The organism is Pseudomonas sp. NFR02, from assembly GCF_900119375.1.
GTDB lineage: Bacteria > Pseudomonadota > Gammaproteobacteria > Pseudomonadales > Pseudomonadaceae > Aquipseudomonas > Aquipseudomonas paracarnis.
The window spans coordinates 210,504-268,174 of sequence record NZ_FPJJ01000005.1 but is presented as its reverse complement, the minus strand read 5'-3'; the positions used below and the strand labels follow the sequence as shown (position 1 = coordinate 268,174).

51 protein-coding genes, 1 tRNA gene and 1 pseudogene (1 of these 53 only partly in view) are annotated in these 57,671 nt (G+C 60.7%); 31 read left to right on the top strand and 22 right to left on the bottom strand.

Annotated features, from left to right (window positions below; all coding sequences use genetic code 11):
- Window positions 1-218, bottom strand: the start of a protein-coding gene (gene sbcB, locus BT199_RS17195) for an exodeoxyribonuclease I (RefSeq protein ID WP_072435115.1). 1,210 nt of this gene lie to the left of the window's left edge; 218 of the gene's 1,428 nt are visible here — the first part of the coding sequence; the start codon lies at window positions 216-218; its stop codon lies off the left edge, out of view.
- A gap of 167 nt (window positions 219-385) precedes the next feature.
- On the opposite strand from sbcB, the gene BT199_RS17190 reads away from it, so the two are divergent.
- The 6 genes from BT199_RS17190 to BT199_RS17165 are packed head-to-tail and all read left to right on the top strand — an operon-like array spanning window position 386 to window position 7,056.
- A complete protein-coding gene (locus tag BT199_RS17190; RefSeq protein ID WP_014719736.1) occupies window positions 386-1,078 on the top strand; it encodes an RDD family protein in 693 nt (230 codons plus the stop codon).
- Entirely contained in the window at window positions 1,075-2,055 is a 981-nt protein-coding gene (locus BT199_RS17185) for a stage II sporulation protein M (protein ID WP_019821231.1), read from the top strand. Before BT199_RS17190 ends, BT199_RS17185 begins: the two co-directional genes overlap by 4 nt.
- Complete coding sequence (locus BT199_RS17180; protein WP_032902737.1) at window positions 2,042-3,571, top strand: DUF4129 domain-containing protein; 1,530 nt, start codon at window positions 2,042-2,044, stop codon at window positions 3,569-3,571. Before BT199_RS17185 ends, BT199_RS17180 begins: the two co-directional genes overlap by 14 nt.
- Complete coding sequence (locus BT199_RS17175; protein WP_072435113.1) at window positions 3,568-4,725, top strand: DUF4350 domain-containing protein; 1,158 nt, start codon at window positions 3,568-3,570, stop codon at window positions 4,723-4,725. The genes BT199_RS17180 and BT199_RS17175 overlap by 4 nt, the downstream gene beginning before the upstream one ends.
- Window positions 4,722-5,717, top strand: coding sequence for an AAA family ATPase (locus BT199_RS17170; RefSeq protein ID WP_020302717.1), 996 nt, complete (start codon window positions 4,722-4,724; stop codon window positions 5,715-5,717). The genes BT199_RS17175 and BT199_RS17170 overlap by 4 nt, the downstream gene beginning before the upstream one ends.
- 7 nt (window positions 5,718-5,724) lie before the next feature.
- Window positions 5,725-7,056, top strand: coding sequence for a DUF58 domain-containing protein (locus BT199_RS17165; protein WP_072435112.1), 1,332 nt, complete (start codon window positions 5,725-5,727; stop codon window positions 7,054-7,056).
- A 52-nt stretch (window positions 7,057-7,108) separates the two neighbouring features.
- Here the strand turns inward: BT199_RS17165 and BT199_RS17160 are convergent, their stop codons facing one another.
- On the bottom strand, window positions 7,109-7,468 hold the full coding sequence (locus BT199_RS17160; protein ID WP_019821226.1) for a PilZ domain-containing protein: 360 nt from the start codon (window positions 7,466-7,468) through the stop codon (window positions 7,109-7,111).
- A gap of 222 nt (window positions 7,469-7,690) precedes the next feature.
- A complete protein-coding gene (locus tag BT199_RS17155; RefSeq protein WP_003193903.1) occupies window positions 7,691-8,065 on the bottom strand; it encodes a tetratricopeptide repeat protein in 375 nt (124 codons plus the stop codon).
- 173 nt (window positions 8,066-8,238) lie between these two features.
- On the opposite strand from BT199_RS17155, the gene pyk reads away from it, so the two are divergent.
- Entirely contained in the window at window positions 8,239-9,690 is a 1,452-nt protein-coding gene (gene pyk / locus BT199_RS17150) for a pyruvate kinase (protein ID WP_003193904.1), read from the top strand.
- Window positions 9,691-9,903: 213 nt separating this feature from the next.
- Here pyk and BT199_RS17145 read toward each other — a convergent pair whose 3' ends face one another.
- Window positions 9,904-10,845: an iron-sulfur-binding ferredoxin reductase gene (locus BT199_RS17145; RefSeq protein ID WP_072435110.1), complete on the bottom strand. Its 942-nt coding sequence runs from the start codon at window positions 10,843-10,845 to the stop codon at window positions 9,904-9,906.
- Window positions 10,846-11,061: 216 nt separating this feature from the next.
- Between BT199_RS17145 and BT199_RS17140 the strand changes: the two genes are divergently transcribed.
- The 5 genes from BT199_RS17140 (at window position 11,062) to BT199_RS17120 (ending at window position 18,217) form a co-directional block, all read left to right on the top strand.
- Window positions 11,062-12,585 carry a fumarate hydratase gene (locus tag BT199_RS17140; RefSeq protein ID WP_034128606.1) on the top strand — a complete coding sequence of 508 codons (1,524 nt, stop codon included), beginning with the start codon at window positions 11,062-11,064 and terminating at the stop codon, window positions 12,583-12,585.
- A 161-nt stretch (window positions 12,586-12,746) separates the two neighbouring features.
- A complete protein-coding gene (locus BT199_RS17135; RefSeq protein ID WP_072435108.1) occupies window positions 12,747-14,513 on the top strand; it encodes an ATP-binding protein in 1,767 nt (588 codons plus the stop codon).
- A complete protein-coding gene (locus BT199_RS17130) occupies window positions 14,507-15,832 on the top strand; it encodes a sigma-54-dependent transcriptional regulator (RefSeq protein WP_072435107.1) in 1,326 nt (441 codons plus the stop codon). Before BT199_RS17135 ends, BT199_RS17130 begins: the two co-directional genes overlap by 7 nt.
- A 279-nt stretch (window positions 15,833-16,111) precedes the next feature.
- The gene (locus tag BT199_RS17125; protein WP_014719746.1) at window positions 16,112-17,431 is read left to right on the top strand and encodes an MFS transporter; all 1,320 of its coding nucleotides are present in this window, start codon (window positions 16,112-16,114) and stop codon (window positions 17,429-17,431) included.
- A 153-nt stretch (window positions 17,432-17,584) separates the two neighbouring features.
- A complete protein-coding gene (locus BT199_RS17120) occupies window positions 17,585-18,217 on the top strand; it encodes a flavin reductase family protein (protein WP_038451372.1) in 633 nt (210 codons plus the stop codon).
- Between the two features lie 125 nt (window positions 18,218-18,342).
- Here the strand turns inward: BT199_RS17120 and BT199_RS17115 are convergent, their stop codons facing one another.
- Window positions 18,343-18,588, bottom strand: a complete 246-nt coding sequence (locus BT199_RS17115; RefSeq protein ID WP_019817340.1) for a hypothetical protein — start codon at window positions 18,586-18,588, stop codon at window positions 18,343-18,345.
- Window positions 18,589-18,629: 41 nt separating this feature from the next.
- Window positions 18,630-18,971: an antibiotic biosynthesis monooxygenase family protein gene (locus BT199_RS17110; RefSeq protein WP_003193915.1), complete on the bottom strand. Its 342-nt coding sequence runs from the start codon at window positions 18,969-18,971 to the stop codon at window positions 18,630-18,632.
- A 327-nt stretch (window positions 18,972-19,298) separates the two neighbouring features.
- On the opposite strand from BT199_RS17110, the gene BT199_RS17105 reads away from it, so the two are divergent.
- A complete protein-coding gene (locus BT199_RS17105) occupies window positions 19,299-20,228 on the top strand; it encodes an AraC family transcriptional regulator (RefSeq protein ID WP_003193916.1) in 930 nt (309 codons plus the stop codon).
- 123 nt (window positions 20,229-20,351) lie between these two features.
- Here the strand turns inward: BT199_RS17105 and BT199_RS17100 are convergent, their stop codons facing one another.
- The 4 genes from BT199_RS17100 to edd all read right to left on the bottom strand — a co-directional run bounded on the left by BT199_RS17100 (window position 20,352) and on the right by edd (window position 25,463).
- Window positions 20,352-21,821, bottom strand: coding sequence for an ATP-binding protein (locus BT199_RS17100; protein WP_014719750.1), 1,470 nt, complete (start codon window positions 21,819-21,821; stop codon window positions 20,352-20,354).
- The gene (locus BT199_RS17095; RefSeq protein WP_003193918.1) at window positions 21,811-22,545 is read right to left on the bottom strand and encodes a response regulator; all 735 of its coding nucleotides are present in this window, start codon (window positions 22,543-22,545) and stop codon (window positions 21,811-21,813) included. The genes BT199_RS17100 and BT199_RS17095 overlap by 11 nt, the downstream gene beginning before the upstream one ends.
- Before the next feature lie 138 nt (window positions 22,546-22,683).
- Window positions 22,684-23,640, bottom strand: a complete 957-nt coding sequence (locus BT199_RS17090) for a glucokinase (protein ID WP_014719751.1) — start codon at window positions 23,638-23,640, stop codon at window positions 22,684-22,686.
- Window positions 23,637-25,463, bottom strand: coding sequence for a phosphogluconate dehydratase (edd, locus tag BT199_RS17085; protein ID WP_014719752.1), 1,827 nt, complete (start codon window positions 25,461-25,463; stop codon window positions 23,637-23,639). Before edd ends, BT199_RS17090 begins: the two co-directional genes overlap by 4 nt.
- A gap of 221 nt (window positions 25,464-25,684) precedes the next feature.
- On the opposite strand from edd, the gene gap reads away from it, so the two are divergent.
- The 8 genes and pseudogenes from gap to BT199_RS27730 all read left to right on the top strand — a co-directional run bounded on the left by gap (window position 25,685) and on the right by BT199_RS27730 (window position 34,730).
- On the top strand, window positions 25,685-26,686 hold the full coding sequence (gene gap, locus BT199_RS17080; protein ID WP_003193921.1) for a type I glyceraldehyde-3-phosphate dehydrogenase: 1,002 nt from the start codon (window positions 25,685-25,687) through the stop codon (window positions 26,684-26,686).
- A 221-nt stretch (window positions 26,687-26,907) separates the two neighbouring features.
- A complete protein-coding gene (locus tag BT199_RS17075) occupies window positions 26,908-27,426 on the top strand; it encodes an RNA polymerase sigma factor (protein ID WP_003193922.1) in 519 nt (172 codons plus the stop codon).
- 74 nt (window positions 27,427-27,500) lie between these two features.
- Window positions 27,501-28,469 (top strand): FecR family protein, encoded by a 969-nt coding sequence (locus tag BT199_RS17070; RefSeq protein WP_072435105.1) that lies wholly within the window; start codon window positions 27,501-27,503, stop codon window positions 28,467-28,469.
- Between the two features lie 115 nt (window positions 28,470-28,584).
- Window positions 28,585-31,149 carry a TonB-dependent receptor gene (locus BT199_RS17065; RefSeq protein ID WP_072435103.1) on the top strand — a complete coding sequence of 855 codons (2,565 nt, stop codon included), beginning with the start codon at window positions 28,585-28,587 and terminating at the stop codon, window positions 31,147-31,149.
- A gap of 137 nt (window positions 31,150-31,286) precedes the next feature.
- A complete protein-coding gene (locus tag BT199_RS17060) occupies window positions 31,287-31,895 on the top strand; it encodes a biliverdin-producing heme oxygenase (RefSeq protein WP_072435102.1) in 609 nt (202 codons plus the stop codon).
- A gap of 156 nt (window positions 31,896-32,051) precedes the next feature.
- Window positions 32,052-32,453, top strand: coding sequence for a YbaN family protein (locus BT199_RS17055; protein WP_014719757.1), 402 nt, complete (start codon window positions 32,052-32,054; stop codon window positions 32,451-32,453).
- Window positions 32,454-32,591: 138 nt separating this feature from the next.
- Window positions 32,592-33,872 (top strand): annotated as a pseudogene (locus tag BT199_RS27735) (HAMP domain-containing protein); the annotation flags it as partial.
- Between the two features lie 102 nt (window positions 33,873-33,974).
- The gene (locus BT199_RS27730) at window positions 33,975-34,730 is read left to right on the top strand and encodes a methyl-accepting chemotaxis protein (RefSeq protein WP_370706227.1); all 756 of its coding nucleotides are present in this window, start codon (window positions 33,975-33,977) and stop codon (window positions 34,728-34,730) included.
- Window positions 34,731-34,876: 146 nt separating this feature from the next.
- On the opposite strand, the gene BT199_RS17045 is transcribed toward BT199_RS27730, so the two are convergent.
- Window positions 34,877-35,440 (bottom strand): NAD(P)H nitroreductase, encoded by a 564-nt coding sequence (locus BT199_RS17045; protein ID WP_057703854.1) that lies wholly within the window; start codon window positions 35,438-35,440, stop codon window positions 34,877-34,879.
- 140 nt (window positions 35,441-35,580) lie between these two features.
- Between BT199_RS17045 and BT199_RS17040 the strand changes: the two genes are divergently transcribed.
- From BT199_RS17040 to BT199_RS17030, 3 genes are read left to right on the top strand one after another with little or no spacing between them, the layout of a single operon-like run.
- Window positions 35,581-37,020 carry a di-heme oxidoreductase family protein gene (locus tag BT199_RS17040; protein WP_072435099.1) on the top strand — a complete coding sequence of 480 codons (1,440 nt, stop codon included), beginning with the start codon at window positions 35,581-35,583 and terminating at the stop codon, window positions 37,018-37,020.
- A gap of 31 nt (window positions 37,021-37,051) precedes the next feature.
- Entirely contained in the window at window positions 37,052-38,116 is a 1,065-nt protein-coding gene (locus BT199_RS17035; RefSeq protein WP_003193930.1) for an imelysin family protein, read from the top strand.
- A 2-nt stretch (window positions 38,117-38,118) separates the two neighbouring features.
- Window positions 38,119-39,216 carry a DUF1513 domain-containing protein gene (locus tag BT199_RS17030; RefSeq protein ID WP_072435097.1) on the top strand — a complete coding sequence of 366 codons (1,098 nt, stop codon included), beginning with the start codon at window positions 38,119-38,121 and terminating at the stop codon, window positions 39,214-39,216.
- Between the two features lie 211 nt (window positions 39,217-39,427).
- On the opposite strand, the gene BT199_RS17025 is transcribed toward BT199_RS17030, so the two are convergent.
- From BT199_RS17025 to colR, 5 genes are all read right to left on the bottom strand, one after another.
- On the bottom strand, window positions 39,428-39,655 hold the full coding sequence (locus tag BT199_RS17025) for a hypothetical protein (protein ID WP_003193932.1): 228 nt from the start codon (window positions 39,653-39,655) through the stop codon (window positions 39,428-39,430).
- Window positions 39,652-40,371 carry a lipopolysaccharide kinase InaA family protein gene (locus BT199_RS17020; protein WP_072435095.1) on the bottom strand — a complete coding sequence of 240 codons (720 nt, stop codon included), beginning with the start codon at window positions 40,369-40,371 and terminating at the stop codon, window positions 39,652-39,654. The genes BT199_RS17025 and BT199_RS17020 overlap by 4 nt, the downstream gene beginning before the upstream one ends.
- 4 nt (window positions 40,372-40,375) lie before the next feature.
- Complete coding sequence (locus tag BT199_RS17015; RefSeq protein WP_054897665.1) at window positions 40,376-41,056, bottom strand: class I SAM-dependent methyltransferase; 681 nt, start codon at window positions 41,054-41,056, stop codon at window positions 40,376-40,378.
- Between the two features lie 188 nt (window positions 41,057-41,244).
- Entirely contained in the window at window positions 41,245-42,525 is a 1,281-nt protein-coding gene (locus BT199_RS17010) for a sensor histidine kinase (protein WP_019817331.1), read from the bottom strand.
- A complete protein-coding gene (gene colR / locus BT199_RS17005) occupies window positions 42,515-43,198 on the bottom strand; it encodes a two-component system response regulator ColR (RefSeq protein WP_003193936.1) in 684 nt (227 codons plus the stop codon). The genes BT199_RS17010 and colR overlap by 11 nt, the downstream gene beginning before the upstream one ends.
- Window positions 43,199-43,399: 201 nt before the next feature.
- Here colR and BT199_RS17000 point away from each other — a divergent pair, with 201 nt between their 5' ends.
- Complete coding sequence (locus BT199_RS17000) at window positions 43,400-45,349, top strand: LTA synthase family protein (protein ID WP_072435093.1); 1,950 nt, start codon at window positions 43,400-43,402, stop codon at window positions 45,347-45,349.
- Window positions 45,350-45,399: 50 nt separating this feature from the next.
- Window positions 45,400-46,125, top strand: a complete 726-nt coding sequence (locus tag BT199_RS16995; protein ID WP_019817329.1) for a phosphatase PAP2 family protein — start codon at window positions 45,400-45,402, stop codon at window positions 46,123-46,125.
- Between the two features lie 381 nt (window positions 46,126-46,506).
- Here BT199_RS16995 and groL read toward each other — a convergent pair whose 3' ends face one another.
- The 5 genes from groL to BT199_RS16970 form a co-directional block, all read right to left on the bottom strand.
- Entirely contained in the window at window positions 46,507-48,153 is a 1,647-nt protein-coding gene (groL, locus tag BT199_RS16990; RefSeq protein ID WP_014719767.1) for a chaperonin GroEL, read from the bottom strand.
- Window positions 48,154-48,203: 50 nt separating this feature from the next.
- The gene (locus tag BT199_RS16985) at window positions 48,204-48,497 is read right to left on the bottom strand and encodes a co-chaperone GroES (protein WP_003193940.1); all 294 of its coding nucleotides are present in this window, start codon (window positions 48,495-48,497) and stop codon (window positions 48,204-48,206) included.
- Between the two features lie 247 nt (window positions 48,498-48,744).
- The gene (locus BT199_RS16980; protein ID WP_003193941.1) at window positions 48,745-49,221 is read right to left on the bottom strand and encodes an FxsA family protein; all 477 of its coding nucleotides are present in this window, start codon (window positions 49,219-49,221) and stop codon (window positions 48,745-48,747) included.
- Window positions 49,222-49,287: 66 nt separating this feature from the next.
- Window positions 49,288-50,019, bottom strand: a complete 732-nt coding sequence (locus tag BT199_RS16975) for a HugZ family pyridoxamine 5'-phosphate oxidase (RefSeq protein ID WP_072435091.1) — start codon at window positions 50,017-50,019, stop codon at window positions 49,288-49,290.
- A gap of 102 nt (window positions 50,020-50,121) precedes the next feature.
- Window positions 50,122-51,129, bottom strand: coding sequence for a DUF481 domain-containing protein (locus BT199_RS16970; protein ID WP_014719769.1), 1,008 nt, complete (start codon window positions 51,127-51,129; stop codon window positions 50,122-50,124).
- A gap of 193 nt (window positions 51,130-51,322) precedes the next feature.
- Between BT199_RS16970 and BT199_RS16965 the strand changes: the two genes are divergently transcribed.
- The 4 genes from BT199_RS16965 to BT199_RS16950 all read left to right on the top strand — a co-directional run bounded on the left by BT199_RS16965 (window position 51,323) and on the right by BT199_RS16950 (window position 56,088).
- Window positions 51,323-51,637: an MGMT family protein gene (locus BT199_RS16965; RefSeq protein ID WP_020301352.1), complete on the top strand. Its 315-nt coding sequence runs from the start codon at window positions 51,323-51,325 to the stop codon at window positions 51,635-51,637.
- A gap of 43 nt (window positions 51,638-51,680) precedes the next feature.
- A complete protein-coding gene (locus BT199_RS16960; RefSeq protein WP_005791052.1) occupies window positions 51,681-53,213 on the top strand; it encodes an AmpG family muropeptide MFS transporter in 1,533 nt (510 codons plus the stop codon).
- 185 nt (window positions 53,214-53,398) lie between these two features.
- Window positions 53,399-55,114 carry a proline--tRNA ligase gene (locus BT199_RS16955; RefSeq protein WP_014719772.1) on the top strand — a complete coding sequence of 572 codons (1,716 nt, stop codon included), beginning with the start codon at window positions 53,399-53,401 and terminating at the stop codon, window positions 55,112-55,114.
- Between the two features lie 20 nt (window positions 55,115-55,134).
- Entirely contained in the window at window positions 55,135-56,088 is a 954-nt protein-coding gene (locus BT199_RS16950; protein WP_072435089.1) for a hypothetical protein, read from the top strand.
- Between the two features lie 129 nt (window positions 56,089-56,217).
- On the opposite strand, the gene dinB is transcribed toward BT199_RS16950, so the two are convergent.
- Entirely contained in the window at window positions 56,218-57,276 is a 1,059-nt protein-coding gene (dinB, locus tag BT199_RS16945; protein WP_014719774.1) for a DNA polymerase IV, read from the bottom strand.
- Between the two features lie 278 nt (window positions 57,277-57,554).
- Here dinB and BT199_RS16940 point away from each other — a divergent pair.
- Window positions 57,555-57,631 (top strand) — tRNA-Met (locus BT199_RS16940).
- The last annotated feature ends 40 nt before the right edge of the window (window positions 57,632-57,671 follow it).

Sequence of the window (57,671 nt, the reverse complement as noted above, 5' to 3'; positions counted from 1 at the left end):
GCAAGGCCCTTCTCAGCGAGGATACTCGGCGTAATACCCGTGATCGCACACGCTGCCGGATGAGGCAGGATATCGTCGCTGGGCTGGCAATAAAGGTTGATCGGCGCACCGACCTCATTGAGCTCAAGGTCGGTGCGGATACCGGCTACCTGGAGCGGGCGATCGTTGCGCGGGTTGATGCCGGTGGTTTCATAGTCGTACCAGAAAATCGAGGTCACGGGCTATTCCTGTGCTGAAGACCGACAAAGTCTAGGCGCTGCAAGGCGTCCGGGGCCAGCGATACCTTACTGTATAAATATCCAGAAAAACCTCGGGTGGTTGCTTCCATCCTCGACACTGCTAGCATCCGTGTCTCTCAAGTCGCCTCGCAGTGCCAAGGATCGCAATGCCATCAACCCCTCTGGATACCCACTATCAGATAGAAACGCCCGAGGGCATCGACCTGCCCCTGCGCCCTGCTGGCCTGCCCTCCCGGGCATTGGCGTTTGCATTCGACCTGGGCGTGCGCGGGATCATCATGGGTATCCTGCTGGTGCCGCTGGCGCTGCTCGGCAATGTGGGGATCGGGCTGGGTTCGCTGCTGCTGTTCCTGGTGAGCTGGTGGTACATGGTGTTGTTCGAAGTGCTCAACCAGGGCTGCTCGCCAGGCAAGCAGGTCATGGGGCTGCGCGTGGTACAAGATGACGGCACGCCCATTGGCTGGTCGGCATCGCTGATCCGCAACCTGCTGCGTTTTGTCGACATGCTGCCCTTCGGTTATTTCCTGGGCGCGATCAGTTGCCTGCAACATCCGCACTTCAAGCGGCTCGGCGACCTGGCCGCCGGTACGCTGGTGGTCTACCGGGAATTGCCGCTGGTACGCCCAAGCATCCCTCAAGCGCCCGCCCTGCGCCTACCCTTCGCACTGGAGTTGAGCGAACAGAGGGCCATCCTCGGTTTCGCCGAACGCCAGGCCGAACTCTCGGCCGAACGGGTGCATGAATTGGCCGCCATCCTCGCAGAGCCCCTGCAGGTGTCTGCGCCGCGCGCCGTGGAGCAACTCAACGGGGTAGCCCGTGGTTTGTTGGGGCCGACATGAAGCAGAGCCTTTTTGAAAGCCGCCACCAGCGCCAATGGCATACCTTCGCCGAGCAGTTGACACAACTGGAGCAAGGTAAAGCCAAGGCCGCCGATGTTGCCGACTTCCCGCATCAATATCGACGCCTGTGCCAACATCTGGCCCTGGCTCAGCAACGCGGCTATAGCAGTTACCTGGTCGACACGTTGCAACAACTGGCACTGCGCGGCCATCAACAACTGTATCGCCATCGCAGCCAACTGACGGCAAACATACTGGCGTTTCTTCTCGCCGACTTCCCGCGCCTGGTACGCGAACAATGGCGCTTCGTGCTGATCGCTGGCCTGCTATTCTTTGGCAGCCTGGTGGGGATAGCCCTGCTGGTGTACCTGTTCCCCGATCTTATCTACAGCATCATCAGCCCCCAGCAGGTGGCCGACATGCAGGGCATGTACAACCCCGACGCCAGCCGTCTGGGCCGTGCTGCCGAACGGGCCGCCAGCGAAGACTGGATGATGTTTGGCTATTACGTGATGCACAACATCGGCATCGCCTTCCAGACCTTTGCCGCCGGCCTGTTGTTCGGCCTGGGCAGTGTGTTCTTCCTGATTTTCAACGGCCTGGTCATAGGTGCAGTCTCCGGGCACCTTACCGACATTGGCTATGGCCAGACCTTCTGGTCGTTTGTCATTGGTCACGGCGCATTCGAGTTGAGCGCCATCACGCTGGCCGGTGCCGCAGGTTTGCAACTGGGCTGGTCACTGGTTGCCCCCGGGCGCTTGGCACGCAGCGAGGCCCTGCGCCTGGCCGCCCGCAAAAGCGTACGGATGCTTTGCGGTGTCATGGTGTTCCTGTTGATCGCAGCCTTTATCGAAGCCTACTGGTCCTCAACCACTCGCATTGAGCCCTGGATCAAATACGCAGTAGGCGCCGCGCTCTGGCTGCTGGTGGCCGCTTACCTGTCCCTGGCCGGGCGGAGTCGCCATGCGCCTGACTGACGCCAGCGTGGTGATTCGCCCGCGTACTTCCTGGGAAGCCATGGACCTGGGCGTACTGATGGCCAGGGAACACCGTGTCCTGCTGATGGGCAGTTGGGCGCTGGTAAGCTTGCCGGTATTCAGCCTGTTGACGGTGCTGCTCTGGAATTACCCGTCTTTGGTCATGTTCCTGTTCTGGTGGCTCAAGCCGGCCTTCGACCGCTTGCCGCTGTACATTCTGTCCAAGGCCCTGTTTGGTGAGCCCCCCAGCCTCAAACAGGCCGTTCGCCAGTGGCCGCAATTGCTCAAGGGGCAACTGTTCGCAAGCCTGACGTGGCGGCGGCTGAGCATGAGCCGCAGCTTCACCCTGCCCGTCAGCCAACTGGAAGGCCTGGACGGTGACGCACGTCAACGACGCCTTGGAGTGTTGCTGCAACGTAACGCTGGCGCCGCACGCTGGCTGACGACCATCGGTGTGCACATGGAAATCGGCCTTTGGTTTGGCGGCATGACCCTGTTCTATCTCTTCATCCCGCAACAGGTTGAACTGGACTGGGACTGGCAACGGCTAATATTCGCGTCAGCCTCGGACGTGCTTTGGCTTGAGCACCTGAGCAATGCCTTCTATGCCCTGGTCCTGGTGTTCTGGGAACCCATCTACGTCGCCTGTGGCTTCAGCCTGTACCTCAACCGCCGCACAGTGCTGGAGGCCTGGGACCTGGAACTGGTATTCCGTCGGCTGCGCCAGCGCCTGAGCAATGTTGCACCGCTGCTGTTGCTGGTGGTTGGCCTGGCGTTGCTACACATCAGCCCACCGACCATGGCAGATGAAACCACAGCCCATAAGCCACTTAGCACCCAGGCCGCCAGCCAATCCATCCAGGCGTTGCTGGAAAAGCCACCTTTCAAGAACCCGGAAACCGTCACACGCTATCGGTTTGGCGAAGAAAAAGCGCCGGTTAAAAACAAGGCCACGGGCGACGGCAAATTACCTGGCTGGCTCCAGGCACTGCTCGACAACCTTAACAGCGACACCTTCAAATACGTCGCCAAAACTTTGGAAATACTGCTCTGGAGCCTTGTGATTGGCGGCCTGGCCCTGGTGTGCTGGCGTTACCGTGAATGGTTGCGCACGTTCGTCAGCCGCCTTGGGCCTACTCGCACGGCCGCTCCCTCGCCCGTTCCCGCTCAGTTGTTCGGGCTGGAACTGGGCACCGAGACATTGCCCGAAGACATCGCCAGTACCGCCGAACAACTATGGCCCACCCACCCACGGGAAGCCCTTGGCCTGCTGTATCGCGGGTTGCTCAGCCGGCTGTTGCACGAGTTCGACCTGCCACTGACAAGCGCCGATACCGAGGGGCAGGTACTGGAGCGTGTTCATCATTTGCAACAACCGCAGTTACTGGCGTTCAGCGACGAACTGACACGCCACTGGCAAAACCTGGCCTATGGTCACCGTCTGCCGCCTTCTTCAGCCCAACAAAAACTGTGCAGCGACTGGCGTGCTCTTTTCAGTGACGGAGCGGGCCAATGAATCGCGCGCTATTGTGGACAGCGCTGTTGTTGGCGTGCCTGGTGGGTGCGGGCGGCTTATATGCCTGGCACAAGGCAATTCCCTACGAGGAAGTGGTTGACCGGGGCCCGTCGCCAGAGGCTCGCGCCAATCCCTATCTGGCCGCCGAGCACTTTCTACGCCAGCACGGCTTGGTCGTGGCACACGCCAAGGGCCTTGAACGACTCGCCGAACTGCCCGCCAAAGGCCATAGCCTGTTGTTGCTGGGAGAGCGCAGCAACATGACCCCACGCCAGGTCGACCAACTGCTGGGCTGGGCAAAAGCCGGTGGCCACCTGCTCCTGGTCGCCGAGGCATTATGGGATGAAGAAGCCGGCACAAGCGGTGACCTGCTGCTTGATCGCCTCACTATCCGCCAAACCTTGAGCGACGCCTTCGACGAACCCGTGCTACCGCGTAAAAAAACCAAACCGGATCTGACCAAGCTCTATGTCGACAACGAAACCGCACCGGCGTACTTTAGTTTTGACACTTACTTCAACCTCACCGACCCCAAGCACCTGGCGCAGTTTTCCGCCAACAGCGCCCAGTCCAGCCACCTGATGCAACTCGACCTGGGGCAAGGTCGCGTCACGGTGATCACCGACAGCGACCTATGGAAAACCACAGATATCGGCAACCATGATAACGCCTGGTTGCTGTGGTACCTGAACCAGGGCACTGACGTCACCCTGCTGTTCAACAGCGACACAGACGATCTGTTTACTCTGTTGCTCCGTTATTTCCCCCAGGCCCTCGTCGCCCTGGTTGCGCTGCTTGCTTTGGGGCTGTGGCAGGCAGGCATGCGCCAGGGCCCGATCCAGACACCGGCGCCCAAGGCACGTCGCCAGCTGCAGGAACACTTGCAGGCCAGCGCGGACTTCCTATTGCGCCGCAGCGGCCAGGGCACGTTGTTGCAAGCCTTGCGACACGACATCCTGCGCGCAGCCCGGCGACGCCATCCAGGGTTCGAACACCTCGATGCGTCAGAGCAACGCCAAGTGCTGGAACACCTTACGCGACAACCCCCTCACATCATCAGCCAGGCGCTTGAGCCCGTTGCGCTGAAGCGGCTTTCCAGCGCCGACTTCAGCCGTCAGGTGGCGCACCTGCAAACCCTCAGGAATGCCTTATGAGCGACTCTCCACTGGCCACCGCCCTGACCGCCGAAAACCTTCAGCAGGCCAGCCAGCAGGCCCAGGCGCTGCGCGTGGAATTGCGCAAGGCCGTGATTGGCCAGGACCTTGTGATTGACGACGTGCTCACCGCCCTGATCGCAGGCGGCCACGTCCTGCTTGAAGGCGTGCCTGGCCTGGGCAAGACCTTGCTGGTACGGGCCCTGGCCCGCTGCTTTGGCGGTGATTTCGCCCGCATCCAGTTCACCCCGGACCTAATGCCCAGCGATGTCACCGGCCACGCCGTTTACGACCTGCAGACCGAACAGTTCAAACTGCGCAAGGGGCCGTTGTTCACCCACCTGTTGCTGGCCGACGAGATCAACCGTGCACCCGCCAAGACCCAGGCAGCGCTGCTGGAGGCCATGCAGGAACGCCAAGTGACCCTGGAGGGCGAGGCGTTGCCCATCGGCCAGCCCTTCATGGTCCTGGCGACCCAGAACCCTATCGAACAGGAAGGCACCTACCCACTGCCCGAGGCCGAACTGGACCGCTTCATGCTCAAGGTGCGAATGGACTACCCGGATGCTCTACAAGAGCTGGATATGGTCCGCGAAGTGACGCGCTCGTCCAAGGCAGACATGTTGGAGGTGCAGCCGTTGCGTACCGTGCTGCAAGCCGAGGACGTGGTACGGATGCAGCAAATTGCCAGTGACTTGCCGTTGGATGAGCAGGTGCTCGACTACGCCGTGCGCCTGGCCCGTGCCACGCGCAGTTGGCCGGGGCTGGCCATCGGTGCCGGCCCCAGGGCCTCCATCGCTCTGGTACGCGGTGCCCGTGCCCGTGCGCTGTTGCGCGGTGGCGAATTCGTCACCCCCGATGACATCAAGGGCTGCGCCCTGGCGGTACTGCGTCACCGGGTACGCATCGCACCAGAGCTGGACATCGACGGCTTGGAGGTCGACCAGGTGCTCCAGCAGTTACTCGACCAGATTGCGGCACCAAGGCAATGACGCGGCCATGAAACCGACTCGTCTGCTGCTGACCTGGCTGGGCGTTCTGCTCGGCTTGAACATCTTGTTGGGCGCTTCGGCAGCGTTGCAGTTCAAAGTGCCCGCCACCTTGCATTCGGTAGCCTGGGGCCTGCTGCTGGCCCTGTTGCTGCTGGCGATGCTGGATGCCGCACGCTTGCGTCGCCGCCCCTCGGTCCGCGTATACAGGACACTGCCCGGCAGCCTGGCGCTGGGGCGCTGGGAAGAAATACGCCTGTGCCTGGAGCACGACTACCCGCAACCACTGACCGTGCAGGTGTTCGATCACGTGCCCGATGGCCTGGGTGTGGAGAACCTGCCTCAATTCATTCAACTACGCCCCGGTGAACGTGCTGAGCTGGGCTATCGCGTGCGCCCCTTGCGGCGCGGGCACTTCCATTTCAGTCGCTGCGAGCTGCTGCTGCCCAGCCCATTGGGGCTGTGGTCGGCACGACGATGGGTCGACACCCGCGATTCCACCCGTGTTTACCCGGATTTCGCGCGCTTATACGGTGCGCAGTTACGGGGTGTGGATAACTGGCTGAGCCAACTGGGCGTGCGCCAACATCAGCGGCGAGGGTTGGGCCTGGAATTTCACCAACTGCGCGAGTTTCGTGAAGGTGACAGCCTGCGTCAGATCGACTGGAAAGCCACCGCCCGCCAACGAACGCCCATTGCCCGGGAATACCAGGACGAACGCGACCAGCAAATCGTGTTCATGCTCGATTGCGGCCAGCACATGCGCAGCCAGGATGACGAACTTTCCCATTTTGATCACGCGCTCAATGCCTGCCTGCTGCTGAGCTATGTCGCCTTGCGACAGGGCGATGCGGTAGGGCTGTGCACGTTCGCCAGCGACCAGCCGCGCTACCTGAAGCCGGTCAAGGGCAGTGGCCAATTGAACCTGTTGCTCAATGCGGTCTATGACCTACAGACCACGCGAAAAACCGCCGACTACCAGGCGGCCGCCAGCCAGTTGTTGGCACGTCAAAAACGCCGGGCGCTGGTGATCATCGTCACCAACCTGCGGGATGAGGAGGATGAAGCGCTGATGGCTGCCGTCCAGCGTATCGGCAGGCATCACCGGGTACTGGTGGCCAGCCTGAGGGAAGAGGTCCTCGACCAGCTACGTCAGACGCCTGTGCAGACATTGCCCGAAGCCCTGGCTTACAGCGGCACGATCGATTACCTCAACACCCGCAACCAACGCCATGATCGTTTGAGTGCCCATGGGCTGTCGGTGCTCGATACCTTGCCATCGGCGCTGGGTGCCGGGCTGGTCACACGCTATCTGGAGTGGAAAAAGGCCGGGGTATTCTGAGGATGACTGCGCAGGGGTATGGCCAGGAAACGGCCACGACCCCACGCATAATTCAGACAGAGGCCTGCAAAGGATAAAAGCTGAAGTACTGCAACAGCGCGTTGATCAGGTGCCGGTATTCCTCGGGCGCCTCAAGCACGCTGAACCCCGAGTCGTAATGCTGCGGGGTGACATCCTCGTGGCTCCACAAGCAGGTTGCCGTGAGGTCAATCGCCTTGAACTCGCCTTGCGCCACCGGCACTTTCAAGCGCAGCTCGAAATCCACCTCGGTCATCATGGGTAACGAGCTGATCAGCATCAGACCGTTTTCAGACACATTTCCAAGATAGCCGATTGGCTTGTCGGTAATACGATTGAACACCTGCAGAAAATACGGCAGTTGATGCCGCTCGATCCGTCGTTCGGTAAACATGGTGAAGTCGCCATCCAATAGCCAAAAATCTGGCCGTGCCAGTGATTCGGAACAAGCAATCGCTCGCTCTCCCTGGATTTCGGTGTGACAAAACCTACCGCTTGTCACCAAACAGCTGCCGAATCCGGGCCTTGCATCCGTTCGAATGGGAAACTGCACAAACAGACATTCAAAGATTAGCCCAAGACTGGCGACAGGCCAGCTATAAAATGACAAATACCATTACAACGACGCAGGCCTTGGTTTTGCCAGGCCTGCAGCCGGCAGATGCCCCAGTTGCTGCAAGGTATCGAGCCGCGCGCGGGCTCGATAGGCGTACTCGCTAGACGGGTAGTGGCCGATGATGAACTGATAGGTCTGCGCGGCATCGACAAACAGTTTCTGGCGTTCCAGGCACTGCCCGCGCAACATCGAAACCTCCGGTTGCACGTAGCGGCGGGTACGGCTCTCGCGATCGACCTGGGACAACTCCAGGGTGACACGCTGGCAATCACCGACCCCATAGGCGCGGTAAGCGTTGTTCAAATGATGGTCCATCGACCAGCGGGTACAGCCGACAACACTGACGGCCAGGGCAGCAACGAGCAAAATTCGCATGGGGTTCTCCTGTCTTGTGCAGTGTATCGACCCCTGGTCGAAAATCTTCAAGGCGTTTGCCCATTCAACCGCAGCCAAAACAAGCCAATCGTCGATAAGTAGTGCAAACGAACAATGACTACAACGAAAGAGCATAGTAGCCTTCCCCAGCGCTTGAACTCAGGAGTCCGTGCATGTCCGTCCGTCGTACCAAAATCGTCGCCACCCTTGGCCCGGCCAGTAACTCGCCGGAAGTCCTCGAACAGCTGATTCTGGCTGGTTTGGACGTCGCCCGTCTGAACTTCTCCCACGGCACCCCGGACGAGCACAAGGCTCGTGCCAAGCTGGTGCGTGACCTGGCCGCCAAGCATGGCCGCTTCGTTGCACTCTTGGGCGACCTGCAAGGCCCGAAAATCCGTATCGCCAAATTTACCAACAAGCGGATCGAGCTGAAGATCGGTGACAAATTCACCTTCTCCACCAGCCACCCGCTGACCGAAGGCACCCAGGACGTGGTGGGCATCGACTACCCGGACCTGGTCAAGGACTGCGGCGTCGGTGACGAGCTGCTGCTGGACGACGGCCGTGTGGTCATGCGCGTCGACACTGCCACGCCGACCGAACTCAATTGCACCGTGATCATCGGCGGCCCGCTGTCCGACCACAAAGGCATCAACCGTCGCGGTGGTGGCCTGACGGCGCCGGCCCTGACTGAAAAAGACAAGGCTGACATCAAGCTCGCCGCCGAAATGGAAGTGGACTACCTCGCCGTGTCCTTCCCGCGGGACGCCGCCGACATGGAATACGCCCGTAAGCTGCGCGACGAAGCCGGCGGTACCGCCTGGCTGGTAGCGAAGATCGAGCGTGCTGAAGCCGTGGCCGATGATGAAACCCTCGACGGCCTGATCAAGGCTTCCGATGCCGTGATGGTTGCCCGTGGCGACCTGGGCGTGGAAATCGGTGACGCCGAGCTGATCGGTATCCAGAAGAAGATCATCCTGCACGCACGCCGTCATAACAAAGCAGTGATCGTTGCGACCCAGATGATGGAGTCGATGATCCAGAACCCGATGCCGACCCGTGCCGAAGTGTCCGACGTGGCCAACGCCGTGCTCGACTACACCGACGCCGTGATGCTCTCGGCTGAAAGTGCCGCCGGCCCGTACCCGCTGGAAGCCGTGCAGGCCATGGCGCGTATCTGCGTCGGTGCCGAAAAGCACCCGACCAGCAAGACCTCCAGCCACCGCATCGGCAAGGTTTTCGAAAGCTGTGACCAGAGCATCGCCCTGGCTGCCATGTACACCGCCAACCACTTCCCGGGTGTCAAGGCCATCATCGCCCTGACCGAAAGTGGCTACACGCCGTTGATCATGTCGCGCATCCGTTCCTCGGTGCCTATCTACGCTTTCACCCCACACCGCGAAGCCCAGGCCCGCGCGGCCATGTTCCGCGGCGTGTACACCATCCCGTTCGACCCGGCGTCGCTGGCACCGAACGAAGTCAGCCAGAAGGCGATCGACGAGTTGGTCAAACGCGGCGTCGTGGAGAAAGGCGACTGGGTCATCCTGACCAAGGGCGACAGCTACCACACCACCGGTGGCACCAATGGCATGAAGATCCTGCATGTGGGCGACCCGCAGGTCTGAGTGACAAGCTGAAAAACAAAAGCCCCGCCCTGTGAATGGCGGGGCTTTTTGCATTTCAATGCAGGTCAATGTGTTGAAAATTTCAGGACCTCATCGCAGGCAAGCCAGCTCCCACAATAGTCAGACAACTCGGTCTACTGTGGGAGCTGGCTTGCCTGCGATGGCGTCATCGGCTCCGGACGATAAGCTCCGATACCGACTTGACCAGGCTTTTCATAACGTAAAAGGGCGAGCCAGGAACACATCCGCCAGCAATTGATTACGCGGCAGTCCCGCCAGGAACAAGCGCTTGGAAAAGGCCTCGACGCTGGCAGGGTGCCCGCAAAGCAAGGCCAGGGTGTGCCGGGAAACCAGCCGCAGTTGCGCCAACGCCGGCTGCAACTGCGCCGCGGTCCATAGCTCCACGGTGAGGTGCCCATGTTGCGCGGCAAGCGCTGCCAGGGGTTCAGCCAGATAATGAGCCTCGGCCTCATGGGCCAGGTGAATCACGCGAATCTCGCCTTGATGATCCTGGCGCAGTGCCTCGCGCAACACGCCCCACAAGGGGCCCAGGCCAGTACCGGAGGCCAGCAGCCACAAGGGTCGTGATTGCCAGTCAGGATCATAGTGCAGCGCTCCACCCCGCAGTTCGCCCAGGCATACAGGATTACCGACCTTCAACTGTCGCGCGGCATCGCTGAAGGCACCGGGTTGACGGCAGTCGATATGGAACTCCAGATACGGCTCCTCCTGGGGCAAACTCGCCAGGGAATAAGGGCGTGCCACCTGCCCTGCCCACAGCACCAAATGCTGCCCGGCCCTGTACCGCAGGGCACGTTCTGGTTGCAGGCGCAGGCGCAGTACCGTCGAACTCAGCCAATCGGCGCCCACCACCTGGGCGGGCGAGCCATCGCGCTGGGGATCAAACGCGTCGACCTTCAGGTCCGCAATGACCCGACACTGGCACGCCAGGCGCCAACCTTGCTGGCGCTGCGTCGGGCTCAGGGCTTCGGGCTGCTGGTCGTCAACCTCACCCTCGCAACGCACCAGGCACGCATGGCAACTGCCGGCCCGGCAACTGAAGGGCACGGCCACACCGGCCTGATTCAAGGCATCCAGCAGGTTGCTGCCGGGGGTGACCGACCAGTGGCGTTCGCCGACATACAGTTCAGGCATATAAAGACTCGATCATAAGGAGCGCGCACAGGGAATCATGCCTGCGACAGTTTGACCATAGTCGGGTGTATCGGCCACCGTGCCGGGTTATACTGCCGCGCCTTTTTAGCGTCGCGCCTGCACCATTCTGGCGTGCCTTGGAAAGATGGCTTCAGCCGACCGATGCAACACTGAGGCCATCTTTATTGAATGTTCCCTTATAGAGGAGCGCGACTCATGACCGTGATCAAGCAAGACGACCTGATTCAGAGCGTTGCCGACGCCCTGCAATTCATTTCCTACTACCACCCCGTTGATTTCATCCAGGCCATGCACGAAGCCTACCTGCGCGAAGAATCGCCGGCAGCCCGTGACTCCATCGCCCAGATCCTGATCAACTCGCGCATGTGTGCCACCGGCCATCGCCCGATCTGCCAGGACACCGGTATTGTCACCGTGTTCGTGCGCGTGGGTATGGACGTGCGCTGGGACGGCGCCACCATGGGCCTGGACGACATGATCAACGAAGGCGTGCGTCGCGCCTACAACCTGCCAGAAAACGTCCTGCGCGCCTCGATCCTCGCCGACCCGGCCGGCGCCCGCAAGAACACCAAGGACAACACCCCTGCGGTCATCCACTATTCCATCGTCCCGGGTAACACCGTGGAAGTGGACGTGGCGGCCAAGGGTGGCGGCTCCGAGAACAAGTCGAAAATGGCCATGCTCAACCCGTCCGACTCGATCGTCGACTGGGTGCTCAAGACTGTTCCGACCATGGGCGCCGGCTGGTGCCCACCGGGCATGCTCGGCATTGGCATCGGCGGTACCGCCGAGAAAGCCGCGGTAATGGCCAAGGAAGTGTTGATGGAGTCCATCGACATCCACGAGCTGAAAAAGCGCGGCCCGCAAAACCGTATTGAAGAAATGCGCCTGGAGCTGTTCGAGAAGGTCAACCAACTGGGCATCGGCGCCCAGGGCCTGGGTGGCCTGACCACCGTGCTCGACGTGAAGATCATGGACTACCCGACCCACGCCGCGTCCCTGCCGGTGTGCATGATCCCCAACTGCGCCGCCACCCGTCACGCGCACTTCGTGCTGGACGGCTCGGGCCCGGCGTCGCTGGAAGCGCCATCGTTGGACGCCTACCCGGAAATCGTCTGGGAAGCTGGCCCATCGGCCCGCCGCGTCAACCTCGACACCCTGACCCCGGAAGAAGTGCAGAGCTGGAAGCCGGGCGAAACCGTCCTGCTCAACGGCAAGATGCTTACCGGTCGCGATGCGGCGCACAAGCGCATGGTCGAGATGCTGAACAAGGGCGAAACCTTGCCGGTGGACCTCAAGGGCCGCTTTATCTACTACGTCGGCCCGGTTGATCCGGTGCGCGAAGAAGTGGTTGGCCCAGCGGGCCCGACCACTGCGACGCGGATGGACAAGTTCACCCGCCAGATCCTGGAGCAAACCGGCCTGCTGGGCATGATCGGCAAATCCGAGCGCGGCCCGACCGCCATCGAAGCGATCAAGGACCACAAGGCCGTGTACCTGATGGCCGTGGGCGGCGCCGCTTACCTGGTGGCCCAGGCCATCAAGAAGTCGCGCGTGGTTGCCTTCGCCGAACTGGGCATGGAAGCCATTTACGAGTTCGACGTCAAAGACATGCCGGTCACCGTTGCAGTGGACAGCAAAGGTGAGTCCGTCCACATCACCGGTCCTGCCATCTGGCAGAAAAAGATCAGTGACAGCCTGGCGGTAGAAGTGCAGTAAGCACCACCTCCAAAAGAATAAAGGCGACTGCGGCCCCATGGCCCAGTCGCCTTTTTTCTGCCTGAAACAAGAGGGCTAGCTCCCACACAAGCTCCTTGGTCACAAGATATGAGCTGCCCATGCTATGGTGCTCGCCCCTTACCGTGCCTGTTCATCATCGTATGATCGTGATCCCTCGCCCCCTGCGCCTGACCTTCTATTCTCTGTTGATCATCGCCGGTGCGGTGCTGGCTGCCGCCTTGGCCACGCGCCATGCCGAACGCCAGGCCTTGGTGGACGACGCCGCCCGTGCCAATCAGCAGCTGGCGCTGTATGCCAACTCGCTGCACACCCTGATCGAACGCTACCGTGCCCTGCCCGCCGTGCTGGCGCTGGATTCGGAGATGATCAGCGCCTTGAAGGGCCCGCTGGACGCCACCACGCAAGACCGGCTCAACCGCAAGCTGGAGCGCATCAACGGCGCTGCGCAGTCTTCGACCCTGGAACTGATGGACCGCACCGGCCTGGCCGTGGCCGCCAGCAACTGGAACCTGCCCAGCAGTTATGTCGGCCACAACTACGCGTTCAGGCCGTATTTCAGCCAGACCTTGAGCCACGGCACCGGGCGCTTTTATGCAGTGGGCGTGACCACGGGTATTCCGGGCTACTTTCTTTCCAGTGCGGTCGTGGATGAGCACGAGCAGTTCCTCGGCGCCATGGTGGTCAAGCTGGAGTTCCCCGAGCTGGAGCGCGAGTGGGCCCAGGGCAATGACCTGCTGTTGGTCAGCGATGCGCGGGGCATCGTGTTTATCGCCAACCAGCCGGGCTGGCGTTATCGCAACCTGCGGCCGTTGTCCGAAAATGACCTGGCTGAACTCAAGGCCACCCGCCAATACGATAAGAAGCAACTGCAGCCGCTGGACACCCAGCTCCTGCAACGCTTTGACGAAAACAGCCACTTGATTCGCGTCGGCGGCCCCGACGGCAACGCCAATTACATCTGGGAGTCGCTGCCGCTCAAGCGCGAAGGTTGGACCCTGCACCTGTTGCGCAAACCCCAGTTTGCCTTTGAAGACCAACGTAACGCGGGCCTTGCCGCTGCGGGTTCGTGGCTGGCATTGGTGTTCTTGGTGCTGTTCCTCAGCCAGCGCTGGCGCCTGGCCCGCTTGCGCCAGCGCAGCCGTGAAGAACTGGAGCAATTGGTCGAAGAACGCACCCAGGCGCTGCGCACCGCCCAGGATGGCCTGGTGCAGTCGGCCAAGCTGGCGGCATTGGGGCAAATGTCGGCCGCCCTCGCCCATGAAATCAACCAGCCGCTGACCGCCCAGCGCATGCAACTGGCGACGCTGCGGCTGCTGCTCGACCATGGTCGCGTGGACGATGCCTACAAGGCGCTCACGCCATTGGATGACATGCTCACGCGCATGGCCGCGCTCACCGGCCACCTCAAGACGTTCGCGCGCAAGAGCCCCAGTGGCCTGCGCGAAAAGCTGGACCTGGCGACGGTGGTCGACCAATCCTTGCACCTGCTCGACGCGCGCCTGCGTGACGAAGCCATCGGTGTGGTGCTGGACCTCACCCGCCCGGCCTGGGTACGTGGCGACGCGATCCGCCTGGAACAGGTGCTGATCAACCTGTTGCGCAACGCCCTCGACGCCATGGCCGATAAACCGCGCAAGCGCCTGGAAATCCGCCTGCACGCCGATCAGCAGCTGTGGCAGTTGAGCGTCTGCGACAGCGGCGGCGGGATTGCCGAAGAACATTTGAGCAGCGTGTTCGACCCATTTTTCACTACCAAACCGGTGGGCGACGGGCTCGGTTTGGGACTCGCGGTGTCCTACGCTATCGTGCATGAACTGGGCGGACGCCTGAGTGCCGCTAACCGTGGCGATGGCGCGACTTTCACCTTGACCCTGCCTATCGCCCTGGAGACGCCAGACCTATGTTGAACGCGGTGATTGTGGTCGATGACGAAGCCAGTATTCGCACGGCCGTCGAGCAATGGCTGAGCCTGTCGGGGTTTGACGTGCAGTTGTTCAGCCGCGCCGAAGAGTGCCTGGCGCAACTGCCCAAGGACTTTGCCGGGGTGATTCTGAGCGACGTGCGCATGCCGGGGCTCAGCGGCCTTGAACTGTTGGCCGAGGTGCAGCGCCGCGATGCCGATTTGCCGGTGATTTTGCTCACCGGCCATGGCGACGTGCCAATGGCCGTCGAAGCCATGCGTGACGGCGCCTATGACTTCCTGGAAAAACCCTTCAGCCCCGACGCCTTGCTCAACAGCCTGCGCCGGGCGTTGGACAAGCGTGGCCTGATCCTGGAAAACCGCCGCCTGCATCAACAGGCCGATCATCGCGCGCAGTTGGAGTCCAGCCTGCTGGGTGTGTCCAAGGGCCTTCAAAGCTTGCGCCGCCAAGTGCTGGACCTGGCGAGTTTGCCGGTCAATGTGCTGATTCGCGGTGAAACCGGCAGCGGCAAGGAGTTGGTCGCCCGCTGCCTGCACGACTTCGGCCCACGCGCAAAGAAGCCGTTCGTGGCCCTCAATTGCGCGGCAATCCCCGAGCAGTTGTTCGAAGCCGAACTGTTCGGACATGAAAGCGGCGCTTTCACCGGCGCCCAGGGCAAACGTATCGGCAAGCTGGAATATGCCCACGGCGGCACCTTGTTCCTGGATGAAATCGAAAGCATGCCCCTGGCCCAGCAAGTGAAATTGCTGCGCGTGTTGCAGGAACAGAAGCTGGAGCGACTGGGCTCCAACCAGAGTATCCAAGTGGACCTGCGCATCATCGCTGCCACCAAGCCCGACCTGCTGGAAGAAGCCCGTGCCGGGCGCTTTCGCGAAGACCTGGCCTATCGGCTCAACGTCGCGCAACTGCGCCTGCCGCCATTGCGTGAACGTCGCGAAGATATTCCGCTGCTGTACGAGCATTTTGCGCAAAGCGCCGCCGAGCGTCTGGGCCGCCAGGTCGAGCCCTTGAGTGGGCCACAGTTGGGGCGCCTGCTCAGCCATGACTGGCCGGGCAATGTGCGCGAACTGGCCAACGTCGCCGAGCGCCAGGTGTTGGGGCTGGACGAGCCGGAACCGCAAGGGATCGAGGCCGGGCAGTCGTTAGCAGCGCAGCAAGAAGCGTTCGAGGCACACTGCCTGAAGGCCGCGTTGACGCGTCACAAGGGCGATATCAAGGCGGTGCTGGCCGAGTTGCAACTGCCGCGCCGTACCTTCAATGAGAAGATGCAGCGGCATGGGTTGGTAAGGGAGATGTTTCTCTGATCCCGCTTCTGTATCGATTGGAAGGACGTCTTCGCGAGCAAGCCCGCTCCCACATTTGAAATGCATTCCAACCTGTGGGAGCGGGCTTGCTCGCGAAGAGGCCAGTAGCCATAAGCGGATTTCCGCTCACCACCCCAAAACCATCAGCGACTTTCCGCTCAATAAAATCCCGCAACCCTTCTATTGCGGGCCTTCCTCTACCTGGCACAGCTCCTGCTATAGCCCCAACAGGCTGCGCACGCGCCGCTCCATAAAAACAACTAGATGAAGGATCCTTCAATGGATAACTCCAACACCGTGCCTCTGGGATCGACGGCCGCAAAAGCGCAGGAGCGCACCACCTCCAGCCGCATCAAGTCGATCTTCAGCGGATCGGTCGGCAACATGGTCGAATGGTACGACTGGTACGTCTACGCCGCCTTCTCGCTGTACTTCGCCAAAGCCTTCTTCCCCAAAGGCGACACCACTGCCCAACTGCTCAACACCGCCGCGATCTTCGCCGTGGGCTTCCTGATGCGCCCGATCGGTGGCTGGCTGATGGGCCTCTACGCCGACAAAGTCGGGCGTAAAAAAGCCTTGATGGCCTCGGTGTACCTGATGTGCTTCGGCTCGCTGCTGATTGCCCTGAGCCCAGGCTATGAAATCATTGGTATCGGTGCGCCGATCCTGCTGGTGTTTGCCCGCCTGCTGCAGGGCCTGTCGGTCGGCGGCGAATACGGCACCTCTGCCACCTATCTCAGTGAGATGGCCACCAAGGAACGTCGCGGGTTCTACTCAAGCTTCCAGTACGTGACCCTGATCTCCGGCCAGCTCATCGCGCTGGCGGTGCTGATCGTGCTGCAACAGGTGCTGACTACCGAACAACTGTACGCCTGGGGCTGGCGCATCCCGTTCGCCATCGGCGCCCTGTGCGCAGTGGTCGCGCTGTACCTGCGTCGCGGCATGGAAGAAACCGAGTCGTTCACCAAGAAAGAAAAAGCCAAGGAAAGCGCAATGCGCACCTTGATGCGTCACCCCAAGGAACTGATGACCGTGGTCGGCCTGACCATGGGCGGCACCCTGGCGTTCTACACCTACACCACCTACATGCAGAAATACCTGGTGAACACGGTCGGCATGAGCATCTCCGACTCCACCACCATCTCGGCGGCGACGCTGTTTCTGTTCATGTGCCTGCAACCGATCATCGGCGGGCTGTCGGATAAAATCGGCCGCCGCCCGATCCTGATCGCCTTCGGCGTGCTTGGCACCCTGTTCACCGTGCCGATCCTCACCACCCTGCACACCATCCAGAGCTGGTGGGGCGCGTTCTTCCTGATCATGGCGGCGCTGATCATCGTCAGCGGCTACACCTCGATCAACGCCGTGGTGAAGGCCGAGCTGTTCCCGACCGAAATCCGCGCACTGGGCGTGGGCCTGCCGTATGCCCTGACCGTGTCGATCTTCGGCGGTACCGCTGAATACATCGCGCTGTGGTTCAAGAGCATCGGTATGGAAACGGGCTACTACTGGTACGTGACCGCGTGTATCGCCGTGTCGTTGATGGTCTACGTGACCATGAAAGACACGCGTAAACACTCGCGAATCACCACTGACTAACAGCCTAATGCAGTAAAAACTGTGGGAGCGGGCTTGCTCGCGAAAGCGGAGTGTCAGTCGATAGGTTCATTGACTGGCACACCGCTTTCGCGAGCAAGCCCGCTCCCACATTGGATATGATGGAGGCCCCAAAATTGAGAGCAGAACAGGGCCATGTCCGACGATATCCACTTTTACGAACCCGCCAACGGCCACGGCCTGCCCCATGACCCGTTCAATGCCATCGTCGGCCCACGCCCGATTGGCTGGATCTCCTCGCACGACCGCGAAGGCCGCCTGAACCTGGCGCCCTACAGTTTCTTCAACGCATTCAACTACATTCCGCCGATCATTGGGTTTTCCAGTGTCGGGCGTAAAGACAGCCTGAACAATATCGAACAGACCGGCGAATTCGTCTGGAACCTGGCCACCCGCCCGCTGGCCGAGCAGATGAACCAGAGCTGCGCGGCCGTATCGCCCGAGGTGAATGAATTCGAACTCTCCGGCTTGACGCCGGTGGCTTCGAAAATCGTTGGCGTACCACGGGTGGGCGAGAGCCCGGTGTCGTTCGAGTGCAAGGTGACGCAGATCATCCAGCTGCAACGTGCCGACCAACAGTTGGTGCCGAGCTGGCTGGTGCTGGGCGAGGTGGTTGCGGTGCACATCGCCAAATGGTTGCTCAAGGACGGGATCTACGACACCGCTGCCGCCGAGCCGATTTTACGCGGGGGTGGCCCGGCGGATTATTTCCAGCTGGGGCCAGAAGCGCTGTTCAAGATGTACCGCCCAGGCGCCACCAAACCCTGACTGCAATGCAATCAAAACTGTGGGAGCTGGCTTGCCTGCGATAGCGGTGGGTCAGTTAACCCAAGAGTGACTGATACACCGCTATCGCAGGCAAGCCAGCTCCCACATTGGTTAGGTGTGCTGTCTCAGCGTTCAGCAGTCGCCCAGGTCAGTTGGCCTTCTGCATCCACATCGACCAGATGCTCGAGTTGCAACGTCGCCGCATCATCGGCATCGGACGCTGTCTTGAACGTCTGCCCATCAAGGATCTTGTGAAACCTGGGTGCGCCCATGCCATCCAGTGCCTTGACGGCGACGGCGGCGCTGTAGCCACCTTCGCCCGGTACTACGGCGGAAACGGCTTCGTGGTGGGCAAATTGTTTACGTGCCATGTTGCAAGTCCTGGCCAATGGAAAGTCGGCCATTCTAACCGTTAACCGGCCAGTTGCAGGTACTCGCCGTAGGCCTGTGCCGCCGATGCGTCGGTGAAGGTCTGGAAGTCCATGCTGCGCACGACCATGTCGTTCAGAAGCTCAGTGAAGATCATCAGGGCCGGAGAGTTGAAGTAGGCGCTCATGGCCTGCTCGCTGCTCCAGAACCCGGATACCAGCCATACATCGGGGTCGACCTGGGAGTGCTGCAACGAGAATTGCAGGCAACCCTGGGCCTGGCGACCCGGTTCGATCAAACTGCTCAAGCGTGCACCGAGTTCGGTGCTGCACCCGCTACGGGCGCGGATAAAGGCCATATGGCTCGCGGGAATGGGGGTGGACATGTTCGACTCTCCCGTTGAGAAGTGATGCTCGGCAAGCACAATGAGGGCGTGTTGCCACAGGATCAAAGATAACGGCGCGGCGGTAAGCGCGGTTAGTCAATTCCTGCAGGCTTATTGCACAATCCTGCGAGAAGCGTAGGGAGGACGTTCGGTCTCAGAATTTATTCCAGGCCCAGGCCCCATGTTTCAGGCAGATGACAGGCTGCGTACTTGCCTGATTCACGCGATCTCGCAGGATCAGGCAAGGATGCTGCAGAATCGACGTAACACTTTTTGAAAAGCCGCCGCTAAGCTGAGCCCATCAAAGCCGCGTGTAGAGGACGCCCCATGCCGTCGCCCGAATCCAAGCCCGTTCCCCTCGATGCCGAGATGGAGAAACAACGCGCCGAGCTGGCCAGTATCGTGCACCGCCATACCTGGGAGGACGGCTCCTACGGCACGGCGATCACCTCGCTGTACCTGAACCGCCACAACGCGCCCCGGGACTTCATGCCGGTGCTGGTGGAACCCGCGCTGTGCATCCTAGCCAGTGGCAGTAAGGAAGTGCGCCTGGCCGACGAGATCTTTGCCTACGACCCGCTTAACTACCTGGTGTTCTCGGTGGCGATGCCGGTGGCCGGCCGCATTATTGACGCCACCGCCGAGGACCCGAACCTCTCGGTGCGTATCAATATCGACCCGGCGCAGCTCACCGCGCTGATCGCAGAGGCCGGGCCGATGGGCGTGCCCTCGCGCCCGACCTCACGAGGCATGTACGTCGACCGCATCGATCACGCACTGCTCGACGCGGTGCTGCGCCTGACCCGCTTGCTGGACACGCCTAAAGACATCGCGATGCTCGCGCCCTTGATCAACCGTGAAATTCTCTACCGCTTGCTGCGTGGCCCGCAGGGTTATCGCCTGTATGAAATCGCTGTGGCTAACAGCCAGAGCCATCGGGTGAGCCAGGCGATCACCTGGCTGAACGGCAACTATGAACAGCCGCTGCGCATCGACGACCTGGCCAAGGAAGTGAACCTGAGCGTCTCGACCTTGCACCACCGTTTCAAAGCGATCACGGCCATGAGCCCGCTGCAATACCAGAAGCAACTGCGCTTGCAGGAAGCCCGGCGGCTGATGATTGCCGAAGGGCTGGAGGCCTCGGCGGCGGGCTATCGGGTGGGGTATGAAAGCCCGTCCCAGTTCAGCCGGGAGTACAGCCGGTTGTTCGGTGCGCCGCCGCTGCGCGACCTGGCCCGGTTGCGCCAGAGCATCTGATGTACGCAGAGCAACATGTGGGAGCTGGCTTGCCTGCGATGGCGGTGTGTCAGTCACTAATGAGTCAACTGAACCACCGCTATCGCAGGCAAGCCAGCTCCCACATTTGATCTCAGGTGTTTGTTAGTCCAAGGTTCTTGGTAGTTGCAGGGTGACGCGCAGGCCGCCTTCGCGCAGGTTCTGCAAACTCACTTCGCCCCCATGGCTATGGGCAATATTGCGCGCAATGCCCAACCCCAGCCCGTAACCCTGCTGCTGACCGGCCAGTCGAAAGTGCGGTTCAAATACCTGTTCCAGCCGCTGCTGCGGCACACCAGGCCCCTCGTCATCCACATGCAGAATGAACTGCGCGCCATCGTCCTCGATATGCAAATGCGCGTTCTGCCCGTACTTCAGCGCGTTGTCGATCAGGTTGCCGATGCAACGCTTGAGCGCCAGCGGCTTGCCTGGGTAGGCTGACAGCGCCGCGCCATCGAGGGTCACTCGGCCATTGCCATGGGGGGCCAGGTATGGCTCCACCAGGCATTCGAGGACGTGGTTGAGGTCCACCGGCTGGATGTTTTCGTGGATGTCGGTGTCTTTCACGCATTGCAACGCGCCCTTGACCAGCAATTCAAGTTCATCCAGGTCACGGCCGAATTTGTTTTGCAGGTTCTCGTCCTCCAGCAATTCCACGCGCAGGCGCAGGCGGGTGATGGGTGTGCGCAGGTCATGGGAAATCGCGCTGAACAACTGGCTGCGCTCGGTCAGGTAACGGCTGATGCGTTCACGCATGGCATTGAACGCACGGCCCACTTCCACCACTTCACTGCCGCCGCCTTCAGCCACCGGCTCCACATCGGCGCCCAGGGACATGTCCCGCGCCGCTCGCGCCAGGCGCTTGAGCGGTCGGCTTTGCCAGTGCACCAGCAGGCCGATGAACAGCAGCAGAAAACCGCTGGTGAGCACGATGAACCACACCTGCTGGGACGGCAGGCCTTGCTCTTCCAGGCTGGTGTAGGGCTCGGGCAATAGCGAGGCGATGTACAGCCATTCACCGGGTGCCAGTTGGATCTGGGTGACCAGCACCGGCGGGTTCACCGGCTCCAGGGTCAACGCGTAATGGGCCCAGGAGCGTGGCAGTTCGTCGAGCTTCAGGCCGGCATTGAAGATGCGCAGGTCTTCGGCGCTGACGAACTCCACCGAGATATGCACGTCGGCACCCAGGGTCTGGCGCAGCACTTCATCCACTGCCACCAGCACCGCCTGCTTGCGTGGGGTTTCGGGCAATAGCTGCATGTCCAGCGGGCGATCATTGAGGGTCACCACAAAACGCGTGCCGCCCATGCTGCGCAATTGGTCCAGCACCAACGGGCGATAGGCCACCGGCAGCGACCGGAAGTAACTCACGCTGGCAGTCATTGAATGCGCTAGGCTGCGGGCGCTGGTGACCAAGCCCTCAAGCTGGGTGGCGCGCAATTGCGACACCCAGATCACGCTGGACAGCGCCTGGGCGAACAGCACCGCCAGTAAGGTCAGCAGTAACATGCGCCCCAGCAGCGAGCGGGGTACCGGGAAGCGGCGACGGCGTTCGTTCAGCGCTTCAGTGGGCATTGCCGGCAACCACGCTGGCTGCCAGTTGATAGCCGCTGCCGCGCACGGTGCGGATCAGCCGCGGAGGTTTCTCGGTGTCGCGCAGGCGCTGGCGCAAGCGGCTGACGGCCATGTCGACGATACGGTCCAAGGGCATGAGGTCGCGGCCACGGGTGGCGTTGCCGATGGTGTCGCGGTCGAGGATCTGTTGCGGGTGGTCGAGAAACAACTTGAGCAAGGCGAAGTCGGCACCGGAGAGGATCACCTCTTCACCATCCACATGAAACAAGCGGTGGCTGATCATATCCAGGCGCCATTCATCGAACACCCACACATCACCGCCGCTGCTGCGCTCCTGGCCGAATTGGCAGCGGCGCAGCAGTGCCTTGATACGCGCCTGCAACTCGCGGGGGCTGAACGGCTTGCCGATATAGTCATCGGCGCCCAGCTCCAGGCCGATCACGCGGTCGGCTTCGTCGGAACTGGCGGTGAGCATGATGATCGGCACCTGCGCCTGGCGCGGGTGCTGGCGAATCCAGCGGCACAGGCTGAAGCCGTCTTCGTCTGGCAACATGACATCGAGGATGACCAGGTCGCACGGCGCCTCGTTCATTGCCTGGCGGAACCCCGCACCGTCGGACACGCCACGGACCTGGAAGCCGGCGCGACTGAGGTAGGTTTGCAGCAATTCGCGGATTTCCTGGTCGTCGTCGACGAGGAGAATGGATTTACTGATTACGCTCACGGAGGCCTCCTTGTTGTTATGGCCTGGCTTAAATCATCGGGTGCGCTTTAGGCCGTCATCGCAGGCAAGCCAGCTCCCACACTTGGAATGCATTCCAGACTGTGGGAGCTGGCTTGCCTGCGATGGCGCCATTATGACCTATGCAAAAGCTTGCTCAAGCGCCACACCCGCCCCAGTCAGCCCGGAATACGGCGCCGTCACCAACCACACTGGAATACCTTTGAAGTAGTCGCTCATGCAGCCTTTATCCGCGAAGCTTTTGGCGAAACCACTGGCGATAAAGAAGTCGGCAAACCTCGGTATCACCCCACCCACGATGTACACGCCACCGCGTCCACCGGTGGTCAAGACGTTATTGCCCGCCACCCGGCCCAGCCAGATGCTGAACTGGTCCAATACTTCCATCGCCACCGGATCGCCGGCCAGGCCCGCCGCCGTGATGGCTTCGGGGGTGTCGAGCACCGGCTCATGCCCATCCACCGCGCAAATCGCCCGGTACAGCCGTGGCAGGCCGCCACCGCTTAACGCGGTTTCGGCGCTGACATGCCCGATCTCGCTGTAGATGTGTTGCCACAGCTGGGTTTCCCGTGGGCTGCTCAGGGGCAGGTCGACATGCCCACCCTCCCCCGGCAATGCTGCCCAACGGCCTGCGCCGAGGTCCAGCAAGGTGCCGACACCAAGACCCGTACCTGGGCCGATCACCACGGCCGGGCGCAAGGGCTCCGGCGTGCCTTCGCAGACCACGCGGAATTCGTCGGGCTTGAGCCGGGTCATGCCCAGGGCCATGGCCGAGAAGTCGTTGACCAGCAACAGTTCATCCACCTGCAGGGCCTGGCAAAACGCGGTTTTGCTCAGGCGCCAGTGGTTGTTGGTGAACTTGAATTCATCGCCGCTCACCGGCCCGGCCACCGACAGGCACACCGCACCGATGTCGCCGATTTCCAGGCCTTCCTCTTTGAGATAGACCTTGATCGCCTCTTCAGGGCTGCCGTGATCCGCCGTGGCATGCACGCGGATCGAATGCAGTTCCTGATCCCGCCATAACGCAAAACGGGCGTTAGTCCCCCCGATGTCACCGACCAGCGCAAGCTTCACTTAAGCGTCTCCAAGGCAGAGGTAAAGGCGCTGGCGCCCTGCTCTGCGGAGCTTGCGGCCAAGCGCATGAATGCAAACAGCTCGCGACCGGCTCCCACGTTATTGCCCAACAGGCCCGTGGCAGGCGTGCGCGCTGCAAATACTTCGGCGTCCACCTTAAGCTCCAGGGTGCCGGTAACGCCATCCACACGGATGATATCGCCATCCTGGACCCGCGCCAGCGGCCCGCCGCTCTGGGCTTCGGGGTTGACGTGGATCGCGGCAGGGATCTTACCCGACGCGCCGGACATTCGCCCATCTGTCACCAGCGCCACCTTGAAACCACGGTCCTGCAACACGCCCAGGAACGGGGTCATCTTGTGCAGTTCCGGCATGCCGTTGGAGCGCGGCCCCTGGAAGCGCATCACCGCGACAAAGTCTTTTTCCAACAGGCCAGCCTTGAAGGCATCGGCCAGGTCCTGCTGGTCCTGGAACACCACCGCGGGCGCTTCGACAACCTGATGCTCCGGCGCTACCGCCGAAACCTTCATCACGCCACGGCCAAGGTTGCCTTCCATCACGCGCAAGCCGCCTTCCGGCGAGAACGCACGGGCCACCGGGCGCAGGATGGTTTCGTCGAGGCTTTCGATCGGGCCGTCGCGCCAGACCAGTTCGCCATCCACCAGGAAAGGTTCCTGGATATAGCGGCTCAAGCCCTTGCCGGCCACGGTGTTGACGTCTTCGTGAAGCAGGCCGGCTTCCAGCAGTTCGCGGATCAGGAACGACATACCGCCCGCCGCCTGGAAGTGGTTGATGTCAGCCTTGCCATTTGGATACACGTGGGACAGGGTCGGCACCACCTCGGAGAGGTCTGCCATGTCCTGCCAGGTCAGGATGATGCCTGCCGACATGGCAATGGCCGGCATGTGCAGGGTGTGGTTGGTGGAGCCGCCAGTGGCGTTGAGCGCAACGATGGAGTTGACGATGGACTTCTCGTCGACAATCTCGCCAATCGGCGTGAAGTTGCCATTGGCCTTGGTCAAACGCGTGACCTGGTGCGCAGCTTCACGGGTCAACGCATCCCGCAGGGGCGTGTACGGGTTGACGAACGAAGCGCCAGGCAAGTGCAGGCCCATGACTTCCATCAGCAACTGGTTGGTGTTGGCGGTGCCGTAGAAAGTGCAGGTGCCGGGGCTGTGGTAGGACTTCATCTCCGATTCCAGCAGTTCTTCGCGGCTGGCCTTGCCTTCGGCATAGCGCTGGCGCACATCGGCCTTCTGCTTGTTGGAGATACCCGAGGGCATCGGCCCGCCTGGCACGAAAATCATCGGCAGGTGGCCGTAGCGCAGCGCGCCCATCATCAGGCCAGGAACAATCTTGTCGCAGATGCCCAGCATCAGCGCGGCGTCAAACATGTTGTGGGACAGCGCTACCGCCGTGGACATGGCAATGACTTCACGGCTGAGCAGGCTCAGTTCCATGCCCGGCTCGCCCTGGGTCACGCCGTCGCACATGGCGGGGGTGCCGCCGGCGAACTGACCGACCGAGCCGACTTCGCGCAGAGCCTTTTTGATTTGTTCGGGGAAATGCTCGTAGGGCTGATGCGCCGAGAGCATGTCGTTATAAGAAGAAACAATTGCAACGTTGGCGGCATTCATCATGCGCAGGCTGTTTTTGTCTTCGGTGCCGCAACCGGCCACGCCGTGGGCGAAGTTGGCGCATTGCAGCTTGCCGCGCATCGGACCGTCGCTGGCTGCGCCGCGAATGAGCGCAAGGTAAGCCTCGCGGGTGGCGCGGCTGCGGGCGATAAGCCGTTCGGTGACCTCAAGAACGCGGGGATGCATGTATAGAACTCCAGGCTAACGGATGTGGCGACCTGGGAGTCTATGCTGATCAAACGCCCACGGCTCATGGGATGGCAGGGGGTCGTTTGGATCATCGGACCAGTTGATTCAGGTCACTCGTTGTAGATTGAACAAAATATTGCCACTAAAAAGGCTTGTTTTCTATTTTTATGCGAATAATCTTGTAATTCTTACAACAAATCGACGACAGGCACTTTCCGATGACTCTTCGAATCGCAATCAATGGTTTTGGCCGTATCGGCCGTAATGTCCTGCGCGCACTGTATACCCAAGGCTATCGCCAGGATCTGCAGATCGTCGCCATCAACGATTTGGGCGACAGTTCGATCAATGCCCATCTGCTCAAGTACGACACCGTACACGGCACTTTCGACGCAGAGGTTGCCCACGATCAGGAAAGCCTGACCGTCAATGGTGATCGGATTGCCGTGAGTGCCATTCGCAACCCCGCCGACCTGCCGTGGGCTGCGCACAAGATTGACGTGGTGTTCGAATGCACCGGCCTGTTCACCGACCGTGACAAAGCTGCCGCGCATATTAGCGCTGGCGCGCGCAAGGTGATCATCTCCGCCCCGGCCAAAGGCGCGGACGCGACTGTGGTCTACGGGGTAAACCATGACATTTTGCGTCAATCCCACCAGATCATTTCCAACGCATCGTGCACCACCAACTGCCTGGCGCCGGTCGCCCAGGTGCTGCATCGCGAGCTGGGCATCGAAAGCGGGCTGATGACCACTATTCACGCCTACACCAACGACCAGAACCTCACCGACGTGTACCACACCGACCCGTACCGCGCGCGTTCGGCCACCCAGAACATGATCCCGAGCAAGACCGGCGCCGCTGAAGCGGTGGGCCTGGTGCTGCCGGAACTGGCAGGCAAGCTGACCGGCATGGCGGTGCGTGTACCGGTGATCAACGTGTCGCTGGTGGACCTCACCGTGCAGTTGAAGAAAGAAGCCACGGCCGATGAAGTCAACGCCCTGCTCAAACACGCCAGCCAGCATTCGAAGATCCTCGGCTACAACACCCTGCCGCTGGTTTCCAGCGACTTCAACCATAACCCGCTGTCGTCGATCTTCGACGCTAATCACACCAAGGTCAGCGGCAAATTGCTCAAAGTGCTCGCGTGGTATGACAACGAGTGGGGCTTCTCCAACCGTATGCTGGATAACTGCCTGGCGTTGTGTAACGCCGAGTAACTCCACAAGATCGACCAGATCGTTCCCACGCTCTGCGTGGGAATGCCACCCTGGACGCTCCGCGTCCTGCTCTTAAAGTTGTGACGCGGAGCGTCACAGGATGTGTTCCCACGCAGAGCATGGGAACGAGCGGCACAATCTCCAAGGCATCTCAAAGTGCCACTTGCCATTTCAGTTGATGATAAGCATTATCATTCACTGCAAATCGGTCTGGTATCACTGTGAGCCAATCTCGCTTCAACCACGTCTTCCTCACCCAACGGGTGATCCTGCTACGAACTCTGCAACGCATGGTGCATAACCACAGCACTGCCGAGGACCTGTTGCAGGAAACCTACCTGCGCGTGACTCGGGCCCTGAGCGAGCGGCCAATCGACCACCTTGAACCCTTTGTCTACCAGACAGCGCGCAACCTGGCGCTGGATCACTTGCGTTCGCGCAGGATTCAGGCGCGTACCCTGCAGGAGGATGTCCCGCTGGATGTCCTGCAAAGCGTCGCCGCGCCGGCCAGCACGCCGGAGGAAGCTACCCAGGCAGAGCAGTTGCTGGAGCACCTGAGTGTCAGCCTCGGCCAGTTGAGCGCCCGCCAGCAGCGGATTTTCATCCTCAGCCGCCTGCACGGTTGCAGCTACCAAGAGATTGCCGATCAATTGGGCGTGTCCTTGAGCACGGTGCAAAAGGAACTCAAATTGATCATGGCTATCTGTGTGGGTGTGGCCGAACGGCTGGATCAGCCTTAAGCTTCACCTGACAGAGGTGCCGATCCAAGCTGTAGGAAAAATGAATAGAACGTGGCGAAGACCCGAGGAACACCGTGACGGACCCGAATAAACTGCGCCCCCATGCGTTGGCTCATGAGGTGTTGCAAGACGCGGCCATGGACCAAGCCCTCGATTGGCTGATCGCCTTGCAGTGCCCGCAACCTGGGCAGCAGGCCGCGTTCGACGCCTGGCTGGCCCAGGACCCGGCGCATGTCCACGCCTTCAGCAAGGCCCAGGCCGCCTGGGGGGACGCGCCGGTACACAGCGCCGCCGTGGCCCTCGCCGCACCGCGCAAGCCCAGCGGCTGGCGCCGGATCAGACCGCACTGGAAACCCCTGGCCACCGCCGCCGTGTTACTGGTCGGCCTGTTCAGTTTCAGCAACCTGCCGGTGCGTTTGCAGGCCGACCATCTGACGGTGGTGGGCGAGCGCCAGCGCCTGCAACTGGACGATGGCTCCAAGGTGCTGCTGAACACCAATTCGGCGTTTTCCAGCACCATCAAGGACCATCAGCGCATTGCCCGCCTCTACCAGGGCGAAGCGTACTTTGAAATAGCGCCCACCCGTGGCCTGCCGCTGGAGATCGACGCGGGCCCGGTGCGCGCCAGCGTGCGCGACACCGCCTTTGCCGTGCGCTACCTCAATGGCGAAGCCCAGGTTCAAGTGCAGCGCGGCGATGTCGACCTGAGCAACACGTTCGACGATGCCCGCGTGCGCCTGAGCGCCGGTGAAAGCATCCGCATCGGCCCCAAGGGTTTCGGCCAACCGGCCAAGCTCGACCCCAGCAAGGATATGGCCTGGGTGCAGGGCCGGCTGGTATTCGAAAACTGCCCGCTGAGCGAAGTGCTGGCTGAGCTGCGCCGCTATTACCCCGGCTGGATCGTCAACAACAACGAGCAGCTGGCCAGCGTCGCCGTCACCGGCAACTACCGCCTCGACCAGCCCCTGGACGTGGTGCGCTCTCTGGCTCACATCACCTCGGCCAAGCTGTCGGAGTACCCGGCGCTGGTGATCCTGAACTAAATGAGAATTATTTTTACTCGATATTAACCGGCGATACGTCTCGTTATAGCCAATGCAACTGATTCCTATTTGGTTCGGTTCGCAACTATAAGATTCGTATCCCGGAGCGCTCTCGATGTCCTCTCGTTTCAACCGCCGGTCTGCTTCGCCCGTTTTGTCCTTGCTGACCGCCGCGATCCTGCTGGCTGGTACGCCCGTCATGAGCGCCACCGCCGCGGAATCTGCCGCTCGCAGCCACGCCAATTACACGTTCAGCATCGAACAGCAGCCACTGGTGTCGGCACTCAACGCCTTCACCGCAGTGACCGGCTGGCAAGTGGGCCTGCCGGCCGAACTGGGCCAGGGCGTGTCGTCCCCTGGCGTGCGCGGCCCGCTGCCAGCGGAAAAAGCCCTCGAGCGGCTGTTGGTGGGGACCAACCTGAGCTATCGCAAACTGGGCACTAACAACATCGTGCTGGAAAAACGTAGCGCCGGCAGCGCCCTCGCCCTGCAACAGGTGACCATCAGCGCCACCCGCAATGAACAGGATGTGAACAGTGTACCGAGCACCGTCAGCGTGCACGACCGCGCAGAACTGGACCGCCAGCACGTCAACAACATCCGTGAACTGGTGCGCTACGAACCCGGCGTCTCCGTCGGCGGCGCCGGTACGCGCTCGGGTAACGCGGGCTACAACATTCGTGGCATCGACGGCGACCGCGTCCTCACCCAGGTGGATGGCGTCGAAGTGCCGGACAATTTCTTCAACGGCCCTTACGCCAAGACCCGCCGCAATTACGTCGACCCGGAAATCGTCAAGCGCGTGGAGATCCTGCGTGGCCCGGCCTCGGCCCTGTACGGCAGCAGCGCCATCGGCGGCGCGGTGAGTTATTTCACCCTCGACCCGGATGACATCATCAAACCAGGCCAAGACGTCGGCGCCCGCCTGAAGACCGGCTACAGCTCAGCCGACGAGAGCTGGCTGACCTCCGGCACCTTCGCCGGGCGTGTGCAAGACTTCGACGGTTTGCTGCACCTGAGCCAGCGCAATGGCCATGAAACCGAGTCCTACGATGGCAACAACGCCACCGGCCTGGCCCGTACCGGCGCCAACCCGGAAGATGCGCGCACCACCAACGTGCTGGCCAAGCTGGGCTGGAACTATGGCGATGACAACCGCCTGGGCCTGACCTATGAGAAGTTCAAGGATGACCGCGACGTCAATCTGAAAAACGCAGTGGGCGGTCCGTTCATCGGTGGTCGGGGCATGAACCTGTACCGCGACCGTCGCGGTAACGACACCATTACCCGCGAGCGCTTCGGCCTGGAAAACACCTTCGCCCTGGAGTCGCCGATTGCCGACCGCATCAAGACCAGCCTCAACTACCAGATCGCCAAGACCGACCAGACCACCGCCGAAATCTACCAGGCCGGCCGTCGCGTCCTGCGTACCCGCGACACCCTTTACGAAGAAAAACAGTGGGTCTTCGACGCGCAACTGGACAAAGCATTCAGCCTCGGCGAAACCGACCACCAGGTTACCTACGGCACCACCCTCAAGCAGCAGAAAGTCACCGGCTCACGCGAAGGCTCGGCCTCGTGCCTGGCCATTGGCGCCGGCTGCACCGCCATCGGCGCGCCAAGCCCATCAGCCAGCGACAGCGTGAAAAAGGCCAGCGACTTCCCCGACCCGACCATCAACACCTACTCGCTGTTCGCCCAGGACCAGATCACCTGGGACAAATGGACCTTCCTGCCCGCCGTGCGTTATGACTACACCCGGCTCAAGCCCAAGCTGACCCAGGAATTCCTCAACACCGTCAACCCGACCGGCGCCTATGCCGTCGATGGCAAAGACAAGACCTGGAACCGCGTCACACCCAAGTTCGGCCTCACCTATGCCCTGACCGACAACTACACCTGGTTCGGCCAATACGCCGAGGGCTTCCGCACGCCGTCTGCCAAAGCACTGTACGGTCGCTTCGAAAACCTCAACCTGGGCTACACCGTCGAACCCAACCCCGACCTCAAGCCGGAAACCAGCAAAGGCATCGAAACCGGGATTCGCGGCAAATTCGACGAAGGCTCTTTCGATATTGCGGTGTACTACAACAAGTACCGCGACTTTATCGACGAAGACAACGCCGTGGTCGGCGGCACCGTGGAGCAGTTCCAGGCGGTCAACATCAAGCGCGCCACCATCAAGGGCGTGGAAGCCAAGGGCCGCCTGAACCTGGATACCTTCGGCGCGCCGAAGGGCCTGTATACCCAAGGCTCGGTTGCCTACACCTACGGTCGCAACGACGACAATGGCGAGCCGTTGAACAGCGTCAACCCACTCAAGGGCGTGTTTGGCCTGGGCTACGATCAGGACAACTACGGTGGCCTGGTGAGCTGGACCGTGGTGAAAAAACAAAACCGCGTCGACAGCACCACCTTCCACGCGCCCGACGGCGGCACCGACGGCCCGTTCAAGACCCCGGGCTTCGGCATCCTCGACCTGACCGCTTACTACAAAGTGAGCAAAGACGTGACCGTCAACGGTGGCCTCTACAACCTCACCGACAAGAAGTACTGGAACTGGGATGACGTGCGCAGCTACGACAGCGTCGGCGAAGCCGGTGTGACCGGCCCGGCTAACCTCGACCGCCTGACCCAGCCCGGTCGCAACTTTGCGATCAACGTGATCTGGGACATCTGACCCATCCGCCTCACCTCGCCGCACTTGCAGCCGCGGCGAGGTGAGGATTTTTTACTGTGCCGCGTCTTCTTGTTCGTCTAGTTGATAACAGCTCTCTTCAGGGCACCCAGGCGCTTCTCTTCTCAAGGACTTTTTTCATGACCGCTTCTTCCACCGCAGAACGCCCAAGCCTGCGCTCCCAACGCCTGAACCAGATCACCAACGCGCCGCACACCAAGCTCGACGCCTTGGTGAAAGCTCACGCCCCGTTCGAAACCCAAGCCAACTTCGCCCGTTTCGTGGTGGCCCAGTACCTGTTCCAATCGGAACTGGTGGCCTTGTACAACGATGCCGAGTTGAACCAGATCATCCCTGACCTGGCCGGCCGCTGCCGCGCCGAAGCGGCCAAGCTCGACCTGGCAGACCTGGACACCGAAATCCCGGCCCCGGTTGCCGGCGCGGTGAACAACCCCAGCAAAGCCGAAGCTTTGGGCTGGCTGTTCGTCTCCGAAGGCTCCAAGCTGGGCGCTGCGTTCCTGATCAAGCGCGCCGTGGGCCTGGGCCTGAGCGAAACCTTCGGTGCCCGCCACCTGGGCGAGCCGGCCGGTGGTCGCGCCGAAGGCTGGAAAAGCTTCACCCGCACCCTCGACGGCCTGGCATTCAGTGCCGAAGAAGAAGCTGCCGTGGAAAAAGGCGCGATTGATGCGTTTGTGCGCTTCACCGTGTTGCTGGAACAGGCGTACGCTAGCGCCCCAGAACTGGCGTAACCTTGGATTGAAATGCAATCAAATGTGGGAGCGGGCTTGCTCGCGAATGCAGTAGGTCAGCCAACAGATCAGGCGACTGATACACCGCATTCGCGAGCAAGCCCGCTCCCACATTTAGCCCTCATTTCAAATTGATTTTCTGCGATCTCCCTACCCATGACCGGCAAACCCCAATCCTCCTCCAAAATCGCCCAAGTCCTCTTTGGCCTGCTGGCCTACGTGAGCCTGGGGATCGGCTTGGTGGCGATTGTCATACCGGGGTTGCCCACCACCGAATTCATCTTGCTCGCCGCCTGGGCCGCCACCAAAAGCTCGCCGCGCCTCAGCGCCTGGCTGGAAAACCATCGCCTGTTCGGGCCGATCCTGTCCAACTGGCGCAATGGCAAGATCATCGCCCGCCGCGCCAAGGTCAGCGCCACGGTGAGCATGTTGCTGTGCGCCGTGCTGATGCTGGTGATGCTCGATCACGGCTGGCCGGTGTACCTGGCGATTGCCGGGATGAGCCTGGGCAACCTGTGGATCTGGTCCCGCCCCGAGCAGCTCGCACGCCCCGTATAACGGCCGGTGTAGGCATTTTCCTACCGCTCATCGCCTATTTCTCATGAATTGATTTGTGACGCCGATGTTTCAGGTACGGCGCCGAATGGACTTGGCTCTTCTGCGTGCATTCCAACAAGTCCATTCGTGAGTGAACCTATGTTCGACACCCTCTCCATCCGCTTGAAAATCGTGTTGCTGTCCGGCCTGTGCCTGCTGGGTGTGATTGCACTGGTGGTCGGCATCAATATCTACAACACCAACCAGAACGATCGGTTGGTCAGTGATTCAAGCTCACGAATGCTCACCGCCAGCGTTGAGCAGTTGCTGCAATCCAAAGCGGCCGAACAGGCCGGCCACTTGCAGCAGACCTTCGGCGAAAACCTGCTGGTGGTCACCGCCCTGGCCGACCAGATCAAAGACCTGCGTCAGTTGGGCACCCAACGCGCCCTTGAAGCCGGGGCCCTGCGTGAAGAGCTCAACCGCAGCGTCAAAACCGCGTTCGAGCGCAACACCAAAGTGCTGGGCATCTGGTTGTCGTTCGAACCCAACGGGCTGGATGGCAAGGACAGCGAATTCATCGACGACAAGGCACGCGTCTCCAATGAAAAAGGCCGGTTTTCCAGCTACTGGAGTCGTGCTGGCGGCGAAGGCCAGAACACCATCATGGTCGAAGATGACCTGACCAAGACCACCCTCAACCTCAGCGGCACGCCTTACAACATCTGGTACACCTGCCCACGGGACACGCGCAGCACTTGCCTGCTGGACCCGTACGAAGACACGGTGGCCGGTAAACCGGTACTGATGACCACCATTTCCCTGCCGCTGTTCGTCGACGGCAAAGTCATCGGCGTCGTCGGCGTGGACATCGCCCTCACCGCCCTGCAAGCGACCACCGATGCTGCGCAGAAAGACCTGTTCAACGGTGCCGCCCACCTGGAGATTCTGTCCAGCACCGGCCTGATCGCCGCCTACAGTGGTGAACCGGCCAAAGTCGGCAAGAACCTGATCGACAGCATCGGCGCCGAAGGCAAGGAGATCGTGCAACTGTTGGCCAATGACCGTCCGGTGATCCGTGAGCAGGACGACACCATTCGTGCCGTGTACCCGCTCAAGCCGATTGCCGGTGCCAAATCCTGGGGCGTGGTGATCAAGCTGCCCAAAGCGGTGATGCTGGCCGACAACGAAAAACTGCAAGCCGTACTCGACGAGGCCCAGGCAACAGGCACGCTAAAAGCCCTGCTGGTGGCCGCCGCCGCTGGCCTGCTGGGCTTGCTGTTGATCTGGCTGACCGCTACTGGCGTGACCCGCCCTATCAATAGCGTGGCCGCCATGCTCAAGGACATCGCCAGCGGTGACGGCGATCTCACCCAGCGCCTGGCCTACGCCAAGAAGGACGAACTGGGCGAGCTGGTGAACTGGTTCAACCGCTTCCTCGACAAACTGCAGCCGACCATTGCGCAGATCAAGCAAAGCATCACCGAAGCTCGTGGGACGGCCGATCAGTCGTCCGCCATTGCGCGCCAGACCAGCGAAGGCATGCAGGTGCAGTTCCGTGAAATCGACCAGGTCGCCACCGCGTCGAACGAAATGAGCGCCACCGCCCACGACGTGGCCAACAGCGCCTCCAATGCCGCCAGCGCGGCACGCGGCGCCGACCAGTCGGCTCGCGAAGGCATGTCGATCATCGAGCAGAGCACCCGCGATATCACCACTCTGGCCGACGAAGTCAGCAAAGCCGTGGGCGAAGTCGAAGCCCTGGCGGTCAACAGCGAGCAAATCGGTTCAGTGCTGGAGGTGATCCGCAGCATTGCCGAACAGACCAACCTGTTGGCGTTGAATGCGGCGATTGAAGCGGCGCGCGCTGGGGAAAGCGGACGTGGCTTTGCGGTGGTGGCCGACGAAGTGCGCAACCTGGCCAAACGCACCCAGGACTCGGTGGAAGAAATCCGCCTGGTGATCGAGCGTATCCAGAGCGGTACTCGTGGCGTAGTGGCGACCATGCACTCCAGCCAGCACCAGGCGCAGAGCAATGCCGGGCAGATCCATCAAGCCGTGCAAGCCCTGGGCAAGATCAGCGACGCGGTCACCGTGATCAGCGACATGAACCTGCAAATCGCCAGCGCGGCCGAACAGCAGAGCGCGGTGGCCGAAGAGGTCAACCGCAACGTCTCGGCGATTCGCACCGTGACTGAAACCCTGACCGGCCAGGCTACCGAGTCTGCAGCGATAAGCAGCCAGCTCAATGCGCTGGCCAGCCAGCAGATGAAGTTGATGGATCAGTTCAGGGTCTGATTCGGTTCTGAAAACATTGCCTCCTGTAGGAGCGAGCTTGCTCGCGAAAAACGTCAACGATAACGCGTGCTTCCTGAATAAACGCGGCGCCTGTGAGTTTTTCGCGAGCAAGCTCGCTCCTACATATAGAGCAGGATGGTGGTGAATTACAGGCCGGGCCAGGCCTGGACGAACGGCGTCAGGTCTTCCTTCGGCGCCGTACGCGGTGGGTTCTGCGGTGTGCCCAGGTAGAGAAAGCCAATCACTTCTTCATTCGCCGCCAACCCCAGGCCTTTGGCGACATGGGCCGAGTAGGACAATTCGCCAGTACGCCACACCGCGCCAATACCCTGGGCATACGCCGCCAGCAGAATGCCGTGGGCCGCACAGGCGGCGGCCAGCAATTGCTCGGACTTGGGCACTTTGAAATGCTCTTGCAAGCGTGCAATCACCACCACCACCAGCGGCGCACGCAGCGGGCCGTTCTGGGCTTTATCGATGACGGCTTGCGGTGCGTCGGCGTCTTGCAGGCGGGCGGCTTCAGCCAACAGCGTGCCCATCTGTTCACGGGCTGCACCTTCCACGGTGAGGAAACGCCACGGGCGCAGTTGACCGTGATCGGGCGCGCGCATGGCGGCGGCGAACAGCAGGTCGCGCTGCTCCTGGGTCGGTGCCGGGTCGAGCAAACGGGGCACCGAAACACGGTTGAGCAAAGCGTCGAGAGCCTGCATTGGCCACCTCCATAAAAAAATGTGCAGCCATTCTAGCGGGAAAGAATCGGGATGCCACCAAACGATAATTGCTCTTATTCAATCTGCCCTGCCCTGTTAGACTTTGCGCCTTAATTTTCTGCCCTCGTCCAGGAATCTCGATGTTCCGTGCGCTTTTGTACCTGCCTGCAGCGTTGATGGCTTTAAGCCTGACTGCTTGCGATGACGCCCCTCGCTTCACGAAAGCAGAGCCGGGTGAATCGCGGGCCGGTGGCGCGGCGACGGTAAACAAGCGCGACCAGAACGCCTTTTCCCTGCCATCGGCCAACCTGGCGCCGACGCGGCGCCTGGACTTCAGCGTCGGCAACAGTTTCTTTCGCAACCCGTGGGTGATTGCGCCGTCCACCACCACGGCGCGCGATGGCCTGGGCCCACTGTTCAATACCAACGCCTGCCAGAACTGTCATATCAAGGATGGCCGTGGCCACCCGCCGCTGCCCGACGCGCCCAATGCCGTGTCGATGCTGGTGCGCCTGTCCATCCATCCCTCTATTACAGAGCAGCCAGCCTACGCCAAGCTCATCGAACAGATCGGCGTGGTACCCGAGCCGGTCTACGGCGGGCAACTCCAGGACATGGCGGTGCCCGGCGTTGCGCCGGAAGGCAAGGTGCGGGTCGACTACACACCGGTCAACGTCAGGTTCAAGGACGGCACGCTCGTTGAATTACGCAAGCCCGACCTGCAGATCACCCAACTCGGCTACGGCCCGATGCACCCCGACACACGCTTCTCGGCGCGTATCGCCCCGCCGATGATCGGCCTGGGCCTGCTCGAAGCGATCAGCGACGCCGATATCCTGCGCAACACCGACCCCAAGACCGCCGACAAAGAGGCTATTGTCGGCCGCGCCAATTGGGTCTGGGATGACGCTCAGGCCAAAACTGTCCTCGGGCGTTTTGGCTGGAAAGCCGGGCAGCCCAACCTCAATCAACAAAACGTTCACGCGTTTTCTGGTGATATGGGCCTCACCACGTCCCTGAGACCCTTCGATGACTGCACCGACGCCCAAGTGGCCTGCAAACAGGCGCCCAACGGCAATGGCCCGCAGGGTGAACCGGAAGTCAGCGATAACATCCTGCGCCTGGTGCTGTTCTACACCCGCAACCTCGCGGTGCCCGCACGTCGGGACGTTGATACGCCGCAAGTGCTGGCCGGCAAGAACTTGTTCTACCAGGCCGGTTGCCAAGGCTGTCACAAGCCCAGCTTCACCACCGCCGCCAATGCCGCCGAACCAGAACTGGCCAACCAGATGATTCGCCCTTACAGCGACCTGCTGCTGCACGATATGGGCGAAGGCCTGGCCGACAACCGTAGCGAATTCAAGGCCACTGGCCGCGACTGGCGCACCCCGCCGCTGTGGGGCATTGGCCTGACGCAAACCGTGAGTGGTCACACCCAGTTCCTGCATGACGGCCGCGCCCGCAACCTGCTTGAAGCCGTGCTGTGGCATGGCGGCGAAGCCCAAGCGGCGCAGCAACATGTGTTGTCGTTCAATGCCGAGCAGCGTGCCGCGTTGCTGGCGTTCCTGAATTCTTTATAAGCTTTGCCCCACTTACAGAAGGGAGCTCGACATGTTTCGTCCCAAGTTGTTGTTCACCAGCCTCGCCGCCCTGGCCTTGGGCGCCTGCTCGCCCCAAGACCCGCAAGCCGTGACCTCGGCGGCCATCGCCAAGCAAGTGATCCTGCCAACCTACAGCCGCTGGGTTGAGGCCGACCGTCAGTTGGCCGTCAGCGCCCTGGCTTACTGCCAAGGCAAGGAAAGCCTGGACACCGCCCGCGCCGACTTCCTGCACGCGCAAAAAGCCTGGGCCGAGCTGCAACCGCTGCTGATCGGCCCGCTGGCCGAAGGCAACCGGGCGTGGCAGGTGCAGTTCTGGCCAGACAAGAAGAACCTGGTCGGCCGTCAGGTCGAGCAACTGGTCAGCGCCCAGCCGCAGATCGACGCCGCGGCGCTGGCGAAATCCAGCGTGGTGGTACAGGGCCTGTCGGCGTACGAATACATCCTTTACGACGCCAAGCCTGACGTCGCCGACGACGCCCAGAAAGCGCGCTATTGCCCGCTGCTGATGGCGATCGGTGAACGCCAGAAAGTCCTGGCCGAAGAGATCCTGGCCAGTTGGAACAGCACCGACGGCATGCTCGCGCAGATGACCAAGTTTCCGAACCAGCGCTACGCTGATTCCCACGAAGCCATCGCCGACCTGCTGCGCGTGCAAGTGACCGCCCTGGACACCCTGAAGAAAAAACTCGGCACCCCGATGGGCCGCCAGACCAAGGGCATCCCGCAACCGTTCCAGGCCGATGCCTGGCGCAGCCAGTCGTCCCTGCAAAGCCTGGAAGCCAGCCTCGCCGCAGCGCAGACCGTGTGGGTGGGCGTCGATAACAAAGGCCTGCGTGGCCTGCTGCCGGCGGACCAGAAGCCACTGGCCGAGAAAATCGACGCCGCCTACGCAGCGTCCCTGAAACTGTTCGCCAGCAACCAGCGCACCCTCAACGAACTGTTGAATGACGACGCCGGGCGCCAGCAACTCAACGACATCTACGACAGCCTCAACGTGGTCCACCGCCTGCATGAAGGTGAACTGGCCAAGGCGCTGGGTGTACAACTGGGCTTTAACGCCAACGACGGTGACTGATGATGCTCAGGCGACAGGCTTTGGCGGTGGGCAGCGTGCTGCTCAGCGCTATCACCTTGGGTGGCTGGACGCTGTTCAAGCACAAAGACAAAGGCCCGCTGCTGCTGTCGGCGCGCGATGATGCCGACGGCAAGCACTACGCTGTCGGCTATCGCCTGGACGGCAAGCCGGTATTTGCCACCCAGGTCGGCCAGCGCTGCCATGACATCATCAACCACCCGACCTTGCCGATTGCACTGTTCGTCGCCCGTCGCCCAGGCACCGAGAGCTACCTGATCGACCTGCGCGACGGCAGGCTGCTGCAAACTATCACCTCGAACGCCAACCGCCATTTCTATGGGCATGCGGTGATCCACAAGAGCGGTGACTGGCTGTACGCCACCGAGAACGACACTTCCGACCCTGGCCGCGGCCTGTTGGGTGTATATAAGTTCGAAGGTGAGCGGCTGGTGCACAGCGGCGAGATATCCACTCACGGCATCGGCCCGCATCAGGTCTCGTGGATGCCCGACGGCGAGACGCTGATCGTGGCCAACGGTGGCATTCGCACCGAAGCCGAAAGCCGGATAGAGATGAACCTCAATGCCATGGAGCCGAGCCTGGTGCTGATGCGGCGCGACGGCAGCCTGATCAGCAAGGAAACCCTGGCCCAGCAGATGAACAGCGTGCGGCACATGGGCATCGCCAGCGATGGCACCATCCTCACGGGGCAACAGTTCATGGGCCCGTCCCAGGAGCGTTCCGAGTTGCTGGCGATCAAGCGCCCGGGGCAGCCGTTCGTGGCGTTCCCAGTGGCGGATGAACAGTTGCAGGCGATAGGGCATTACACCGCCAGCGTGGCGGTGCATAGCGAACTGCGCCTGGTGGCGTTGACAGCACCTCGTGGCAATCGCTTTTTTATCTGGGACATGGACACCGCCGAACTGCGCCTGGATGGGCCCTTGCCGGACTGTGCGGGGGTGGGTGCGGTGGCGGATGGGTTTGTCGTGACATCAGGACAGGGGCGTTGCCGCTTCTATGACTGCCGCCAGGAAAAGTTACTGGCAACACCACTGGAGTTACCGGCAGGGTTCTGGGATAACCACCTGCACTTGGTCTAAAGACCGACGACATCAAAATGTGGGAGCGGGCTTGATCGTTCCCACGCTCTGCGTGGGAATGCAACCCGTGACGCTCTGCGTCACTGGCGCTAACGGACGAGACGCAGAGCGTCTCAAGAAGCATTCCCACGCAGAGCGTGGGAATGATCATGCCTGGCGCACCATAAAAAAAGGGCCTCGCATGGCAAGGCCCTTTTCGGGGTCAATCGTTTCAACTTTGCGGCCTCATCGCTTGAGACATGCCGAACATGAATAACAACAATTCATGGTCGGGCTTGGCCGCCACACTCGTCTTGGCAATGCGTGGCAGCAGGCATTGCCCGCCACCGTCTACCGCACTCAACACTTGTGTACGAGGTTGTTCCCATACCGCCAGGGCCAGGGCCGCAACACCCAATGCCCCGACCAGAAACAAACCTCGTGCGATTTCTAGCTTCATCTGGTTAAACCCTTGATAGCGCTGCCAAACGCCGTCTCGTAAAAGTAGCTGAGTTTTTTCCAGTCGGTATCATTCCACGACGAATGGCGACGCAATTGCAGCATGTCGTGGGACGCGGCCCGATAAGCGGTCAGGCGCTGGCGGCATTTCTCAAAGTCCAGCAGGGCCACTTCCACCGTCGCCGCATCAGGCTCACCGGTAACCCGCACGAAAATGTGCTTGATATACAGGCAACCGTGTTGCCAGCGGCCTTTGTGCATACGGGCCAAGGTGCCGGCCAACTCTTTCAGCAGGCGCTCGTGGACCGCCTCGCCATACTGTTCGCGGCCACCGGCGGCGTACCAGTTTTCAATCTCGTCGAAACCGTCCAGAGACGCGGTGACCAACAGGGCTTTCCACTGGTGCTCTGGGTCGCGACGTGCTTCGCAAAACACCAGTTCCGGCACACGCACATCCAGCAAACGCAGGCCTTTGAGGGCATCACGCTCACGCAGCACGGTCGGACGCCCAAAGGGGTGCAGCCAGCTGCGGTAAATGTGGCCGGTCTGGCGCTTGCAATAGAGCAAACGGCCATTAGGGCTTATGACCCGTTGCACGCCACTTTCACCACCACGTCGGCGGTTGGGTTCTTCCACCCACTCACCCTGTTGACGCCAGAAAAAATCAAATCGTTCTTCGGGAGCTACATGACTGCCTACTACGCACTCAACTGCCATCCTGTTACCTCTTGCGCAATACATACACTCGCCACATGGCGTAGAGCGGTATGAAGTCCAGGGATTCCTGAACACGGAAACCGGCCTGCTCGAATTCTGCCTCGACAGTAGCAGCCGGTAACACAAACCGGTTTTGGTAACCTTCTTGCTCACCTTTTTTGCGACGACGCACTTCGCTGCGCTTGCGCTTCCAGGCCTTGAAATTACCGTCTACCCACAGCGAAATAATCACGCTGTCGCGGGTAACACGTTGAAACTCGCGCAATATTGTCAATCTGTGCTCTGGATCACCGATGTGGTGCATCAAGCGCATGCAGAAAATACTGTCGACGGAGTTATCTGGCAAATCGATATCAAAGGCAGACGTCTGCAAAGGGCGTACCCGTTTCACCACATCTGCCGGTTGGGCAGCGGTGGCGATCTTCAACATCGACGCCGAATTGTCAGCTCCGATAATCACACGGTTGGGTTTTTCGGCCAGCAACGGCCAGAAACGTCCAGCGCCACACGGCAGGTCCAACACCAGCCCCGGCTCGCCGGCCATGGCCAGCGCACCGCGCGCCAACTGCTCGTCGCGCTTGTGGGACAACCGGCGAGCCAGATTGTCCTGATGCTTGAGCAAATATTTCTGGGCGTGTTGATCGTCGTACTTGTCAGAAAATTCCAGCTTGATCGGGGAAGGCATCTTGCGTCTCCAGTAACTGATGCCTACGACCTTAAGCAGCGAACTGTGATCAACAGGTCAACTCGTTGTGAAAATCTTGTCCTGTCCAATTGCATACATTTCAAGACTTTACAGAAACATTCAGTAGCACCGGGCCATCTTCGCCGAAAAGCGGGCAGTCTGCATCAGCAAAACGACAGACTGAAGGGTCAGGTTTTGACTGGGCTGAGCTCCACGTGAAAACGGCAGCCATTAGGCTCCATGGTGCTCAGGCTCACGCTCCAACCCTGGCTTTCGCAGATCCGCTGCACCAGTGACAGGCCGAGGCCAAGGCCCTCGCCACGCTTCTCGCTACCGCGCACGAACGGCTCGAACATCGCTTCGCGCTTCTCTTCGGGGATCCCGACACCGGAGTCCTCCACCGTGAAACCACTGGGCTCCAGGGTCAGGCGGATAAACCCGTGCTCGGTGTAATGCAGTGCGTTGCGCAGCAGGTTGCCCATCACCGCATGCAAGAAGGTGGTGTTGTAGCGGGTGTCCAGGGGGTTACCCGGCAGGTAGATCAACGCCAGGCCTTTTTTCTCGATGGGCTCGCGCCAGATACCGAGCAGGTCTTCGGCCACCTGGGTGAGGTTGCCTTGGGGTGAACTGGCAGCGTCGTCGTGTTTGGCGCGGGCCAGCATCAGGAAGGTTTGCACCAGCTCGCGCATTTCTTCACAGGCACGGGCTATGCGCTCTACCTGGTTGCGACCACGTTGATCGATGGCCGGGTTTTCGCGCAACAGTTCGCAGGAGCTGGCCAATACCATCAAGGGCGTGCGCAACTCATGGCTCACATCGCTGGTAAACAATTGCTCACGTGACAGCGCCTGGCGTAAACGCCCCAAGGTGGCGTCGAACGCCACCGCCAGTTCGCCCACTTCATCGGCGGCGTAATCCGGCGCCAGGGGCGGTGCCAGGCCCAACAGTTGGTCACGATGACGGACCTGGCGGGCCAGGCGTACCACCGGCGCCATCACCTTGCGGGCCAGCACCCAGCCGAGGAACGCCGCCAGCGCCAGGCTGAGTACGAACCCCACCAGCACCACCGCAAACAGCACGCGCTCACGCTCTTCGAAATCGCTCTGGTCTTGCAGCAACACATAACGTCGGCCATCGACCACTTCAACCATGGCGTGGTACGACAGCGCCTCGCGAAACACCTCATGAAACCCCGGGTCCAGATGGCGCAGGTCCTTGGGCAGTTCAAAATCGCCACGCCCGCCGCTGAAATAGAACAGCTGGTCCGGCTCCGGCCGATGGTTCCAGTCTTCGACGCTGTCCATCAACAGCAGGCGTTGCAAGTCGCCGCCCAAGCCCGCCGAGATCAACTTCTCTTCCACCAGGTGCACGGTCGCAATGATGCCGATGGCGAAGGCCCCCGCCACCAACGCACTCATCAAGGCGAAGGCGATGATGATCCGTTGGGCAAGGCTTTGCTTAAACTCCATCACGACCCTCGGCCAGGCGATAACCCACACCATGCACCGTTTGCAGCAATGGCTTGGCGAAGGGTTTGTCGATCACTTGGCGCAATTGGTGAACATGGCTGCGCAGGCTGTCGCTGTCCGGGCAGTCGTCTCCCCACAGGGCTTCTTCGAGAACTTCCCGACGCAGAACGTGCGGGCTTTTCTGCATCAGCACGGCGAGCAGTTTCAGGCCTACGGGGTTGAGCTTGAGCAAGCGCCCTTCGCGAGTGACTTCCAGCGTATCGAGGTCGTAGTTCAGGTCACCCACTTGCAGGGCACGACGCCCGCCGCCCTGGGCACGGCGCAACACCGCTTCGATACGGGCGGCCAGTTCCGACAAGGCGAAGGGTTTGAGCAGGTAATCATCGGCGCCGGACTTGAAGCCCTGCAGCCGGTCGTCCAGTTGATCGCGAGCGGTAAGCATGATTACCGGAGTGTCACGGCGCGCGTCTTCGCGCAGTCGCTTGCACAGGGTGTAGCCATCGATGCCGGGCAACATGATGTCGAGCACGATCAGGTCGTAATGCTCGGTGGCCGCCAGGTGCAGGCCCGACAAACCGTCCTGCGCACAGTCCACTGTGTAGCCTTTGAGCCCCAGGTAATCGGCCAGGTTGGCGAGGATATCGCGGTTGTCTTCAACCAATAGAATTCGCATGGGCAGTGTCTCCGTACGCGGTAACGGCCGTGTTGGCTCGCGCAGCTTAAGGCCAAGCGGGGCTCAGGGATAGAGCGCAGAGCCCCGCTGATAAAGGTTTTCAACTGTTTGCAGAGCCGAACAAGTTTTTCACTATAGCTTCACAAACTGACTACAGCCTCAGGAAGAAGATCGCCCCCCATTGATCTAAGGAACATAGACATGGGTTTTTTCAAAACTGCACCAATGCGCTATTTGTTGTTGATTACCGGTACCTGGTTAGTGGTTTTCCTGCTTACGCGCAGTGTGCTGCTCATCACTCACCTGGATGAAGTCGGCGGCAACCTGCTGCCGGTGTTTGGCGTAGGTGTGCTCTACGACCTGGCCTTCCTCGCCTATGCAGCCTTGCCGCTTGGCCTGTATTTGCTGCTCTGCCCGCCAGCCCTGTGGCGCCGCCGTGGCCATCGCTGGTTCCTGCAAGCGGTGCTGACCGTCAGCCTGTTCGCCATGCTGTTCACCTCTGTAGCCGAATGGTTGTTCTGGGATGAGTTTGGCGTGCGCTTCAACTTTATCGCTGTCGATTACCTGGTGTACTCCGATGAGGTACTGAACAACCTGCTGGAGTCTTATCCGATCGGCAAGCTGCTGAGCCTGCTGGCAATGCTGGCGTTGATTCTGAGCGTGGCTCTGCGCAAACCCTTCAATGCCGCGATGGCAGCGCCATTGCCTCCATTGCGTGGCCGTGTGATCAACGCCCTGGGCCTGCTGGTGCTCGCCGGCCTCAGCCTGCAACTGGTCAGCCAGGACAGCCCGCGCACCCAAGGCGGTAACGCGTACAACAACGAATTGGCCAGCAACGGGCCTTATCAGTTCTTCGCCGCCTTCCGTAACAACGAACTGGATTACACCCAGTTTTACAAAAGCCTGCCGACCGACGTCGTCGCCAAGCAGTTGCGCGCCGAACTGAGTGAACCCAACGCCCGCTTTATCGACCCGGACCCGCTGGATATTCGCCGTGCCATCACCAACCCCGGCACACTGCGCAAGCCCAACATCGTACTGGTGACCATCGAGAGCTTCAGCGCCAAGTACATGGGCAGCAATGGCGATGCGCGCAACCTCACGCCCAATCTGGATGCATTGCGCCAACAGAGCCTGTACTTCAATAACTTCTACGCCACCGGTACGCGCACCGACCGAGGCCTGGAAGCCATTACCCTGGCAGTCCCGCCGACGCCGGGACGTTCGATCGTCAAGCGCATCGGCCGCGAAAGCGGGTTCGCCAGCCTGGGGCAACAGCTCTCGGCCATCGGTTATGACAGCGTATTTGTCTACGGCGGGCGCGGTTACTTCGACAATATGAACGCGTTCTTCAGCGGCAACGGTTATCGGGTCGTGGACCAGAGCAGCGTGCCAGAGTCGGAGATCTCGTTCAAAAACGCCTGGGGCATGGCCGACGAAGACCTGTTCAAACAGACCTTGAAACTGGCCGACGCCGATTACGCCAAGCAGCAGCCGTTCTTGCTGCAACTGATGACCACCTCCAACCATCGCCCTTATACCTACCCGGACGGGCGTATCGATATCAAGTCCGGCAAGGGCCGCGACGGCGCGGTGAAATACACCGACTACGCCATCGGCCAGTTCCTCGAAGCTGCACGCCAGAAGCCGTGGTTCGATAACACGATCTTCGTGTTCGTCGCCGACCACACGGCCGGCAGCGCGGGCAAGGAAGACCTGCCGATCACCAACTACCAGATACCGCTGTTTATCTACGCGCCCAAGCTGATCGACGCACGGGAATCCGCCCAACTGGCCAGCCAGATCGACCTGGCGCCGACCTTGCTGGGCCTGCTCAACCTGAGCTACGAATCAACATTCTTTGGCCGCAACCTGCTGCAAGACAACCCATTGCCTGCACGGGTAGTGGTGGGCAATTACCAGCACCTGGGTCTGTTCGATGGCAAGGACCTGGCAATCCTCAGCCCGCGCCAAGGCTTGCGTCGCCACGACCAGGCCTTGGGCGAGAGCCAGGAGCTGCGCGTCGGTAGCGATGACCCCTTGATTCAACGGGCGATCACCTACTACCAGGCCGCCAGTTATGACTACAAACAGCAACTGCTGAGCTGGAAAGCGCCCAAGGAAGAGGCTCCAGTCTTAAGCAAACGCTAATCAAAAAGCCCCGTGCAGGTGAGCACGGGGCTTTTCTACCAAGGTTCGTGATGAAATCCGCCTCCTCTTTACCGGTTTCCAAACCGCTTGATTTTTGGCTGTGCCTGGGCCTGCCTGCCAGCGCTGCGGTGGCCTTGCTGTTGCTTGAACTGACGTCACTGGACATGGACCTGGCCAGGCATTTCTATAGCGCAGAGGCTGGCGGCTTCATTGGCCGCTATAGCTTCTTCCTTGAAGACATCCTGCATGACCGTGCCAAGCAACTGGTGATCCTGTTTTCGGTGCTGGCGATTCTGGGCCTGGTCGGCAGCTTCATCCTGCAGCGGCTCAAGCCGTACCGCCGTGAACTGGTGTGCCTGGTGCTGTCGCTGGGAATGGCGACGGCGTTCGTGTCGCCATTGAAAACCATCACCGCCGTGCAATGCCCTTGGAGCCTCAAGGAGTTCGGCGGCCAGGAAACCTACAGCGAACTGCTCAGCCCGCGCCCGCCGACCGATAAACCCGGCCGCTGCTGGCCCGGCGGGCATGCCGCCACCGGGTTTGCCTTGTTCGCCTGGTTCTTCGCGCTGCGGGATCGACGGCCACGGCTGGCGCGCTACGCGTTCATCTTTGCTGTCGGCCTGGGCAGCGTGTTTTCAGTCAGCCGTATGCTGCAAGGGGCGCATTTCTTTTCCCACAATGTGTGGACAGCGATCTTTTGCTGGCTGATCTGCCTGGGGCTGTATTGCTTGTTGCTGTACCGGCCTTCACGGCAAGCCGTGATGCCGGTCAGTTAAGCGAATGCAACGAAGATCAAATGTGGGAGCTGGCTTGCCTGCGATTGGCCATAAGTATCGACACAACTTTGCAGCGGTCGACGGCAACTACAATCTCGATAACCACGCTGGCCGAACGCAGGCTTGAACTCCTGGGTAACCCGGCAGGGCGGCCCCTAGATGGCCGTTGCCTGACTAACGGATATGAACGCGCTCTGATCCAACATTCCTGCAGGCTGGCAGGCCGTCTTCGCAGGCAAGCCAGCTCCCACATTTTGACCGCCGTGCATCAGTTAGATAAGCGTGGCTGTCAGGCCGCCGTCGGGTGGGTACAGCCGTGCATAAAAAAGCCCCGCCTGCATCACTGCAGGCGGGGCTTTTTATAGCGCCGGGTAGGCTGGCTTACATCATGCCGCCCATGCCACCCATGCCGCCCATGTCTGGCATACCGCCGCCAGCCGAGCCTTCTTTCTTCGGTGCTTCAGCGATCGCAGCTTCGGTGGTCAGGATCAGACCGCCGATGGAGGATGCTGCTTGCAGCGCGGAACGAGTCACCTTGGTTGGATCCAGGATGCCCATTTCGATCATGTCGCCGTACACGCCAGTCGCAGCGTTGTAACCGTAGTTACCTTTGCCGTTCTTGACTTCGTTGACCACAACGCTTGGCTCGTCGCCGGAGTTGGCAGCGATCTGGCGCAGCGGTGCTTCAACGGCACGACGCAGTACAGCGATACCGACGTTCTGGTCAGCGTTGTCGCCGGTCAGCTCAGTCAGGGCTTCCAGAGCACGGATCAGCGCAACGCCACCGCCAGGTACCACGCCTTCTTCAACGGCTGCACGGGTTGCGTGCAGGGCGTCTTCAACGCGGGCCTTCTTCTCTTTCATTTCAACTTCGGAGCCAGCGCCAACCTTGATCACTGCAACGCCGCCAGACAGCTTGGCCAGGCGCTCTTGCAGTTTTTCACGGTCGTAGTCCGAGGAAGTCTCGGCAACCTGTGCACGGATCTGAGCGATACGGGACTCGATGTCGCCTTCAACGCCAGCACCGTCAACGATGATGGTGTTTTCCTTGGACAGGGTCACGCGCTTGGCGCTACCCAGGTTTTCAAGGGTGGCGCTTTCCAGGCTCAGGCCGATCTCTTCGGAGATAACGGTACCGCCGGTCAGAACGGCGATGTCCTGCAGCATGGCCTTGCGACGGTCGCCGAAGCCTGGCGCCTTGACGGCTGCAACCTTGACGATGCCACGCATGTTGTTCACAACCAGAGTCGCCAGGGCTTCGCCTTCAACGTCTTCAGCCACGATCAGCAGTGGGCGGCCGGCTTTGGCAACGGCTTCCAGCACTGGCAGCATTTCGCGGATGTTGGAGATCTTTTTGTCGACCAGCAGGATCAGCGGGCTGTCCAGCTCGGCAACCATGGTGTCCGGCTTGTTGACGAAGTACGGGGACAGGTAGCCACGGTCGAACTGCATGCCTTCTACAACCGACAGTTCGTTTTCCAGGCCCGAGCCTTCTTCAACGGTGATCACGCCTTCTTTACCGACTTTTTCCATGGCTTCGGCAATGATGTCGCCGATGGAGCTGTCGGAGTTGGCGGAGATGGTGCCTACCTGAGCGATGGCCTTGGTGTCGGCGCATGGCTTGGACAGGTTCTTCAGCTCTTTGACGATGGCGATGGTCGCCTTGTCGATGCCGCGCTTGAGGTCCATCGGGTTCATGCCGGCAGCAACGGCCTTCAGGCCTTCGTTGACGATCGACTGAGCCAGTACGGTTGCGGTGGTAGTACCGTCACCTGCGTCATCGTTGGCACGGGAGGCAACGTCTTTGACCAGCTGCGCGCCCATGTTTTCGAAACGGTCTTCCAGTTCGATTTCTTTGGCGACGGAAACGCCGTCCTTGGTGATGGTCGGAGCGCCGAAGCTCTTCTCGATGATCACGTTACGGCCTTTCGGGCCCAAGGTCGCTTTTACTGCGTCAGCCAGTACGTTGACGCCAGTGAGCATTTTCTTGCGGGCGGAGTCGCCGAATTTAACTTCTTTAGCAGCCATGATCGATATTCCTTAAATACTTTGTAGTAACGGGAAAATGAGCGAGGAAATCAGTCTTCCAGAACGGCGAGAATTTCGTTCTCAGCCATTACCAGCAGGTCTTCGCCGTCTACTTTCACAGTGTTGCTGCCGGAGTAAGGGCCGAAAACAACCTTGTCACCCACTTTCACGGCCAGTGCGCGTACATCACCGTTCTCCAGGGTTTTGCCTGGGCCAGCAGCGACGATCACACCGTGGTTGGCTTTTTCAGCAGCCGAACCTGGCAGAACGATCCCGCCAGCGGTTTTCTTTTCTTCTTCGCTGCGACGGATTACGACGCGGTCGTGCAGAGGACGAAGCTTCATTGTCGATCTCTCCTAATTGTGTTTTTCATCGGCCGGTATCAATTCCGGCGGGTTAAATTCCGGCGGTGCCGGTCGCGGCTCGCGGGGCGAGACGCGGAAGTCTGTCTGATGTCACCACCAGAAACCTTGCGGTGACCGTTACATAAGGGCGCCCAGGCTTATTACAAGGGGCCGAGGATGAAATTTTTTGTGTCGGCTCAAGGCTAAATGCAACACGGCACCCGAAGGTGCCGTGCCAGTGAAGCGGTTACTTAGGGTCGCGGTGTTCGAACTCGCCTTCGATCACATCACCTTCACGCCCCAGGGGTTGGCGTGGAGCCGGGCCACCACGGGGTTGCAGGTCGTCGGCGAACGCACGCTGGCGCATCGCGGCCTCTTCAGCACGCTGGCGCATTTTGCCGGCCAGCAGCTTGCGGGTGAACGGCAGCAACAGCACCAGGCCGAGCACGTCGCTGATAAAGCCCGGCAGGATCAGCAGGCCACCGGCCAGGGCCATCATCAGGCCCTCAAGCATCGTCTGGGCCGGCAGTTCGCCGCGGTTCAGGCTTTCACGGGCACGCAGCGCGGTCGCCAGGCCGGCGACACGCAGCACCAGGACGCCGAGCATGGAGCCTACGATGATCAGCAACAGCGCCGGGAAAAACCCGATCGCACCGCTGACTTTAACGAATACGAACAGCTCCAACACCGGGAACAGCAGAAAGAGCAATAAAAAAGGGCGCATCAAATGGTTCCTCAACGCAAGAATGCCTTGCCAGTCCACCTTAGATGACGTCGCCGTTGTGTAAATTCAAGCGTCAACCGTGGTTTTTTTCGGCCACACCTCGGCGTGAGCCAATGAAACCAGGGCTTCGCGTACTTGTGTCGGTGTGTTGCAAGGCGTCTCGAAAGGCAACCAGTGCAAGGATTGGCCGATACGCAAGTGCATGCCTTCGCTGTCGATGCCGGCCAGCTGTGCTGGCTCGCTGGTCGGCAAACCGCCGAGGTCGACGTAATGGGCGATGGCCTTGGTGTGATCGCTGTTCATGTGCTCGATCATGCTGCGCTCGGCCTTGCCCGCAAACGGGTTGGCCAAGGTCAACTGGTCGACCCAATGGATCGCGCCAAACCCACCGATGTAACGGTGACGGACGGGGTTGAGCACCCAGAAATCGAAATCGTGGGCCTTGTGGTAGTTGGCCGAATCAGGGAAGTAGCGGTAGTAGCGCTCGGCCGCAGCTTCGATGACGGCGGGGTCTTCCAGCTTCTCGGCTTCGGCCAGGTAGGTCAGGCGCCCCACGGCTTGCACATCATCGGCCTCGCGCTCACCCACCAACAGCGAACACTTGGGATCTTTTTGCAGGTTGTGGGTGTGCTGGGCAATGCGGCTGATCAGGATCAGCGGGCGGCCCTGCTCGTCCAGGCAGTAGGGCACCACCGAGCCAAAGGGAAAGCCGGGCATGGCTTTGGACTGTGTGGCGAGCGCCCCACGGTATTCCTTGAGCAACAGCTCTCGGGCGTTCTTGGCAACCTGCGTGCTCAATAGATGACTCCTCGGGTGTTCCGCCGCCCATGGCATATGGGAATGGATCTCAACACAAGGTAATCAATATCTGCGCAGGTTGCCAGAGTGGCCGACGCCGGTTTACCAGGCCACGCCGAAGCCTGCGGTGTAACGGGTCTTGCTCAAGCTGCTATCGGAGTCGCCGCTGATGACGTCACGCTCGGCCTTGAGATTGAGGGACGCCCATTCGGTGACTTTGTAGCGCAGGCCCATCTCGGCATCCAGGGAGTAATCGGCCGGGCCGTCCAGAGGCTTGCCCAATTCGCCGTTGGTGAAGAACTCCACGGTCTTGCCCACCAGGTAGCGGTTGTAATTCCACTTCATGGCCAGAGAGTAGAAGTTGTCCTTGCCGCCGTCGGCATATTCGTAATCGGTACGGTTGACCAGCGATCCGAGGGAGAACGCGCCCAACTCATCGTCCCAGAACTGGTAGCCCGGGCCGGTACCCACGGTGCGCTGGCGCGCCAGGTCTTCGACCTTGTCGCGCTTGTAGGTCAGGCGCCCCTGCCAGAACCAGTGCTCGGTAATAAAGCGGTCCAGGTCGTATTCCAGGGCCCAGTTGTCGGTGGTGGTGACGTCGTCCTGGAACTCGCGGTTGTATTCGCCCTTGCCCGTATGACGCCACTGGCCGTGACGGGCCGAGGTCTTGAAGTCGATGTCGTAGTCGTTGGTGTCTTTGTCCGCGCGCTTGTAGTCCAGCGCCAGGTCGACATTACCCTTCCACACCAGGTCTTCGATCACGGGCTTGGGCTTCATGATCTGTTGGATACTTGCCAGTTCCACCGTCTTGGGCGCCTCGCCATTGGCCAGCACCACCTTGCCGTCATCCGATGCCTGCAAGGACTTGGCCTTTTCACCGCTGTAGGCGTCCTGCTTGACCAGCAGCTCCTGGTCACTTTCCAGGGTTTTGACCTGCTTCCAGTCCACCGGAATGGAGCCTGCGTAGGTGGTTTGGATCAGCAACTTGCCACCGTCGAAGACTTTTATCTTGCCAGTGAGCCGGTCACCGTTTTTCAACCAGACGGTATCGGCAAGCAAGGGCGTGGAAGCACTGAAAACAGCAAGGCACAACAGGGTTCTGGACAACATAAGCAGGTACGGGGCTCAGGATAGGCGAAAAAAGGGGCGTTATAGTGTTACATGGCTAGAACTGACTCAAGGATTTATATTGAGTTCAATACTCATCGTCATGTTTACAGACGTTTCTGACAAAACAACGACGATCTCAACGGATATCTCCACAGTGATCCCACCTGCAGATGCACCACAAAGCCCCGCCGAGATGCGCCGCACCGCCTTGTACCTGACGTTATCGCAGGTGCCCGAAGGCTGCGTGGTGAGTTATGGCGAGCTGGCCCACCTGGCGGGTCTGGGGCGTGCTGCCCGCTGGGTCGGGCGCACCCTGAGCCAGTTGCCGCAAGACACGCGGTTGCCCTGGCATCGGGTGCTGGGTGCCGGTGGTCGGATAAGCCTGCCGGTGGGCAGTGCCTCGGGCGACGAACAACGTGCGCGTTTACGTAGCGAAGGCGTCACTATCCTGAACAATCGTGTTGATATTCAGCGTCATGGCTGGCGCCCGGTAGAGCACAGCGGTTAGAGTGCGCGCTTTGTTTCCGCAAATCTGAGGCAGACTCCAGCCCATGCCCCGTAAAACCTGGCGCGCCGCGCTCGCCGCCTATGCCAGCCCTTCGACGTTAGTGCTGTTGTTGCTCGGTTTCGCCGCCGGCATGCCTTACATGTTGGTGTTTTCGACGCTTTCGGTGTGGCTGCGTGAAGCCGGTGTGGCCCGCGAGACCATTGGCTATGCGAGCCTGATCGGCCTGGCCTACGCCTTTAAATGGGTCTGGTCGCCGCTGCTCGACCAATGGCGCCTGCCGTTGCTTGGCAAACTGGGGCGTCGTCGCTCCTGGCTGGTGCTGGCCCAATCGCTGGTGATCCTCGGATTGATCGGCATGGGTTTTTGTGACCCGCAAAAACACTTGTCCTGGTTGATCGCCATCGCGGTGATTGTCGCCTTCGCGTCGGCCACCCAAGATATCGCCGTGGATGCCTACCGCCTGGAAATCGCCGACGACAGCCGTCAGGCCGCCCTGGCGGCAAGCTACATGTCCGGCTATCGCATTGCCGCTCTGCTGGCCACGGCCGGTGCGCTGTTCTTTGCCGAAGGCTTTGGCTCCACCGGCTTCAACTATAAACACTCGGCCTGGACCGGCACCTATGTGCTGTTCGGCGTGTTGATGGTGCCGGCGTTGCTCACCACCTTCCTCATGCGTGAACCTGATGTGCCACTGCGCACTCAGTTGCAGGCCGGCCGCTACAGTTTCATGCACCAGTTGGTGTCGGTGTTTGTGCTGATCGTGCTGTTGGTCTCAGTGCCGGCGATGTTCACCCAGTTGTACAACACCGACTTCGCCAGCGTGCTGTTCCAGGGCGTGAGTTTGTGGGAACTGCTGATGGAAGACCGCGCGTTCCTGCGCGCCATCCTCTATATCATCCTCACTACCCTGTGCCTTTCAGCCATGGGCCGCCGGGGCCTGGCGCCCGTGCTCACGCCGGTCAATGACTTTATCCTGCGCTACCGTTGGCAGGCGCTGCTGCTGCTCGGGCTGATTGCCACCTATCGCATGTCCGACACGGTGATGGGCGTCATGGCCAACGTGTTCTATATCGACCAGGGTTTCACCAAGGACCAGATCGCCGGAGTGAGCAAGATCTTCGGCCTGATCATGACCCTGCTCGGCGCCGGCATGGGCGGCCTGTTGATCGTGCGGTTCGGCATATTGCCGATCCTGTTCATCGGCGGCGTGGCCTCGGCCGGTACCAACCTGCTGTTCGTGATGCTCGCCGACATGGGCCCCGACCTGCAGATGTTGATCGTGACCATCTCCCTGGACAACTTCAGTTCGGGCATGGCCACCTCGGCATTCGTGGCTTACCTGTCGAGCCTCACCAACCTCAAGTTCTCCGCCACCCAATATGCGCTGCTCAGTTCGATCATGCTGTTGCTGCCACGTTTGATCGGCGGCTATTCAGGCGTGATGGTGGAGAAGTTCGGTTACCACAACTTCTTTATGATCACCTGCCTGTTGGGCGTGCCGACGCTGCTCCTGATTGCGTTGCATTGGTTCCAGGAGAACCGCCGCGCCCGACTCAATCCCCCGCAGGAAGACTGATACATGTGGGAGCGGGCTTGCTCGCGAATGCGGTGGGTCAGTCCAAGACTCGGAGGCTGACACGCCGCATTCGCGAGCAAGCCCGCTCCCACAGACCCCTCTGCATTCTGATACCTGTACTCCAGCACTCTGCGCCCGTACAATCCCAAGTCATTTCAAGTCCAAGCAACCGACAACGGCCTACCATGCGTACCAGTCAATATTTGCTCGCCACACAGAAAGAAACGCCTTCCGACGCGGTTGTAATCAGCCATCAGCTGATGCTGCGCGCCGGCATGATCCGCAAACTGGCCTCGGGCCTGTACACCTGGTTGCCCATGGGCTTGAAGGTGATGCGCAAGGTCGAAGCCATCGTTCGTGAAGAAATGAACGCTGCCGGCTCTCTGGAAGTGTTGATGCCGAGCACCCAACCGGCTGAGTTGTGGCAGGAATCCGGGCGCTGGGAAGAGTACGGCCCTGAGTTGCTGCGCTTCAAAGACCGTCATGGCCGCGATTTCTGCGCCGGCCCGACCCACGAAGAAGTCATCACCGACCTGATGCGCAACGAGTTGAGCAGCTATAAGCAGTTGCCGCTCAACCTGTATCAGATCCAGACCAAGTTCCGTGATGAAATCCGCCCACGCTTCGGCTTGATGCGTGGCCGCGAATTCATCATGAAGGACGCCTATTCGTTCCACGCCGACCAGGCTTCCCTGCAAGCGACCTACGACCGCATGCACCAGGCCTACTGCAACGTGTTCACGCGCCTGGGCCTGAAGTTCCGCCCGGTTGAAGCGGACAACGGCTCCATCGGCGGTGCCGGCTCCCACGAATTCCACGTGCTGGCCGAGTCTGGCGAAGACGATATCGTGTTCAGCAACGGTTCCGACTACGCGGCGAACATCGAGAAGGCCGAAGCCATACCACGTGAAACCTCGCGCCCTGCTCCCACCGAGGAGCTGCGCCTGGTCGACACGCCAGACACCAAGACCATCGCGGCCCTGGTGGAGAAATTCAATCTGCCGATTGAAAAGACTATCAAGACCCTGATCGTGCGCGCCGAAGAAGAAGGCAAGCTGATCGCCCTGGTGATCCGTGGTGACCACGAGCTCAACGAAATCAAGGCCGCTAACCAGCCTGGCGTAGCCAGCCCGCTGGTCATGGCCACCGATGCCGAACTGCGCGACGCCATTGGCGCCGGTGCCGGTTCCCTCGGCCCGCTGAACCTGCCACTGCCGATCATCATCGACCGTTCCGTTGAGCTGATGAGCGACTTCGGTATCGGCGCCAACATCGACGACAAGCACTACTTCGGCGTGAACTGGGAGCGTGACCTGCCGGTTCCGACCGTGGCCGACCTGCGCAACGTCGTGGCCGGCGACCCGAGCCCGGATGGCAAGGGCACCCTGGAGATCAAGCGCGGCATCGAAGTCGGGCACATCTTCCAGCTGGGCAACAAGTACAGCAAGGCGATGAAGTGCGAAGTACTAGGTGAGAACGGCAAGCCGATCACCCTGGACATGGGCTGCTACGGCATTGGCGTATCCCGCGTGGTGGCCGCTGCCATCGAGCAGAACAACGACGAGAAAGGCATCATCTGGAGTGACGCGCTGGCGCCGTTCCAGGTGGCCCTGGTGCCATTGCGCTATGAAACCGAGCAAGTACGCGAAGCCACCGACAAACTGTACGCGCAACTCACCGCCGCCGGTTTTGAAGTGCTGCTCGATGATCGGGACAAGAAAACCAGCCCGGGCATCAAGTTCGCCGACATGGAACTGATTGGCATCCCGCACCGGATCGTGGTCAGTGACCGCGGCCTGGCGGATGGCAATCTGGAATACAAGAGCCGGACCGAAGCCGAAGCCCAACCGTTGCCGGTGGCTGAGGTGCTGTCTTTCCTCCAGGCGCGTATTCGTCGCTGAAAACCAGATCAAGAGAAGTCATGTTCAAGCGAAACACCAGAGCCCTGGGGGGCGCCGCCTTGTGCGGCGCCCTGCTGGTCAGCGGCTGCGCCAATCAGATGTCGCAACGCAGTGAACACGAGGAGCGGGTCGAGCGTAAGTTGCTCGACCACAGCCTGCAGATCGATGTAGGCGAGCCTAAAGTGCTGGAGCTGCCGCAACGCCGGGTTCGCATTCATGAGCAGAAGACCTTCGAGGTCACCGAATTCGAAGTCACCCGTCGTTACGACCGCTACACACCCTACCAGCCCTGGCGCAAACTCTATGAGATGCCCCTGGGTGCCGTGGCGCTGGTGGCGGGCGTGGGTGCTAACGTGGTGAATATCTTCGCCCTCGGCAACCTGCCCACGAGTGTGACCCATGACTGGTTGAGCTATGGCGTGGACGGCATCAACCCGTTCATGAACGTGCAATCCCACGGCCGTGCGCAACAGAACCTGGCGGCCATCGATGAAGTCCAGCGTGACAAGCGCCTGGAGTATTCGAGCCTGCCCTGGAGCGAGCGCCCGGTGCAAGTCACCGCCGGCAAGCAGACCCACGAGCTGACCACCGACCGTAACGGCATACTGCGCCTTAACCTGTTGGACAGCCCCTTTGCCGAGCAGGACCTGAACCGCGTCACCACGCTGAAAATCACTGTGGCGGATGGCCAGGACGACGTGCATACCGACTCGACCCTGGCGGTCAGCAACACGCTGCGCAGCAAGCTGCTCGAAGCCCATGTCCTGATCTATGACGACCTGGAAGATGACGAAGTGAACCAGTGGGTACACCGGGTCAAACGCTTGTCGGAGCTGGGCCTGGAAGAAGAAGCCAGCGAGCTGGAACAAAGCCTGATTGAACTGACGCGCAATGATCCGGAGTTGCAGCAGGAGTTTGTGCAGGCGTTGACCAAGGATGGGGGGCGGTTAGTCGCCGATCCTGGCGCACGCTGATCGTGCAATACCTGTGAAGATCAAACTGTGGGAGCTGGCTTGCCTGCGATAGCGGTGTATCAGTTAAAGCATTCGTGACTGACACACGGCTATCGCAAGCAAGCCAGCTCCCACATTTGTTTCGGGTTTTTACCAGGAAAACTCGAGCTGTTCGTTGCCGCCGCTCAGGTCCAGCAACCGTACGCCTATCCCCAGCAACCGCACCGGCTTGCCCCCGCGATTGAACGCCTGGGTCATCAACTGTTCATAACTCTCCAGATCCCGTCCTGCCCCGGCCTGCTCCAGCGTCGTCTGGGTAAAGTCATGAAACTTCACTTTCACGAACGGCTTGCCCGCCCGGTAGCTGCTGTCGATACGCGCCATACGCCCGGCCAGGGTCTCCATCAGCTCCGGCAGTTTCGCCAGGCAGCTTGAAAGATCCGGCAAGTCCACATCGTAGGTGTTTTCCACGCTAATCGATTGCCGACGGCTGTCGTTTTGCACCACACGGTCATCAATTCCACGGGCCAGGCTCCAGAGGCGCTCGCCAAAACTGCCGAATTCGCGCACCAGCGCCAGTTTGTTCCAGTCGCGCAATTGCAGGCAGTCTTCGATGCCCAGGCGCGCCAGCTTGTCAGCGGTGACCTTGCCCACGCCATGCAGCTTGCTGACACGCAACTGCGAGACAAAGTCTTCAACCTGATCCGGCGTGATCACAAACAGGCCGTTGGGCTTTTTCCAGTCGCTGGCGATCTTGGCCAAAAACTTGTTGGGCGCCACGCCGGCAGACACAGTGATATGCAACTGGTTGGAGACCCGGCGCCGAATGTCCTGGGCAATACGCGTGGCGCTGCCGCCAAAATGCGGGCTGTCAGACACATCAAGGTAAGCCTCATCCAGCGACAACGGCTCGATCAAGTCGGTGTAGTCGCGGAAGATCAGTTGGATTTCTTTCGACGCTTCTTTATAGGCATCCATGCGCGGCTTAACAATGGTCAAGTCCGGGCAGAGCTTCAAGGCATGACGTGACGACATCGCCGAACGCACCCCATACGCTCGCGCCTCGTAGTTGCAGGTAGCGATCACCCCCCGCCGGTCCGCCGAACCGCCCACCGCCAAGGGCTTTTGCGCTAGGCTCGGGTCGTCACGCATCTCGATGGCGGCGTAGAAGCAATCACAGTCAACGTGGATGATTTTGCGCTGCGTCATATAAACGGGGTGTGAACCAACGGGTGGCCAGTATCGCATTCACACCTGTATATAGCACCAGTAGTTTGATTCTTCCTTCCAAGTGGTAGGAAGTTTCCTTGATGAATTTATTTTTTCAATCGAATTCGGGCTTCCGATAGAGCTGAAAGCCTTGGCCTGACTGGCCCAGAGCACTTCACGCCCCCTCTTTGGAGAGCTAACCGATTGAACCACAAGCGCTTTTGTTTGATTCACAGGTTGACACACTCGCGTTCCTCTGTAGAATGCCGACACACAGACGCGGGATGGAGCAGTCTGGTAGCTCGTCGGGCTCATAACCCGAAGGTCGTCGGTTCAAATCCGGCTCCCGCAACCAAACATCAAAAAAGGCTACTCGAAAGAGTGGCCTTTTTTGT

Coding starts and splice junctions, on each gene's coding strand:
- BT199_RS17185 (WP_019821231.1), top strand. CDS start 1,075: ATGAAGCAGAGCCTTTTTGAAAGCCGCCACCAGCGCCAATGGCATACC.
- BT199_RS17035 (WP_003193930.1), top strand. CDS start 37,052: ATGTTTCGTCCCAAGTTGTTGTTCACCAGCCTCGCCGCCCTGGCCTTG.
- BT199_RS17030 (WP_072435097.1), top strand. CDS start 38,119: ATGCTCAGGCGACAGGCTTTGGCGGTGGGCAGCGTGCTGCTCAGCGCT.
- BT199_RS16970 (WP_014719769.1), bottom strand. CDS start 51,129: ATGTTGTCCAGAACCCTGTTGTGCCTTGCTGTTTTCAGTGCTTCCACG.
- BT199_RS17130 (WP_072435107.1), top strand. CDS start 14,507: ATGTTGAACGCGGTGATTGTGGTCGATGACGAAGCCAGTATTCGCACG.
- BT199_RS27730 (WP_370706227.1), top strand. CDS start 33,975: ATGCAGGTGCAGTTCCGTGAAATCGACCAGGTCGCCACCGCGTCGAAC.
- pyk (WP_003193904.1), top strand. CDS start 8,239: ATGTCCGTCCGTCGTACCAAAATCGTCGCCACCCTTGGCCCGGCCAGT.
- BT199_RS16960 (WP_005791052.1), top strand. CDS start 51,681: ATGCCCCGTAAAACCTGGCGCGCCGCGCTCGCCGCCTATGCCAGCCCT.
- BT199_RS17145 (WP_072435110.1), bottom strand. CDS start 10,845: ATGCCTGAACTGTATGTCGGCGAACGCCACTGGTCGGTCACCCCCGGC.
- groL (WP_014719767.1), bottom strand. CDS start 48,153: ATGGCTGCTAAAGAAGTTAAATTCGGCGACTCCGCCCGCAAGAAAATG.
- BT199_RS17015 (WP_054897665.1), bottom strand. CDS start 41,056: ATGCCTTCCCCGATCAAGCTGGAATTTTCTGACAAGTACGACGATCAA.
- BT199_RS17040 (WP_072435099.1), top strand. CDS start 35,581: ATGTTCCGTGCGCTTTTGTACCTGCCTGCAGCGTTGATGGCTTTAAGC.
- BT199_RS17165 (WP_072435112.1), top strand. CDS start 5,725: ATGAAACCGACTCGTCTGCTGCTGACCTGGCTGGGCGTTCTGCTCGGC.
- BT199_RS17025 (WP_003193932.1), bottom strand. CDS start 39,655: ATGAAGCTAGAAATCGCACGAGGTTTGTTTCTGGTCGGGGCATTGGGT.
- BT199_RS17120 (WP_038451372.1), top strand. CDS start 17,585: ATGTCCGACGATATCCACTTTTACGAACCCGCCAACGGCCACGGCCTG.
- BT199_RS17110 (WP_003193915.1), bottom strand. CDS start 18,971: ATGTCCACCCCCATTCCCGCGAGCCATATGGCCTTTATCCGCGCCCGT.
- BT199_RS16950 (WP_072435089.1), top strand. CDS start 55,135: ATGTTCAAGCGAAACACCAGAGCCCTGGGGGGCGCCGCCTTGTGCGGC.
- BT199_RS17010 (WP_019817331.1), bottom strand. CDS start 42,525: ATGGAGTTTAAGCAAAGCCTTGCCCAACGGATCATCATCGCCTTCGCC.
- BT199_RS17135 (WP_072435108.1), top strand. CDS start 12,747: ATGATCGTGATCCCTCGCCCCCTGCGCCTGACCTTCTATTCTCTGTTG.
- BT199_RS17105 (WP_003193916.1), top strand. CDS start 19,299: ATGCCGTCGCCCGAATCCAAGCCCGTTCCCCTCGATGCCGAGATGGAG.
- BT199_RS17000 (WP_072435093.1), top strand. CDS start 43,400: ATGGGTTTTTTCAAAACTGCACCAATGCGCTATTTGTTGTTGATTACC.
- BT199_RS16965 (WP_020301352.1), top strand. CDS start 51,323: ATGCGCCGCACCGCCTTGTACCTGACGTTATCGCAGGTGCCCGAAGGC.
- dinB (WP_014719774.1), bottom strand. CDS start 57,276: ATGACGCAGCGCAAAATCATCCACGTTGACTGTGATTGCTTCTACGCC.
- BT199_RS16995 (WP_019817329.1), top strand. CDS start 45,400: ATGAAATCCGCCTCCTCTTTACCGGTTTCCAAACCGCTTGATTTTTGG.
- BT199_RS16955 (WP_014719772.1), top strand. CDS start 53,399: ATGCGTACCAGTCAATATTTGCTCGCCACACAGAAAGAAACGCCTTCC.
- edd (WP_014719752.1), bottom strand. CDS start 25,463: ATGCATCCCCGCGTTCTTGAGGTCACCGAACGGCTTATCGCCCGCAGC.
- BT199_RS17020 (WP_072435095.1), bottom strand. CDS start 40,371: ATGGCAGTTGAGTGCGTAGTAGGCAGTCATGTAGCTCCCGAAGAACGA.
- BT199_RS17045 (WP_057703854.1), bottom strand. CDS start 35,440: ATGCAGGCTCTCGACGCTTTGCTCAACCGTGTTTCGGTGCCCCGTTTG.
- BT199_RS17170 (WP_020302717.1), top strand. CDS start 4,722: ATGAGCGACTCTCCACTGGCCACCGCCCTGACCGCCGAAAACCTTCAG.
- BT199_RS17180 (WP_032902737.1), top strand. CDS start 2,042: ATGCGCCTGACTGACGCCAGCGTGGTGATTCGCCCGCGTACTTCCTGG.
- BT199_RS17065 (WP_072435103.1), top strand. CDS start 28,585: ATGTCCTCTCGTTTCAACCGCCGGTCTGCTTCGCCCGTTTTGTCCTTG.
- BT199_RS17060 (WP_072435102.1), top strand. CDS start 31,287: ATGACCGCTTCTTCCACCGCAGAACGCCCAAGCCTGCGCTCCCAACGC.
- BT199_RS16985 (WP_003193940.1), bottom strand. CDS start 48,497: ATGAAGCTTCGTCCTCTGCACGACCGCGTCGTAATCCGTCGCAGCGAA.
- gap (WP_003193921.1), top strand. CDS start 25,685: ATGACTCTTCGAATCGCAATCAATGGTTTTGGCCGTATCGGCCGTAAT.
- BT199_RS17155 (WP_003193903.1), bottom strand. CDS start 8,065: ATGCGAATTTTGCTCGTTGCTGCCCTGGCCGTCAGTGTTGTCGGCTGT.
- BT199_RS17160 (WP_019821226.1), bottom strand. CDS start 7,468: ATGTTTACCGAACGACGGATCGAGCGGCATCAACTGCCGTATTTTCTG.
- BT199_RS17175 (WP_072435113.1), top strand. CDS start 3,568: ATGAATCGCGCGCTATTGTGGACAGCGCTGTTGTTGGCGTGCCTGGTG.
- BT199_RS17140 (WP_034128606.1), top strand. CDS start 11,062: ATGACCGTGATCAAGCAAGACGACCTGATTCAGAGCGTTGCCGACGCC.
- colR (WP_003193936.1), bottom strand. CDS start 43,198: ATGCGAATTCTATTGGTTGAAGACAACCGCGATATCCTCGCCAACCTG.
- BT199_RS17055 (WP_014719757.1), top strand. CDS start 32,052: ATGACCGGCAAACCCCAATCCTCCTCCAAAATCGCCCAAGTCCTCTTT.
- BT199_RS17125 (WP_014719746.1), top strand. CDS start 16,112: ATGGATAACTCCAACACCGTGCCTCTGGGATCGACGGCCGCAAAAGCG.
- BT199_RS17190 (WP_014719736.1), top strand. CDS start 386: ATGCCATCAACCCCTCTGGATACCCACTATCAGATAGAAACGCCCGAG.
- BT199_RS17100 (WP_014719750.1), bottom strand. CDS start 21,821: ATGCCCACTGAAGCGCTGAACGAACGCCGTCGCCGCTTCCCGGTACCC.
- BT199_RS17115 (WP_019817340.1), bottom strand. CDS start 18,588: ATGGCACGTAAACAATTTGCCCACCACGAAGCCGTTTCCGCCGTAGTA.
- BT199_RS16980 (WP_003193941.1), bottom strand. CDS start 49,221: ATGCGCCCTTTTTTATTGCTCTTTCTGCTGTTCCCGGTGTTGGAGCTG.